Source organism: Candidatus Omnitrophota bacterium, from assembly GCA_023227985.1.
Lineage (GTDB): Bacteria > Omnitrophota > Gorgyraeia > Gygaellales > Profunditerraquicolaceae > JALOCB01.
In genome coordinates, this window is the sequence record JALOCB010000007.1 from 1 (window position 1) to 57,272 (window position 57,272).

62 protein-coding genes and 1 pseudogene (1 of these 63 running past the window's edge) are annotated in these 57,272 nt (G+C 48.8%); 57 read left to right on the forward strand and 6 right to left on the reverse strand.

The genetic code is table 11. The annotated features are described in order from the left end of the window. The 41 genes and pseudogenes from M0R35_02410 to M0R35_02610 all read left to right on the forward strand — a co-directional run. The coding region (locus M0R35_02410; protein ID MCK9594511.1) for a hypothetical protein at positions 1–731 on the forward strand (731 nt) is incomplete at its 5' end. A 404-nt stretch (positions 732–1,135) separates the two neighbouring features. Further along, positions 1,136–1,225: pseudogene (locus tag M0R35_02415) on the forward strand (prepilin-type N-terminal cleavage/methylation domain-containing protein). Positions 1,226–1,803: 578 nt separating this feature from the next. Then, a complete protein-coding gene (locus M0R35_02420) occupies positions 1,804–2,412 on the forward strand; it encodes a chemotaxis protein CheC (protein ID MCK9594512.1) in 609 nt (202 codons plus the stop codon). Positions 2,413–2,462: 50 nt separating this feature from the next. Further along, complete coding sequence (locus M0R35_02425) at positions 2,463–4,454, forward strand: chemotaxis protein CheA (protein ID MCK9594513.1); 1,992 nt, start codon at positions 2,463–2,465, stop codon at positions 4,452–4,454. A gap of 46 nt (positions 4,455–4,500) precedes the next feature. Next, positions 4,501–5,121, forward strand: coding sequence for a chemotaxis protein CheC (locus tag M0R35_02430; protein MCK9594514.1), 621 nt, complete (start codon positions 4,501–4,503; stop codon positions 5,119–5,121). Then, entirely contained in the window at positions 5,118–7,259 is a 2,142-nt protein-coding gene (locus M0R35_02435; GenBank protein MCK9594515.1) for a hypothetical protein, read from the forward strand. The genes M0R35_02430 and M0R35_02435 overlap by 4 nt, the downstream gene beginning before the upstream one ends. 244 nt (positions 7,260–7,503) lie before the next feature. Then, a complete protein-coding gene (locus M0R35_02440) occupies positions 7,504–7,767 on the forward strand; it encodes a late competence development ComFB family protein (GenBank protein ID MCK9594516.1) in 264 nt (87 codons plus the stop codon). Positions 7,768–7,775: 8 nt separating this feature from the next. Further along, positions 7,776–8,603 (forward strand): protein-glutamate O-methyltransferase CheR, encoded by an 828-nt coding sequence (locus M0R35_02445; protein ID MCK9594517.1) that lies wholly within the window; start codon positions 7,776–7,778, stop codon positions 8,601–8,603. Between the two features lie 64 nt (positions 8,604–8,667). Beyond that, positions 8,668–9,039 (forward strand): response regulator, encoded by a 372-nt coding sequence (locus tag M0R35_02450; protein ID MCK9594518.1) that lies wholly within the window; start codon positions 8,668–8,670, stop codon positions 9,037–9,039. Beyond that, positions 9,039–9,539, forward strand: a complete 501-nt coding sequence (locus tag M0R35_02455) for a chemotaxis protein CheD (GenBank protein ID MCK9594519.1) — start codon at positions 9,039–9,041, stop codon at positions 9,537–9,539. Before M0R35_02450 ends, M0R35_02455 begins: the two co-directional genes overlap by 1 nt. Next, the gene (locus tag M0R35_02460; protein ID MCK9594520.1) at positions 9,539–10,585 is read left to right on the forward strand and encodes a chemotaxis response regulator protein-glutamate methylesterase; all 1,047 of its coding nucleotides are present in this window, start codon (positions 9,539–9,541) and stop codon (positions 10,583–10,585) included. Before M0R35_02455 ends, M0R35_02460 begins: the two co-directional genes overlap by 1 nt. Before the next feature lie 28 nt (positions 10,586–10,613). Next, positions 10,614–11,219, forward strand: a complete 606-nt coding sequence (locus M0R35_02465; protein MCK9594521.1) for a chemotaxis protein CheC — start codon at positions 10,614–10,616, stop codon at positions 11,217–11,219. Positions 11,220–11,235: 16 nt separating this feature from the next. After that, positions 11,236–11,736 carry a chemotaxis protein CheW gene (locus tag M0R35_02470; GenBank protein MCK9594522.1) on the forward strand — a complete coding sequence of 167 codons (501 nt, stop codon included), beginning with the start codon at positions 11,236–11,238 and terminating at the stop codon, positions 11,734–11,736. Positions 11,737–11,846: 110 nt separating this feature from the next. Beyond that, entirely contained in the window at positions 11,847–12,482 is a 636-nt protein-coding gene (locus M0R35_02475; GenBank protein ID MCK9594523.1) for a bifunctional precorrin-2 dehydrogenase/sirohydrochlorin ferrochelatase, read from the forward strand. After that, positions 12,482–13,306 (forward strand): c-type cytochrome biogenesis protein CcsB, encoded by an 825-nt coding sequence (gene ccsB / locus M0R35_02480; GenBank protein ID MCK9594524.1) that lies wholly within the window; start codon positions 12,482–12,484, stop codon positions 13,304–13,306. Before M0R35_02475 ends, ccsB (M0R35_02480) begins: the two co-directional genes overlap by 1 nt. A 1-nt stretch (position 13,307) precedes the next feature. Then, positions 13,308–14,354, forward strand: coding sequence for a glutamyl-tRNA reductase (gene hemA, locus M0R35_02485; protein MCK9594525.1), 1,047 nt, complete (start codon positions 13,308–13,310; stop codon positions 14,352–14,354). Next, positions 14,351–15,271, forward strand: a complete 921-nt coding sequence (hemC, locus tag M0R35_02490; protein MCK9594526.1) for a hydroxymethylbilane synthase — start codon at positions 14,351–14,353, stop codon at positions 15,269–15,271. Before hemA ends, hemC begins: the two co-directional genes overlap by 4 nt. Next, positions 15,264–16,793, forward strand: coding sequence for a uroporphyrinogen-III C-methyltransferase (gene cobA, locus M0R35_02495; GenBank protein MCK9594527.1), 1,530 nt, complete (start codon positions 15,264–15,266; stop codon positions 16,791–16,793). The genes hemC and cobA overlap by 8 nt, the downstream gene beginning before the upstream one ends. Further along, positions 16,793–17,971, forward strand: coding sequence for a radical SAM protein (locus tag M0R35_02500; GenBank protein ID MCK9594528.1), 1,179 nt, complete (start codon positions 16,793–16,795; stop codon positions 17,969–17,971). The genes cobA and M0R35_02500 overlap by 1 nt, the downstream gene beginning before the upstream one ends. Continuing rightward, entirely contained in the window at positions 17,938–18,930 is a 993-nt protein-coding gene (gene hemB, locus M0R35_02505) for a porphobilinogen synthase (GenBank protein ID MCK9594529.1), read from the forward strand. The genes M0R35_02500 and hemB overlap by 34 nt, the downstream gene beginning before the upstream one ends. 512 nt (positions 18,931–19,442) lie before the next feature. Then, entirely contained in the window at positions 19,443–20,426 is a 984-nt protein-coding gene (locus M0R35_02510) for a radical SAM protein (GenBank protein MCK9594530.1), read from the forward strand. Continuing rightward, positions 20,416–21,402 carry a hypothetical protein gene (locus M0R35_02515; GenBank protein MCK9594531.1) on the forward strand — a complete coding sequence of 329 codons (987 nt, stop codon included), beginning with the start codon at positions 20,416–20,418 and terminating at the stop codon, positions 21,400–21,402. Before M0R35_02510 ends, M0R35_02515 begins: the two co-directional genes overlap by 11 nt. 15 nt (positions 21,403–21,417) lie before the next feature. Continuing rightward, positions 21,418–21,768, forward strand: a complete 351-nt coding sequence (locus M0R35_02520) for a PilZ domain-containing protein (protein MCK9594532.1) — start codon at positions 21,418–21,420, stop codon at positions 21,766–21,768. 58 nt (positions 21,769–21,826) lie between these two features. Next, positions 21,827–22,195 (forward strand): PilZ domain-containing protein, encoded by a 369-nt coding sequence (locus tag M0R35_02525; protein ID MCK9594533.1) that lies wholly within the window; start codon positions 21,827–21,829, stop codon positions 22,193–22,195. Beyond that, positions 22,185–23,465 carry a glutamate-1-semialdehyde 2,1-aminomutase gene (gene hemL, locus M0R35_02530; protein ID MCK9594534.1) on the forward strand — a complete coding sequence of 427 codons (1,281 nt, stop codon included), beginning with the start codon at positions 22,185–22,187 and terminating at the stop codon, positions 23,463–23,465. The genes M0R35_02525 and hemL overlap by 11 nt, the downstream gene beginning before the upstream one ends. A 17-nt stretch (positions 23,466–23,482) precedes the next feature. Continuing rightward, on the forward strand, positions 23,483–24,496 hold the full coding sequence (locus M0R35_02535) for a cytochrome c biogenesis protein ResB (protein ID MCK9594535.1): 1,014 nt from the start codon (positions 23,483–23,485) through the stop codon (positions 24,494–24,496). Then, positions 24,487–25,278 (forward strand): c-type cytochrome biogenesis protein CcsB, encoded by a 792-nt coding sequence (ccsB, locus tag M0R35_02540; protein MCK9594536.1) that lies wholly within the window; start codon positions 24,487–24,489, stop codon positions 25,276–25,278. The genes M0R35_02535 and ccsB (M0R35_02540) overlap by 10 nt, the downstream gene beginning before the upstream one ends. 189 nt (positions 25,279–25,467) lie before the next feature. Next, positions 25,468–25,884, forward strand: coding sequence for a nickel-responsive transcriptional regulator NikR (gene nikR / locus M0R35_02545; protein ID MCK9594537.1), 417 nt, complete (start codon positions 25,468–25,470; stop codon positions 25,882–25,884). A gap of 83 nt (positions 25,885–25,967) precedes the next feature. Then, positions 25,968–27,305, forward strand: a complete 1,338-nt coding sequence (locus M0R35_02550) for a carbohydrate porin (GenBank protein MCK9594538.1) — start codon at positions 25,968–25,970, stop codon at positions 27,303–27,305. 39 nt (positions 27,306–27,344) lie between these two features. Then, complete coding sequence (locus tag M0R35_02555; protein MCK9594539.1) at positions 27,345–28,403, forward strand: energy-coupling factor ABC transporter permease; 1,059 nt, start codon at positions 27,345–27,347, stop codon at positions 28,401–28,403. Positions 28,404–28,475: 72 nt separating this feature from the next. Further along, complete coding sequence (gene cbiQ, locus M0R35_02560; protein ID MCK9594540.1) at positions 28,476–29,288, forward strand: cobalt ECF transporter T component CbiQ; 813 nt, start codon at positions 28,476–28,478, stop codon at positions 29,286–29,288. Next, positions 29,285–30,034 (forward strand): energy-coupling factor ABC transporter ATP-binding protein, encoded by a 750-nt coding sequence (locus M0R35_02565; GenBank protein MCK9594541.1) that lies wholly within the window; start codon positions 29,285–29,287, stop codon positions 30,032–30,034. Before cbiQ ends, M0R35_02565 begins: the two co-directional genes overlap by 4 nt. 76 nt (positions 30,035–30,110) lie before the next feature. Next, a complete protein-coding gene (gene larE / locus M0R35_02570; protein MCK9594542.1) occupies positions 30,111–30,920 on the forward strand; it encodes an ATP-dependent sacrificial sulfur transferase LarE in 810 nt (269 codons plus the stop codon). Continuing rightward, positions 30,902–31,660 carry a nickel pincer cofactor biosynthesis protein LarB gene (larB, locus tag M0R35_02575; GenBank protein MCK9594543.1) on the forward strand — a complete coding sequence of 253 codons (759 nt, stop codon included), beginning with the start codon at positions 30,902–30,904 and terminating at the stop codon, positions 31,658–31,660. The genes larE and larB overlap by 19 nt, the downstream gene beginning before the upstream one ends. Beyond that, positions 31,648–31,977: a cupin domain-containing protein gene (locus M0R35_02580; protein ID MCK9594544.1), complete on the forward strand. Its 330-nt coding sequence runs from the start codon at positions 31,648–31,650 to the stop codon at positions 31,975–31,977. The genes larB and M0R35_02580 overlap by 13 nt, the downstream gene beginning before the upstream one ends. A 113-nt stretch (positions 31,978–32,090) precedes the next feature. Then, a complete protein-coding gene (locus M0R35_02585) occupies positions 32,091–33,338 on the forward strand; it encodes a glucose-1-phosphate adenylyltransferase (GenBank protein MCK9594545.1) in 1,248 nt (415 codons plus the stop codon). Positions 33,339–33,342: 4 nt separating this feature from the next. Next, on the forward strand, positions 33,343–33,714 hold the full coding sequence (locus M0R35_02590; protein MCK9594546.1) for a response regulator: 372 nt from the start codon (positions 33,343–33,345) through the stop codon (positions 33,712–33,714). A gap of 14 nt (positions 33,715–33,728) precedes the next feature. Then, positions 33,729–35,093, forward strand: coding sequence for a hypothetical protein (locus M0R35_02595; protein MCK9594547.1), 1,365 nt, complete (start codon positions 33,729–33,731; stop codon positions 35,091–35,093). A gap of 242 nt (positions 35,094–35,335) precedes the next feature. Continuing rightward, positions 35,336–36,016 carry a hypothetical protein gene (locus tag M0R35_02600; GenBank protein ID MCK9594548.1) on the forward strand — a complete coding sequence of 227 codons (681 nt, stop codon included), beginning with the start codon at positions 35,336–35,338 and terminating at the stop codon, positions 36,014–36,016. Further along, the gene (locus M0R35_02605; GenBank protein MCK9594549.1) at positions 36,010–36,879 is read left to right on the forward strand and encodes a DUF3108 domain-containing protein; all 870 of its coding nucleotides are present in this window, start codon (positions 36,010–36,012) and stop codon (positions 36,877–36,879) included. Before M0R35_02600 ends, M0R35_02605 begins: the two co-directional genes overlap by 7 nt. Positions 36,880–36,891: 12 nt before the next feature. Beyond that, positions 36,892–37,074 (forward strand): hypothetical protein, encoded by a 183-nt coding sequence (locus M0R35_02610; protein ID MCK9594550.1) that lies wholly within the window; start codon positions 36,892–36,894, stop codon positions 37,072–37,074. Positions 37,075–37,184: 110 nt separating this feature from the next. Here M0R35_02610 and M0R35_02615 read toward each other — a convergent pair whose 3' ends face one another. The 5 genes from M0R35_02615 to hypF all read right to left on the reverse strand — a co-directional run bounded on the left by M0R35_02615 (position 37,185) and on the right by hypF (position 43,696). After that, on the reverse strand, positions 37,185–38,948 hold the full coding sequence (locus M0R35_02615) for a carbon starvation protein A (protein MCK9594551.1): 1,764 nt from the start codon (positions 38,946–38,948) through the stop codon (positions 37,185–37,187). 71 nt (positions 38,949–39,019) lie between these two features. After that, a complete protein-coding gene (hypE, locus tag M0R35_02620; GenBank protein ID MCK9594552.1) occupies positions 39,020–40,024 on the reverse strand; it encodes a hydrogenase expression/formation protein HypE in 1,005 nt (334 codons plus the stop codon). A gap of 1 nt (position 40,025) precedes the next feature. Beyond that, positions 40,026–41,108 carry a hydrogenase formation protein HypD gene (hypD, locus tag M0R35_02625; protein MCK9594553.1) on the reverse strand — a complete coding sequence of 361 codons (1,083 nt, stop codon included), beginning with the start codon at positions 41,106–41,108 and terminating at the stop codon, positions 40,026–40,028. 2 nt (positions 41,109–41,110) lie between these two features. Further along, positions 41,111–41,329 carry a HypC/HybG/HupF family hydrogenase formation chaperone gene (locus tag M0R35_02630; protein ID MCK9594554.1) on the reverse strand — a complete coding sequence of 73 codons (219 nt, stop codon included), beginning with the start codon at positions 41,327–41,329 and terminating at the stop codon, positions 41,111–41,113. A gap of 33 nt (positions 41,330–41,362) precedes the next feature. Beyond that, positions 41,363–43,696, reverse strand: coding sequence for a carbamoyltransferase HypF (hypF, locus tag M0R35_02635; GenBank protein MCK9594555.1), 2,334 nt, complete (start codon positions 43,694–43,696; stop codon positions 41,363–41,365). A 358-nt stretch (positions 43,697–44,054) separates the two neighbouring features. On the opposite strand from hypF, the gene M0R35_02640 reads away from it, so the two are divergent. The 9 genes from M0R35_02640 to M0R35_02680 all read left to right on the forward strand — a co-directional run bounded on the left by M0R35_02640 (position 44,055) and on the right by M0R35_02680 (position 50,779). Next, positions 44,055–44,999, forward strand: coding sequence for a hydrogenase small subunit (locus tag M0R35_02640; GenBank protein MCK9594556.1), 945 nt, complete (start codon positions 44,055–44,057; stop codon positions 44,997–44,999). 98 nt (positions 45,000–45,097) lie between these two features. Continuing rightward, a complete protein-coding gene (locus M0R35_02645) occupies positions 45,098–46,519 on the forward strand; it encodes a nickel-dependent hydrogenase large subunit (protein ID MCK9594557.1) in 1,422 nt (473 codons plus the stop codon). 7 nt (positions 46,520–46,526) lie between these two features. Continuing rightward, positions 46,527–46,973 (forward strand): HyaD/HybD family hydrogenase maturation endopeptidase, encoded by a 447-nt coding sequence (locus M0R35_02650; GenBank protein ID MCK9594558.1) that lies wholly within the window; start codon positions 46,527–46,529, stop codon positions 46,971–46,973. Then, positions 46,966–47,202 (forward strand): hydrogenase/urease maturation nickel metallochaperone HypA, encoded by a 237-nt coding sequence (locus M0R35_02655; protein ID MCK9594559.1) that lies wholly within the window; start codon positions 46,966–46,968, stop codon positions 47,200–47,202. Before M0R35_02650 ends, M0R35_02655 begins: the two co-directional genes overlap by 8 nt. 1 nt (position 47,203) lies before the next feature. Then, a complete protein-coding gene (gene tatB / locus M0R35_02660; GenBank protein MCK9594560.1) occupies positions 47,204–47,431 on the forward strand; it encodes a Sec-independent protein translocase protein TatB in 228 nt (75 codons plus the stop codon). Continuing rightward, positions 47,400–48,125: a twin-arginine translocase subunit TatC gene (tatC, locus tag M0R35_02665; protein MCK9594561.1), complete on the forward strand. Its 726-nt coding sequence runs from the start codon at positions 47,400–47,402 to the stop codon at positions 48,123–48,125. The genes tatB and tatC overlap by 32 nt, the downstream gene beginning before the upstream one ends. After that, positions 48,125–48,295 (forward strand): twin-arginine translocase TatA/TatE family subunit, encoded by a 171-nt coding sequence (tatA, locus tag M0R35_02670; protein ID MCK9594562.1) that lies wholly within the window; start codon positions 48,125–48,127, stop codon positions 48,293–48,295. Before tatC ends, tatA begins: the two co-directional genes overlap by 1 nt. 95 nt (positions 48,296–48,390) lie before the next feature. Then, complete coding sequence (locus M0R35_02675) at positions 48,391–48,846, forward strand: cytochrome C (GenBank protein MCK9594563.1); 456 nt, start codon at positions 48,391–48,393, stop codon at positions 48,844–48,846. A gap of 211 nt (positions 48,847–49,057) precedes the next feature. Beyond that, entirely contained in the window at positions 49,058–50,779 is a 1,722-nt protein-coding gene (locus tag M0R35_02680) for a methyl-accepting chemotaxis protein (protein ID MCK9594564.1), read from the forward strand. Between the two features lie 71 nt (positions 50,780–50,850). On the opposite strand, the gene M0R35_02685 is transcribed toward M0R35_02680, so the two are convergent. Continuing rightward, the gene (locus M0R35_02685; protein ID MCK9594565.1) at positions 50,851–51,156 is read right to left on the reverse strand and encodes a PilZ domain-containing protein; all 306 of its coding nucleotides are present in this window, start codon (positions 51,154–51,156) and stop codon (positions 50,851–50,853) included. 275 nt (positions 51,157–51,431) lie between these two features. Here M0R35_02685 and rfaD point away from each other — a divergent pair, with 275 nt between their 5' ends. The 7 genes from rfaD to ilvE form a co-directional block, all read left to right on the forward strand. Next, positions 51,432–52,400 carry an ADP-glyceromanno-heptose 6-epimerase gene (rfaD, locus tag M0R35_02690; GenBank protein ID MCK9594566.1) on the forward strand — a complete coding sequence of 323 codons (969 nt, stop codon included), beginning with the start codon at positions 51,432–51,434 and terminating at the stop codon, positions 52,398–52,400. A 7-nt stretch (positions 52,401–52,407) separates the two neighbouring features. After that, positions 52,408–52,764, forward strand: coding sequence for a hypothetical protein (locus tag M0R35_02695; protein ID MCK9594567.1), 357 nt, complete (start codon positions 52,408–52,410; stop codon positions 52,762–52,764). Between the two features lies 1 nt (position 52,765). Continuing rightward, positions 52,766–53,431: a tRNA pseudouridine(55) synthase TruB gene (gene truB, locus M0R35_02700; GenBank protein ID MCK9594568.1), complete on the forward strand. Its 666-nt coding sequence runs from the start codon at positions 52,766–52,768 to the stop codon at positions 53,429–53,431. 122 nt (positions 53,432–53,553) lie between these two features. Continuing rightward, entirely contained in the window at positions 53,554–55,008 is a 1,455-nt protein-coding gene (lysS, locus tag M0R35_02705) for a lysine--tRNA ligase (GenBank protein ID MCK9594569.1), read from the forward strand. A 12-nt stretch (positions 55,009–55,020) separates the two neighbouring features. Then, entirely contained in the window at positions 55,021–56,211 is a 1,191-nt protein-coding gene (locus M0R35_02710; protein ID MCK9594570.1) for an ABC transporter permease, read from the forward strand. Continuing rightward, positions 56,211–56,885 (forward strand): ABC transporter ATP-binding protein, encoded by a 675-nt coding sequence (locus tag M0R35_02715; GenBank protein ID MCK9594571.1) that lies wholly within the window; start codon positions 56,211–56,213, stop codon positions 56,883–56,885. Before M0R35_02710 ends, M0R35_02715 begins: the two co-directional genes overlap by 1 nt. 45 nt (positions 56,886–56,930) lie before the next feature. Next, a protein-coding gene (gene ilvE / locus M0R35_02720; protein ID MCK9594572.1) for a branched-chain-amino-acid transaminase crosses the window boundary here: on the forward strand, positions 56,931–57,272 show its start. 528 nt of this gene lie beyond the right edge of the window; the window shows 342 of its 870 coding nt (coding positions 1–342); the start codon lies at positions 56,931–56,933; its stop codon lies beyond the right edge, outside the window.

The window sequence follows — 57,272 nt, forward strand, 5'->3', positions numbered from 1 at the left end:
AGAGATTTATAGCGGAACAGAAAGAAAAAGCGGCGAAGGCAAAAGAGGAAGAGCAAAGACGGATAAAGGCTGCGCAGGAAGAGCAGGAAAGGCAGAGAGAAAACCGGAAATTAGAAGCTTTAAGGCAGGTTGAAGAGGGGAAATTACAGATAGAGAAACAGAGACTGGAATTGGCAAAACAGGCCTTGGAACTGGAAAAGCGCAAGCAACTGGATAAAGAAAAGGCATCAACCCGAAAGAACGAGAAGAAGCAAAGTTTTCAGGAATTCCAGGAGAAAGAGCTGGTAAAGCGCCGGCGATATAGGGCGGAAAAAGCCAGGCAGCAGGAAGAAAGGGAATATCAGGCTGAGCTGAAGAGAAAGCGGGAAGAAGAGCGCAGAGAGGCCCGGAGGGAAGAAGAAGAGATCAGAGAAGAGGAAAGAAGAGAAGCCCGGTTGAGGGCGGAGCGGATCAAACAGGAAAGATTAGAAGAAGAACGCCTGGCTGCGGAAATCCGTCAAGAAGATGAGCAACTGCTGGAGGAAGAGGCCTCTGTCTATGAAGAAATTGAACAACGAGAAGAAACGGAGATGGAAGCGCCCGTGTATCCTGAAGTCAAAACTTCAAGACAGACAAGGGTGATCAAGGTAAGAGTCGATCCTGATAAGGGTACAAAGAAAAGCGCAGAAGTAAATAGTTGGATGGACAAGATCGAAAGGCTGGATGGTTGGGTTAAGAAAGAAATGTGGTAATATTTGCAGCATATGTTTAGTATATACAAACATACTCAGACATACTCAGACCATATTATAATAATCATTAAGAACTAATGATAATACTTAAAATATGATAGGGAATCGGTTATTTACAGCTCAGGAAGTTGCGGAAAAACTTGGCATATCCAAGCAGACTCTGTTCCGCTATGAGAAAAAAGGCGTTTTTCCGAAGGCTCGGCGGAATTTGATCAATCGTTGGCGTTTATATTCCGAGGAAGATGTAAATGCCTTGATTGAGATCATCAGGGGGAGCGTCGGTTAGACCGGGTACTGAACTGTGATGCCAACCAAGACCGGGAATGCCGGTTTTCAGGATGAGTTAAAAAAATCTTGACAACGAATGTGGTTATGTTAAACTATTTTCAAAATGGAGGTGTTGGATGAGGAGAAATAAGGGCTTTACTCTTATTGAGTTGGTGTTGGTAATTGTCATCATTGGTATATTGGCGGCGGTGGCTATTCCCCGGTTCGTTGATCTTCGGACTGAAGCTGTCAGGGCGCGTTGCCAGTCGGATGTAGGTGCGATCAGGTCTGGGGTATCGTCGTGGTATGCTAAATATCACGCAAGCAATGCTTGCCCTACCGGCGGCACATGTTCTGCGACAGGTTTTCCGGCAGTGGCGGAATTGGGCAATGTCACTTCGACTTTCGCAGTTTTGACTTTTGCGAATGGGACCTTGCCTGACACCGCAAATATCGTGGGTGCTACCAAGGACTGGTCAAATTATTATAACGAAACAACCGGCGTAATGGATATAGTAAGCTGTTGCGGAAGCTGATCTATAGCGTTAGTAAAGTATCATTAAGGCCTTCTGGGTTACAATGCTCAGAAGGCCTTTTTATTTAAAGTTATTTTTATTCTAACCATCGGGATAAAAATAGGTTATAACTAAGAAATCCAGGATTTTGCTTGACATAATATTGTGAGGATTTATAATTTTTAAGAGAGATACTGCGTGTTGACCGCGGCGCCGGTATACTGGTATGTCCGGTATCGTGCCGGCAGGTTTTATTGATAGAGGCGTTAAATAATATCATAAAATAAATTATGGCCGATATGAATTTCACCGATATCCAGAAAGACGCATTGCAGGAGATCGGAAATATCTGCGCCGGCAACGCAGCTACCGCCCTGTCGCAGTTATTGGATAGGCCTATAAATATAGTTGTTCCCCGTATCCTTTTCCTGCCTATAGAAGATGTCCCCAAGGCGGTCGGCGGAAGCGAGAAGCTTGTCGTTGGGCTTATGCTGCGGGTTTTCGGCGACTTGCCCAGCAATATAGTCTTCATATTCTCTCAAAGGGACGCGATGATCCTGGCGTCTCTTGTTACCGGAAAACCTGTATCTGAATCAACCGTTATATCCGAGATGGAGCGCTCGGCCCTGAAAGAGATCGGGGTTATCCTGGCTAACGCTTATTTAGGGGCCCTGGGGAGCTTTGTCGGCCTCGGCCTTGTGCCTACCGTTCCGGAGTTGATAATGGATATGGCCGGGGCTATCCTGGATTACCTGCTGATTGAATTAAGCTGTAAGTCGGAATTCGCTTTATTGGTGGAATCCGAACTGCATGAACCCGTAGCCTCGGTGACCGGGCATTTTTTCCTTATTCCCGATCCGGCGGGCATGGAGCTTATTACCAGGGCCATAGGCAAATAGCCGCGTTTATTTTATAAAACAAGCAATATTAAACAAGAAAGATCCAACTTATGCAAGATAGTTACCGGGAACTATTCCTTTCCGAATCGCAGGAGTACTTGAGTAATATCAGCAGTTGCCTGGTGAAGCTTGAAGAAAAACCTTCTGATCCGTCTTCGATAAACGAGATCTTCCGCTGCGTGCATACCCTTAAAGGAATGTCCGCCACCATGGGCTATGAAAAACTGACCACATTGTCCCATGAGATGGAAGACCTTCTTGACGAGCTGCGCAATAAGAAACAGGAGCTTAGTCCCGAGATTATGGACACATTATTTGCGGCGGTGGACATTCTGGAACAATTATTCACAGAGATAAAGGGAAAGAAGGAATCGGTCCTGGATATATCCGAGATCGGCAATACCTTGAAAAGCTTTCTTGCGGAGAATCAGCGAAATAAACCCAGAGGAAAAGGAAAGGGCGCGGTAGTTGCCCCTGTCAAGGATTTTACCGAATTCGAGCTTAAAAAGCTCAAAGACTCGAAATCAAAGAAATTAAACGTGTTTAATGTGCGGATAAACCTGAGCAAGGATTGCGCGCTGAAGGAAGCCCGGGCATTCCTGGTGATCACTAACCTGAAGCGGTTCGGGGAGATAATTTCGACCCAGCCTTCGATAGAAGACCTTAAGGCGGGTAATTTCGAGTATTCGTTTACGGCAATGTTTTCCAGCAAAGAAGATTCCGGGATAGTGCGCCAGGAATTGATGAATATATCGGAAGTAGACGAGGTGAGTATCTCCTCCCAGGACCTCTCCGGAACTGGTCCTTCCGATGGTAAACAGGGGCAGCCGTCAGCGGCAAATCATCCGGCTAACGCCCCGGCGGCCGGGCCTGTTTATGTAAAGAAGATACAGAGCATGCGCATTCCGGTGGAACGGTTGGATAAGATCATGAACCTGATGGGTGAGCTGTCGATCGCCAAAATCCGGCTGGTGCAAATAGTCCAGACATATAAGCTGGAGCCTCTTGAAGAAGTCGGTTTTTCCCTTGACCGCCTGATCTCCGCCTTGCAGGATGAAGTCATGCAGACCAGGCTTTTGCCTGTAGCGTATATACTTGACGCTTTCCCGCGGGTAGTCAGGGATGTGGCAAAGAAGCAAGGCAAGGATGTGGAACTGGAGATATTGGGCGGCGAGATAGAGCTGGATCGTATGGTCCTGGATGAGATGAGCGATCCCCTTTTGCACTTGGTAAGAAATGCCGTGGACCATGGGCTGGAGACATCGGAAGAGAGAAAGAAGAATAACAAAGACCCCCGCGGTAAGCTTACTATACAGGTGAGCCGCCAAAGGGGACAGATCTATATAGAAGTTATTGATGACGGTCAAGGGATTGATTTTGAGGCTGTCTGCAAAATCGCTATAAGTAAAGGTTTGGTCACCCCGGAAGAAACAGCGGAAATGGATGAAAAAAAGGTCCTGGACCTGATAACCATGCCGGGATTTTCCACCGCCAAGGCCATAACCGATATCTCCGGCCGCGGGGTAGGGTTGGATGTGGTAAAATCCAAGATTGAAGCTTTAGGCGGCAGGGTGGATTTTGAGACGAAAAAAGGCGAAGGCAGCCGGTTTATCCTGACATTACCTCTGACATTGGCTATCATCAAAGCGATGTTAGTCAAGGTGGAAGAAGAAATATTCGCCATCCCCCTGATGAATATCCGGGAAACTATAAAGATAAGGACTGACGAGCTTAGATATCTGCAGAACTTTGAAGTGGTCAAGGTAAGGGAAGAGGTTATCCCGGTGATCAGGCTGAATAAAGAACTGGGAATAAGCAGCGCGAAGGTCGCAAGTGAAGAATCCGACGACCGGGTATCCCTGGTTATCGTGGAATATGGAAAGAAGGCTTTGGGTTTGGTGGTTTCGCAGGTTTTGGGAGAGCAGGATATAGCTGTTAAACCGCTTGGCTCTTTAGTCAAGCGCACCAAAGGTATTGCCGGCGCGACTATACTGGGCGACGGGAGGGTGGCTTTGATCCTGGATATAATGAGCCTGCGTTAAACGCGCTAAGCCAGCGCATCCCGGCCTGATCCTGGAGGATATCATTATGGAAAAGCTCAATTTAGGCAACGAACAGTTGGATCTTTTTAAAGAAATAGGGTCGATCGGCGGAGGCAACGCCGCTACCGCCCTAAGCCAGATATTGGCAAGCAAGGTCACCATATCCGTTCCCCAGGTTAAACTCGTCAGCTCCGAAGCGGTGACTAATTCTGAGTTTCAGATCGAGCCTGAAGAGGTCGGCCTGGCTATTGATTTTAAGATCCTGGGCGCCCTGCAGGGAGGGATGGTCATATTGTTCTCCCAGAAGAGCGCTCTTTTAATGATCGATATCTTGTTGAAGAAAAAGATAGGCTCGACCCAATTGATAAACCTGATGGAGGCGTCGGCGCTGTCCGAGGTATCGCACATAATCTCGGGAAGTTATATAAACGCGGTGGGGGAATTACTGGAACTGCATCAATTGATACCATCCATCCCCCGGACGATAGTCGACCGTATGGACCGGTTGAACAAGCTGTTGATCAGAAGGTTATCCGATGACAGCTCAGGTTATCTTCTTCCAATAGAGAATAATCTCGTCATAGAGGATATTAAGGTCGATCTGTTCGTAATATTCCTCCTGGAACAGGAAAGCATAAGGAAGGTGCTTAAATTAAGCGGTTTATGAAAGAACAAATATTCGCTTTAGATATCGGCACGCGAAAGGTCATGGGAATTGTCGCTCAGAGATGCGAGGATTCTCTGGAGATAATCGACGCCGAGGTTATCGAACATGTTGCCCGGCCTATGCTGGACGGCCAGATCCACAGCATTGAAGAAGTGGCCAGGACAGTAAAAAAGATCAAGGAACGGCTGGAATCCCGGTTGAGCAAAAAACTTGATAAGGTCGGTGTCGCCGTCGCCGGCAGGAACCTGTTGACTTATAAAAGCAGGGTAAAACGCGATTTCCCGGCCCATGAGGAGATAACCCCGGATATTATCCGCGACCTGGAGCTGGAAGCGATAGACAAGATAAATACTGATTCGGGTAAGGACCTTTCAGAATTCTATTGTGTGGGTTACAGCCCGGTTTATCATGAGCTCGACGGAAACAGGATAAATAACCCTGTCGGCCACAGAGCCCGTTCGATAGCTGCCGAGGTGATCGTAACGTTTCTTCCCCGGCTGGTGCTGGACAGTATATTTGCGGTCTTGAAGAAAGCCAATCTTGAAGGGACTAATATAACCCTTGAGCCTATTTCCGCTATTAACGCGATAATTCCCGCGGAGATGCGCAATTTGAATATAATCCTGGTGGATATCGGAGCCGGGACCTCGGATATGGCCCTGGCTAAGGATGGGATGGTTTTTGCTTTCGGTATGGTCCCTGAGGCCGGTGATGAAATAACCGAATTCATATCGGAAAATCTGCTTGCGGATTTTTCGACTGCCGAGCGGATCAAAAGGTCTATTCAATCCGACGGCGCCATCGAATATCAGGATATCTGGAACCGGCCCAGGTGCATAGATTCCGCCACGTTCAGAGAAACAATTGTCCCGGCAGTAAAAAAACTTGCCGGCTCTGTATCCAGCGCGTGCCTTGATCTCAACGCCGGACTGCCGCAGGCGATAGTCCTGGTCGGCGGAGGCAGCATGACTTGCGGTTTGATCGAAGAGCTGGCTTTAAGCATTGGGCTGCCGCCTTACAAGATAGGAATACGCCTGCCTGAACTGATAAAAGGCGTTAAGGATAAAACCGGAAAATTGAGCGGCCCGGAGGCGGTAACCCCTATCGGTATCGCCCTGATGACCGATAGATCCCAGGGATTGAGGTTCATCCACGCCGAGGTTAATCATAAGAAAATAATTATGCTGGATTTTCAGCAGAAAAAAGATATAATGGGAGCACTTACTTTGTCCGGGGTGGTGAACGAAAAAAGGCTCTATCCTCATCCGGGGCTGGCCCTTACAGCTAAAGTAAACGGCCAATTAAAGGTTATAAAGGGGACGATGGGATGCCCCGCCAAGATATTGCTTAACGGCAAACCGATAAATTCGCTGGCGGACAAGATCGAGGACGGGGACAAAATAACTTTTGAAGAGGCGCTTAACGGCACGGATGCCTCGGCAATTGTTTCGGATGTAGCGGATATCAACAAGGTCCGCTGTATTTTCAACAACGAGATAATCGAAGTGGCGCCGAGTGTTTTTGTCGAAGGCGAGGCCGCGGCCCTGGACGCGCCGGTTGCTGACCGGGCCAGTATAACTGTTTCCGCGGTTACCGCCAGAGAGGTGTTGAGGTCCAGGGGGGTTAGCCTTGAGTCTTTGAGCGAGAGGCAGATATTGATAAACCTTAACAGTTCTCCGAAGATATTGACACAGCGTAATTTTTCCCTTAGCCTTAATAAAGAGGCTTGCGGCGTGGATACGCTGGTAAAGCCGAATGATATAGTCGAATTTTCCTCCCACACCCCGACCGCTTACCGGATAAAGGATGTGGTGGAATTCCCGAAAGACTTTGAAAGGATACGCATAAAGGTCGATGACAGGGATATCGAGGTTATCCTGGATACTATCCAGGTTTTTATGAACGGCCGCCAGGTGCAGCCGGAAGAGTTCCTGATCGACGGGGCGGATATCCAGGTGTACCAGACCAAGGAGCGCAAGGTCCTGCTTTCCGAGATTTTTCGGTATATAGATGTCCAGCCGCAAAAAGTTTACGGCAAAAGGATCAAGCTGTTCGTCGATGACATTCCGGCAGGGTTTACCACGCCTTTGACCGACGGTTCGAGGGTCAGGATACTTTTTGAAGACAGGGACGGATAATTTACACCCGGCACAATCGGAATACGTGCCGGTGTTGCGTTTCTAGTATTTACACCCGGCACAATGGCATCCGACTTTAGTGCACCTGACTTTATCGGAAAAGTCAGTGTGTGTTTGTACACAAGAATAAGTCGGTATCCGCCTCGGGGCGGAGAATATGCACCGGTGTCGCGTTTTTAGTATTTACACCCGGTGCAATCGGAATATGCACCGGTGTCGCATACGTATGCGAGGAGGGATAACGATGAAGATCCAGAATTATATGGAAGATGTGGTTCAGGAAGAACTGGAATTGCTTCTTGCCGAGAGGGATGATATCTGTAAATGCCAGAAATGCAAGTTCGATATGATGGTTTGGACCCTGAACAGGCTGCCTCCGAAATACGTTATCACTAATAGGGGCCGGTTATATACAAAGCTCAAGGAACAGGAGATACAATTCAAGGCGGACGTGGTCAAGGAACTCACTAAAGCAATCGAATATATCGGGAAAAACCCGCAGCATTGAGCACCAGTATGGCAGATATTACGGATAAGGGGAAATATACCGAAGAAGATCTGAAGAAAGCGCTTAAATTTATAAGCGAGCGCCGGGGCATCGACTTGTGTTCTTACCGGCAGAACTTTGTTTTTCGCCATCTGCGTTCCCGGCTGCAGGATGTCAATGTAGCCAGCGGGGCTGAATATGTGGAGTACATCAAGGCGAATCCGGATGAAATAGATGTTTTTATGGATGCCTTGTCCATAAGCGTTACGCATTTCTTCCGGGATTCCGATGTTTTTGAATCATTCCGGAAAAACGTCATTCCCGCTGTAATGAAACGCAAGGAGGGCGCGGAACAAAAGATGATCCGGATGTGGTCGGCGGGCTGCGCCACCGGACAGGAGGCTTATTCCATAGCCATATTGATGCAGGAAGCCCTGGCCGGAAGAAACGATTATCTGGTTAAGATCTGGGCCACTGACATAGATATGGACGCGATCGAAAAGGCGAAAAAAGGAGAGTACGAACTGCGCGATTTCCGGGAGATGGAAAGAAAATACCGGGATAAATATTTCGAGCAAAAAGGGGACAAGCTCTTTCTGAAAGACGAGATTAAGCGTATGGTCAGGTTCGAACGGGTAAACCTGATCACCGACCCGGGGCTTAAATTCATGGATGTGATCTTCTGCCGCAACGTGATGATCTATTTTAACCGTCAGCAGCAGGAGGAGCTTTTTAAGAAGTTCCATCAGGCCCTTAATATTAAAGGGTATCTGGTAGTGGCAAAGGTGGAGACGATATGGGACAAGGATCAATTCGTCCCTATAGACCCACCGCAGAAGATATACCAGAAGATTTAACCGGTATAAGCCCGGCCGGGTTTGTCAAGCGCTATCGTTTATAAAAATGAAAAGGGAGGTAGAAATGGCAAGAGTTTTAGTTGTTGACGACGCGTTGTTCATGCGCAGGATGCTTTCCGATATCCTCAAAAAAGAGGGGATCGAGATATGCGGGGAAGCCGAGAATGGCAAGGATGCCATATCCAAATACCAGGAATTCAAGCCCGACCTGGTTACTATGGATATCGTTATGCCCAGGATCGAAGAGATCGACGGTATAGGCGCGGTCAAAGAGATCATCAAGGCTGACCCTCAGGCCAAGATCATTATGGTCTCGGCCATGGGCCAGCATTCGCTGGTAGTGGAGGCCATTCAGGCAGGTGCAAAGGACTTTGTTACCAAACCGTTTCAGCCTTCCAGGGTAATCGAAGCTGTAAAGAGGGCCTTAGGCGGTTGATGGAAAAGATTATGGAAGAAAATATCATCGAAGTACAAATGGCCGATATGCAGTTTGGCCAGGCGCCTGCTATATTGATCACCCGGGGGCTTGGTTCGTGCCTGGGCATCACTTTTTACGACCCTGCCAAAAAAATCGGGGCTATGGCCCACGCTATGCTCCCCGATATTAACATCGCGAAGATAAAGAGCAATCTTAACCGTTTTGTGAATTCCGCAATAGCCGCGATGCTGGCTGAGTTTGAAAAAAGAGGCTGTCCCAAGGGCCGCATTGTCGCCAAATTGTTCGGCGGCGCGCATATGTTCAGTTTTATAAGCAGCGACAGCGTGCTTAACGTCGGTCAGAAAAACATCGATACCGCCCTGGTCGTCCTGAAAGAGCATAATATCAAGATAGTCGGACAGGAAGTGGGCGGAACCTTTGGTAGGACTATCGAGTTGAATCTGGAGACAGGCGTAGTCCTGGTAAAGACCGTTTCCTGGGGAGAGAAGGAAGTGTAATGGAAACAGAAAAAATAAAGGTCATAGTTGTTGACGACTCGTTTTTGATGCGCAGGATTATTTCCGATATCATAAACAGCGACGGATCTTTGGAGGTTGTCGCCCGGGCAAAAGACGGCAGGGATGCCTTGGAAAAGGTTCTCAGCCTGTCCCCCGACGTGGTGACCCTGGATATAAATCTTCCGGATATCAACGGCATAGACGTGCTTCAGGAGATAATGAAGAAGAGGCCCACCAGGGTGATCATGCTCTCCGCGTATACCCGGTCGGGGGCGTCGGCCACAATGCGGGCATTGGAATTGGGCGCGGTTGATTTTATCGCCAAGCCTGCGGGGGAGATTTCTTTGGGGCTGGATAAATTAAAGTCCGAGATAATCGCCAAGATAAAGACCGCGGCCAAGATCAATTTGGATAAATATCTGGACGGGTTCCGGGCGAAAGCGGATATTGCCGAAGACAAAAAGAAAGTATCAGATACCAAGAAATTAGTGGTTATCGGCGCTTCTACCGGCGGCCCCAAGGCGGTATTGGATATAATGCGTGATATCCCCGTTGATATACAGGCTTCATTTTTGATAGTGCAGCATATGCCAAAGGGCTTCACCCAGACTTTTGCCGAGAGGATAGGTTGGCAGTCGGGGATACGGGCAAAGGAGGCCGAAGAATCGGATAGTCTAGCTCCGGGCAGGGTTTTTGTCGCGCCGGCGGGATTCCATCTGGTGCTGGAAGAGTATAAGGATGAAGTGAAGATAAAGTTGAATCAGGATCCTCCGGTGAATTTCGTCCGGCCTTCTATAGATGTTACGATGTTATCGACGGCCCGGATTTTCGGCAACAATGTGATCGGGGTGATACTTACGGGGATGGGTAAAGACGGCTTTGAAGGCGTGAAAAAGATAAAGGAATGCGGCGGTAAGGTTATTGTTCAGGATGAGGCGACCTCGGTCGTCTGGGGTATGCCTGGCTCGGTGGCCCGGGCAGGTTTGGCGGATTCGATTTTGCCACTCTCGAATATCGCCCAGGAATTGCTGAAGTATATAAGATAGAACATAAAAGCGGAGTCAATACTTATCGATGGACGAAAAATTATCTCTTAACCAGGTGGACGTATTGAAAGAGATAGGCTCTATTGGTTCGGCGACTGCAGCCACCGCCCTGGCGGATATGATAGCTGAAAAGGTCGAGATCAATGTGCCTGAGGTCAGCATTGTTCCCCTGGAGAAGATATCTACTCTTTTTAACGGCGCGGAAAGACTGTTTTTTGTCCTGGATATGGAGATAAAAGGCGATATAGGCGGCAGGATATTCCTTATGCTTCCGCCCGAGGACGCCAAGTTCCTTTCCGGCGCTTTGCTGGGCAAGCCCAAAGAGGACATAGACATCAATGACGATATGTTCAAATCTTCTTTGCGGGAGGTTTGTAATATTCTTGGCGGGGCGTACGTTTCGGCATTGGCGGATATGACCGGCCTGATGATACTCACCTCCATCCCTTCAATGGCTATGGATATGGTGGGCGCCATACTGGATTTTATATTCATCCAGATCGCCCAGGAATCAGAGGAGGCTATGTTCATCAAGACCGATCTTATTGTGAAAGGGCTGAAGCTCGAGGGTTTGTTCCTGTTGTTCCCGGATAATGAATCGTTAAAGAAGATATTCGAGATATTGAAAGTTTAAACCAGGAGGAAGCGCTATGGCTGAGCAGAAACCAAAAGAATACCAGTTGGTTGTTTTTACGATCGGGGAGGAAGAATTCGGCGTTGACATAAGCCAGGTGCGTGAGATCGTCCGGCTGGTCCAGATCACATATCTGCCCAAGGCCCCGGTATTTATTGAAGGCGTGGTTAATCTGCGCGGCCAGGTATTGGCGGTCATTGATCTTTCCAAACGGATCGGCGTGTCATCCAAGGAACGGGGCGAGAATACCCGGATCATCGTGGTCGAAGTGGGCGAGAATACGGTTGGGATGATCGTGGATTCTGTTTCCGAGGTTTTAAGGCTTACATCCGATGCGGTTGAGGAAGTCCCCAGTCTGGTTGATACCGAGGTCCCGGAGCATTATATCCGGGGCGTGGGTAAACTTAAAGACAGGCTGTTGGTGCTTCTGGACCTGAATAAGATCCTGACCCCGGAGGAATTCCAGCATATGGAACGGCATGTGAAGTCAGTGTCGGAAAAAGAAGGAAAGGCATAGTAAACAATACGTTAGGTTTAACGTTTCGTTTAACGCTCAAGCCTTTTTAGCTTTTTCGCCATCCGCCAGCCTCTCTGGCGGTTTATGGTTTTTAGACAACCTTGAAAAAAATGAAATATTATCCGGTATTATTAGACCTAACAGGCAGGAAATGCTGCGTGGTCGGGGCGGGCTCTGTGGCTGAACGCAAAGCCAGGTCGCTTATCGATGCGCAAGCTGCGGTTGAGGTGATCAGCCCTGTGCTTTCTTGCGGATTGAAAGTTCTTTTGCGCAAAGGCAAGATCCGTCATATTGCCTCTGATTACCGCCCAGCCTTGATCAAAGGCGCGTTTTTAGTCATTGCCGCCACCGATCATAATAGAGTGAACCTGGCAATATCGCGTGACGCCCAAAAACACGGGATCCTTACCAATATCGTGGATGTCCCCGATATAAGCAACTTTATTGTCCCCTCGGTGATCCATAAACACGGTTTGATCATAGCTATTTCCACCAGCGGCATGGCGCCCTGCCTTTCCAAGAAGATAAGGATTGAGCTTACAAAGGATTTCCTGCCGCGTTACCTGAAACTTTTGAAGATAGTTGATGCGGCAAGAAAAGAGCTTAAGTCTTCCTGTCTAAAAGGGACAGTCAGGAAAGAACTGTTGACCCGGCTGGTTAATTCGCCTAAGGCCTGCGGTTACAGTAAATGTTTTTCTAAAAAAGTACCCGGTAAGATCATCCGGGAAATTCTGTCTGAATTATAATGCCTTTATACGAGATTATTTTTAAATCCACATTCGGTTTATACCTGCTGGCCAGCGCGGGATTTTTTCTTTTTTTTATTACCCAGAATCATCGGATAGGATCAACGGCCGCCATAGCCGGTTTTTGCGGGTTTCTGTTGCATACGTCCATTCTTGTTTACCGCAGCCTTGCTCTCGGGTATCTGGCGGTCTCCAATCTTCACGAGTCTCTTTCATTCTTTGTTTGGTTGGTCATGCTGGTTTATTTTATCGTAGAATCACGGCGCAGATTATGGGCCCACGCCGCGTTTATTATGCCTCTTGTGGTCTTAATGATGGGATACGCCCTGGTCTTGGATAATCAGTCCAGTCCTTTGCCCGTCGCCCTTAAGAGCCCGTGGCTGGCGATACACGCTACTTTGTGTTTTTTGAGCTATGCCTGTTTCCTTATGGCTTTTTGCCTTGGGATAATGTATCTTTGGCAGGAGCGTGAGCTTAAATCCCGGAAACCGGATATGTTCTTTTTTCGCCTGCCTTCATTAGGGTTGATGGACCGGCTGGGTTTCCGCGCTGTGAGTTTCGGGTTCGTTTGTTTGAGCCTGGGGATCATCAGCGGATCGGTCTGGGCCCAGCAGGCCTGGGGATCGTTCTGGAGTTGGGATCCCAAAGAAACCTGGTCGTTGGTCACATGGTTTATTTATTTGGTATATCTGCACGGCCGGTTTATATCCGGCTGGCAGGGCAGGAAAAGCGCTTATGTGGCTATCCTGGGTTTTTTGACCGTGCTTTTTACTTATTTCGGGGTCAGCCTGTTGTTTTCCGGGTTGCATTCTTATTTCAAGTAATATGAACATACAAATAATCGGCCTTAACCATAAAACCGCTCCCATAGAGGTGCGCGAGCGGATATCTATACGCCCGGAAACCATTCCCGGCGCTTTAAGCGCGTTGAAGAGCTGCGGCTGTATACAGGAAGCGTTGATCCTGTCCACTTGCAACCGTACCGAGATATACGCTGTAGCTGAGAATAACCCTCAGGGGCTGATCTCGATAAGAAGTTTTATCAGCGACTTCCATAAAATAGCCTTAAATGCCTTTGAAGGCCATCTGTACAGTTTTAGCGGCAAAGACGCGGTAAGGCATTTGTTCAGGGTGGCCTCTTCCCTTGATTCGATGATCGTGGGTGAAACGCAGATCTTCGGCCAGGTAAAAGACGCTTATTTCGCGGCCAGGCAGTATAACGCCGCGGGCCGGTGTTTATCCTGCCTGTTTGAAGAGGCGATCAGGGTCGGTAAAAAGGTGCGCACTGATACGCAGATCGGCAAAGGAGCGGTATCCACCACTACCGCGGCCATAGAATTGTCGCGCAAGATATTCGAGACCCTGGAAAATAAAAAGGTTTTGATAATCGGCGCGGGAAAGATCGGCGAGCTTACGGTGAAAAATCTTAATTCGCGCGGGGTAAGGACGGTAATGGTGGCTAACCGCACTTTCGCCAGGGCGGAGGAACTGGCCCGGATATTCTGCGGCGAGGCGATCAAGTTTGAAGGGATATCCGCAGCGCTAAAAAACACTGATATCGTGATCAGCTCTACCAGCGCCCCGCATTTTGTCCTGAATAAGGAGGATATCATTGCGGTCATGCGTTCCAGGAAGAGCGGGCCTTTATTCATGATCGACCTGGGGCTCCCCCGCAATATCGATCCGCAGGTAAACGGGATCGATAATGTTTATCTTTATAACATCGATGACCTGGCCCAGGTGGCCGACGCTAATATAAAAGACCGCCGCAAGGAGGCAGCCAAGGCCGAGGCGATAATCGATCTCTGCGTGGAATCTGCGGTAAAAAGGTTGAATGAGATAAAAGAGCAGAAGGAATCTATCTTAAAGTGAATAAAAGAATGATAACCGTCGGAGCCAGGGGAAGCCTTTTGTCCGTGGCTCAGACTGAAGGCGTGATCAGGTCGTTAAAACGCAGATTTCCCCGATACGTTTTTACTTTAAAGCGGATAACCACTTTGGGCGATACGAGCAAGACCTGGAGCCGTCAGGATCAGGGGATATTCGTAAAAGAGATAGAAGAGCAGCTTTTAAACGGGCAGATCGATCTGGCTGTTCACAGCGTCAAGGACCTGCCTTCGCAAATACCCCCGGGTCTTAATCTCGCCGGTATTACCAAAAGGGTTGATCCCCGCGATCTTCTGGTCAGCCGGGATGGAGCGGCTCTGGGCGATCTGAAACCGGGAGCGCTGGTGGGGACCAGTAGCCTGCGCCGCAAAGCATTCCTGATGATCCACAGGCCGGATCTGCGGGTCAGCGATCTGAGGGGCAATCTCGACACCCGGCTGCGCAAGCTCAATGAAGGCCAATATGACGCGATCATAGTGGCGGCAGCGGGAATTAAAAGGCTGGGGATCAAGGGGTTCAAAGGGAAAAAGATCTCCGCGGATATTATGCTTCCTGCCTGCGGCCAGGGCGCGTTGGGGATCGAAGTAAGATCAACAGACCGGCAAATGGTCAGGCTTGCCCGCGCGATAAATTGTCCCCGGACATATGCCTGCGTTTGCTGCGAACGGGAATTCTTGCGCCGGGTCGGCGGAGGGTGCCGTTTACCCATAGCGTCATTTGCCAGGATGATCAAAGGCAATATTTGCCTGAGCGTGTTGATCGCCAGTTTAGACGGTAAAATATCAGTCAGCTTGAAAAAAACTGTTCCGGTAAAAAAATATCTTGTTCTGGCCAGGGAGCTGGCTGAACAGGCTTTGGATAAAGGCGCAAGGCGGATACTAGAGGATATAAATAATGGGTAAGAAGAATAAAGGCAGGGTTTATCTTATCGGCGCAGGCCCCGGTGATCCGGAGCTTTTAACGCTTAAAGGGAAAAGATTATTGGGTCAGGCCGATGTTGTAGTCTACGACCGGCTGGTCAATCCGCGGATCTTGGAGCATATCCCTGCCGGCGTGGAACGCATTTATGTCGGGAAGGCTTCCAGTAGGCATACCTTATCTCAGGATAAGATCAATATGCTCCTGGTCAAGCTGGCGGAAAGCGGCAAAGACGTAGTGCGCCTAAAAGGAGGCGACCCTTTTGTTTTTGGCCGGGGAGGAGAAGAGGTGTTGACCCTGGTCAGCCGGAAGATCCCGTTCGAGATCGTGCCGGGAATAACCAGCGCGATCGCCGTGCCCGCTTATGCCGGTATTCCTGTCACTCAGAGAGGGCTGACTTCCTCTTTTGGGATATTCACCGGGCAGGAAGACCCGGAAAAGGAAAACTCCAGCATAGATTGGCAGAAGATATCGACCGGTTTGGGGACTCTGGTGTTCCTGATGGGTTTTGAGAACCTGGAAAAGATAACCCGCACGCTTATGAAATTCGGCCGCAAGCCCAATACCCCATGCTGTCTTATACAATGGGGAACTTTGCCGGGGCAAAGAAGTCTGGTGGCCGGATTGGGCGATATATTCATCAAAGCTAAAAAAGAGCGATTTTCCGCACCGGCTATTTTGGTAGTGGGAGAGGTTGTTTCACTAAAGAAGAAAATAGACTGGTTCGAGAAAAGGCCGTTATTCGGCAAGAAAATACTGGTTACTGTTCCGTCTGATGATTCAGCCCGGTTGAGCAGGATGATGGAAGGCCAGGGCGGTGAGTGCCGGGATCTTCCGATGATCGCCATTAAGCCTTTGGACGATTATAGCGCCTTAGATAAAGCGATAAAACAGATCGCTGAGTTTGACTGGGTGATCTTTACCAGCCGCAACGGGGTAAAGTTCTTTAGATCCAGGCTGGACCAGCTTAAGAAGGATGTGCGGATATTAAAAGGGGTGAAACTCGCGTGCATCGGCCCTAAGACGGAGGAGAGTCTGAAGGATGCTCTGGGCATAGGAGTGGATATCCGGCCTGAAGAATTCCGCCAGGAAGGTTTGCTCCAGGCTTTCAAAAAAGCCGGCGTCAAGGATAAAAAGATATTGATAGTCCGGGCTATGGAAGCCAGGGATGTTCTGCCCGAAGGTTTGCGTAAAATGGGCGCGGATGTGCGGGTTTTAGCGGCTTATAGGACTGTTCCGGCAGGCCGCAAGCCGGGCGGAGATAAAGACCTTAAAGAGATAGCTATGGTTACTTTTACCAGTTCTTCCTGCGTAGAAGGATTTTTCAGGGCTTTCTCGACCAGGGCTATCCGGACGGCAAAGCGCCGGTTTTTGACTTGTTCGATCGGCCCGGTAACTTCGGCGACTTGCAGGAAATTCGGGCTTAAGGTAGATATCGAGGCAAAAGAATATACCCTGGAAGGCTTGGTCAAGGCTGTTACCGGATATTTCAGGAAAGGCAAGTAATGATAAATATTACAAAACTGTTGTGCGACCTGTCGTCTTATGGAGACGAGCTCAGGTATAAAAAGGGGATGACCGCTTATAACCGCCGGCCGATAGTGGTCTGGAATTGCTCGCGCAAATGCAACCTTTCCTGTATCCATTGTTATTCCAATTCCGCGAATGCCGATTACGAAGGCGAGCTTTCCACGCAGGAAGCAAAAAAGATGATAGATGATCTGGCGGAATTCAAAGTCCCGGTGCTTTTATTTTCCGGCGGCGAACCTTTGCTTAGGCAGGACCTTTTTGAGCTTAATGATTACGCCCATAAGCGGAATATTAAAACGGTTATTTCCACTAACGGCACTCTGATCGATAATGTCCTGGCCCGCAGGATAAAAGACGCAAGCGTGGATTATGTGGGCGTCAGCCTGGACGGGATAGGTCCGAACAACGACCGGTTCAGAGGGATGAAAGGCGCGTTTGATCTGGCCCTTTCCGGGATAAGGAGCCTGGTCGAGGTAAAACAGAAGGTGGGATTGAGATTTACCATCACCCGGCATAATTATCCCGACCTGAAAGGGATCTTCAAGCTGGTTGAAGATGAGGCTATTGACCGGATCTGTTTTTATCATCTGGTTTATTCCGGCAGGGGGTGCAAAATGACCGAGGATGACCTGGAGCGCTCTGATATGCGCCAGTGCATCGACGATATCTGCGCCTGGGCTGTTGCTATGCACAAAAAGGGGATGAATAAAGAGGTCCTCACCGTGGATAACCACGCTGACGCGATTTATATTTACCTTAAAACCAGGAAGAGCGATCCGGCCAAAGCAGGGGAAGTCCTTAGGCTGCTGCAATACAATAAAGGCAATGCTTCGGGTATTGCCATAGCTAACGTGGATAACCGGGGTTTCGTTCACCCTGACCAGTTCTGGCAGAGCCAGACTTTTGGCAACGTCCGCCAGCGCAAATTCGGGGATATCTGGATGGATACCTCCAACGAGGTGATGGCGAAATTAAAAGAACGCATACCTCATATCAAGGGCCGCTGCGCCAGATGCGGGTTCCTGACCCTTTGCAACGCCAATTTCCGGGTCAGGGCGGAAACGATATTCAAGGATATGTGGCAGGAAGATCCGGCGTGTTATCTTACCGAGGAGGAAATATGTTTTATCCCGTCTGTCGTCCTAAAAGATTAAGGCAGAACGATAAATTCCGCAGGCTGGTCAGGGAGAACCGGGTCAGCCCGGATAATCTTATCGCGCCTTTTTTTGTCTTACCGGGTAAGAATATCAAGAAGCCGATCAACGCTATGCCCGGAAATTTCCAGTTGTCGATAGACAACCTTTTGCGTGAGGTAAAACAGGTAAGGGACCTGGGCATACCGGCGATAATGCTTTTCGGGATACCCCGGAAAAAAGACAACCTGGGGACAGAGGCGTACGCCGAATACGGAATAGTGCAGCAGGCGATCCGCGAGATAAAGAAAAAGGTGCCGGATATACTGGTGGTCACAGACGTGTGCCTGTGTGAATACACCAGCCATGGCCATTGCGGCATTGTCACCAAGGCAGGCAAAGAAAAGGGTTATTTTAATATCGACAATGACGCTACCCTGGAACTATTAGCTAATACCGCTATTTCGCATGTCCAGGCAGGCGCGGATATGGTCGGGCCTTCAGCGATGATGGACGGACAGGTCCAGGCGATCAGGCAAGGGTTGGATGAAGCCGGTTATCTAGAAACCCCGATCATGGCTTACAGCGCCAAATACGCCTCGGGTTTTTACGGGCCTTTCCGCCAGGCGGCAGGATCAACTCCGCAATTCGGCGACCGCAGGTCATATCAGATGGACCCGGCTAACAGCCGTGAGGCGGTCAGGGAAGTGGAATTGGATATTGCCGAAGGCGCGGATATCGTTATGGTCAAGCCCGCTCTGGCATATTTGGATATAATCGCTAAAGTTAAAGATAAATTCAATGTCCCGGTGGCCGCGTATAACGTGAGCGGGGAGTTTTCCATGGTCAAGGCCGCGGATAAGGCCGGCTGGATAGACGGGCAAAGGGTGGCCCGGGAAATTTTGACCGCGATCAAGCGCGCCGGAGCGGATATCATTATCACCTATCACGCTAAAGAGATCGCCGGTTCATTGAAATGAAACTTTCGTATTGCTCTTTATAAATTTTAACGGGTCCTGTTTTTAGCTTTGTGGCTTTGCTTCGCGCACGGAGTATTTTTGCCGTACGCTACGGTTTACGCCTCATTCCCGTAGCGGCTTTCGCCAGGCGTTTCGATACTCCCATTCGGCGTAATCCCTTGCGTACATCTGCCGGAAATCTCCTGATTGTGCGCTCCAGCAAACCCACAAAAGTATAATCTAATTCGTTAAAACGAGAATTGTTCAAGAACAGTTTAATTGAATAAATGAATCTGGCGGTTTGCGAGCGAATGGAGGTTTTAGCCAAAGCAGCTTGAGCTGGCGAGGGCATCCAAACGCGTAAACATTTGGACGACGAGCATGTTCGAGACCGTCTTGGGCGGTAAGCCCGACGGGCGAGTTGCGCAGGAGCCGAGAAAGCGAAAGACCTTTGGCGGCCTGATAGGGTAAAACCGACTTTGAGCGAGGAACCCGGCAGATTCATTAATCAGAATATTATTTTTAAGAAAACTATGATAATTTCCTGGAATACTACAAAAGCCTGTAATTTGAAGTGCGAGCACTGCTACCGCGACGCCGGGCTTAAGGATCCTCAGGAGTTGAATACCTTTGAGGGCAAAGACCTGTTGTCGGAAATCGCCAAAAGCGGTTTTAAGATAGTTATACTCAGCGGCGGCGAGCCGTTGATGCGCAAAGATATTTTTGAGCTGATCTCTTTTGCCAAGGAGCAAGGATTAAGGCCGGTGTTGGGCTCTAACGGCACGTTGATTACTTCGGATATTGCCAGGCGATTAAAGGAATGCGGCCTTAGCCGGGCGGGGATCAGCTTGGATAGCACGGATCCTGTTATACATGACGATTTCCGAAAGCAAAAGGGCGCGTGGCAAGCTACGGTGGACGCGATGAAGATATGTAAAAAAGAGGAGTTGGATTTTCAGGTGCATACTACTGTTACGAAGAGGAATTGGCGGGAGATCATCAAGATCACTGATTTTGTAGAGGGACTGGGCGCGAAAGCGCATCATATATTCTTCCTGGTCCCCAGCGGCAGGGGTAAGGAGATCAGCGATGTCTTCATTTATTCAGAAGAGATCCGCCAGGTATTGGAAGAGATCTTAAATAAACAAAAACAGACAAAAATGGAATTAAAACCGGTTTGCGCCCCGCAGTTCGTGCCTTTGGCCCGCGAGATGGGATTGGACCTGCGTTTTCAAAAAGGCTGCCTGGCCGGAATAAGTTATTGCTGCATACTGCCTAACGGGGATGTACATCCTTGCCCGTACCTTCCGCTCCTGGCTGGCAATGTCCGCCGGACCAAATTCAGCGAGTTATGGAAGAGCAGCGATATTTTTCTTAAACTGCGCTCAGGTGATTACAGCGGTTCATGCGGGTCCTGCGTGAATAAGGATTCCTGCGCGGGATGCCGGGCGCGGGCTTATCATGACAGCGGGGACCTTATGTCAGAGGACCCGGAGTGTTTTTATAATGTTAAATAAGAGTGACCGGTTATTGCTGGAGGAATTGCAGGATGGATTCCCGTTAAACTCCCGTCCGTACGCACGGATCGCCGCCAGGATCGGGATGAGCGAAAAAGCGCTTATCCATAAGCTTAAGAAGTTAAAGAAGGATAAGGTTATCCGTTATGTGGGGGCGATCTTTGATAACCGGGCGCTGGGGGTTAATTCGACGTTAGTGGCGATGGCTGTGCCGGAAAATTCGCTATCCCGAGTGGTTGATCTGGTTAACGCTCTTCCGCAGGTAAGCCATAATTATTTAAGGGGCGGGGAATTCAACCTTTGGTTCACACTTTCCGCGGCGGACAAAGCCGGATTGAAAAAGTTGTTGGCGTGGATAAAGAAAGAAACCGGGATAAAGAAGTGTCTGGGGCTGGATACTGTAAGGGTGTTTAAGATCAACGCCAGGTTTGATCTGGGAACGGGCAATAAATCGAAAGTGGCAATGGCCGCAAGCTGTAAAAAACATTGCGGTACGGCTCCCGCGTCAGAGATAAAATATATTTCCGGATTGAATAAGCCCATGGAGATTACTGAGCGGCCATTTGCGCTTTTAGCCGATAATCTGGGGTTGAGCACGGAGCGCGTGCTTAAACTACTCGCGGGTTATAAGAAGAAAGGATGGCTGCGCAGGATCGGGATGATCCTGGATCATTTAAGCGCCGGGCTCAGATCAAATGCCTTGGTGGTATGGAAAGTCCCGGAAACTAGGATAGAAGCCGCGGCAAAGTGCTTCAGCGCGTTTTCCGGGATAAGCCATTGTTACCAGAGACGTGTTTTTACGGATTGGCCGTATAATATTTATACCATGCTGCACGCCTCGGATAAGAAATCAGCTGTTGAACTGATAAAACGCATTTCTGATAGCGCCGGCCTGAAGCAATACCGGGTTTTGTTTACCCTGAAAGAACTGAAAAAGGAAAAGACCGATCTTGAAAAAATATTTAACCCCTGTTAACAAGGCAGGCTGATTATGGATGAGCGAAGGAAATATATCAGGGTTAGCAGTAAAATAAGGGTTGTTTGTAAAGCGGCCGGTGACACCCAGGAACATAATGCTTATACGGCCGATATATCCGCTGGAGGCGTTTGTTTGTGGCTGGTGAAGATAATCAAGCCGGGAACTATGCTGGATATGGATTTTTATCTTCCTGCGATCAAGGAGCCGTTTATCTGCAAGGGCCGGGTCCTGCGACAGAGTTTGCGGCCCCATAAAGGACCGGACGACAAGTTCTATTATGAGACAGGTATGGTTTTTGATGGTCTTTCTCTCAAGAACCGGATGGCGCTGATTTATTACGTGCACGAAAAAATGAAGGAATAAAGGGCGTTAGCCCGGGTTTATTGCCTAAAGATATTCTTGCCAAAAGAAAGGCTGAGAAATGATAAAAGAAAAAAGAAAATATAAGCGGGTCATGGTAAAGATAAACCTCATTTATAAAGTGATGGGGGTTAGAGGAGAGGCTTCATTGTGGACCGTGGATCTGGGCGGCGGCGGTCTCAGGCTGCAGCTTAGAGAAAAGGCCAAGCCCGGGACGATGGTGGAAATGGGCATATCCGTTCCTCCAGGTGACCCGATATTTTTCTCTCTGGGCAGGATCGTCTGGCAGCGCAGATGCCCGGATAATGTGGAGGAACCTTTAAGATACTACGAAACCGGGGTGGAGTTTGTGAAGATGGATGTTGAGAACCGGGCCAAGGTGATCAAGTTCGTGCACGCGAAATTAAAAGAGACGGGAAATGAATCTTAAGCGTTCGGAGAAGGCGTTCAAGCAGGCGGTCAAGTTCCTGGCCGGCGGGGTGAACAGCCCGGTGCGGGCCTTTAAAGCTGTGGGCGGCAGCCCGCTTTTTATTAAAAAGGCTGTTGGTTCGAAGATATCCGATCTGGATAATAATCGTTATGTCGATTATGTGATGAGTTGGGGGGCGATGATCTTGGGGCATTTGCATCCGTCTGTCGTAAAAGCGGTGAAGAATGCCTTGAATTCGGGGATGAGCTTCGGTGCTCCCACTGAGAATGAAACCCTTCTCGGCCGGATGATCTCGGAGGCTGTCCCTTCCGTGGAGATGATCCGCTTGGTAAATTCCGGGACAGAGGCTGCAATGAGCGCCATAAGGCTGGCCCGGGGTTATACCAAAAGGGATAAAATAGTCAAATTCGACGGATGTTATCATGGCCATTGCGACAGCCTTCTGGTAAAAGCCGGCTCAGGCGCGGCGACATTCGGGGTTTCTGACAGCGCTGGAGTTACCGCGAGCTTAAGCAAGGATACAATAGTATTGCCTTACAATGATATCGACGCTCTGAGGACCGCGTTAAAAGAAAACCATAAAGATATTGCCTGCGTGATAATAGAGCCGGTAGCCGCGAATATGGGCGTGGTTATGCCGGAAATAGATTTTTTGGTTTGTTTACGGGAGTTGACCGCGAAATACAAGATCGTCCTGATATTTGACGAGGTTATCTCCGGTTTTCGTTTCACTTTCGGCGGGGCGCAAAGTCTTTTCGGGATAGAACCCGATCTTACCTGTCTGGGGAAAATAATCGGCGGAGGCATGCCTTTGGCTGCTTACGGCGGCAGAAAAGAGATAATGGGGTGTTTAAGTCCCTTAGGAGGCGTTTATCAGGCTGGGACGCTCTCCGGCAATCCCATAGCCGTGAGCGCGGGGATCTCTACTTTGAATGCACTCTCAAAACTGGATTATCTGGAGCTGAATGAAAAAGCAATTGAACTATGCCAGGTCATGGAAGACAGTTTAATGCGGAATAACCGGAAATTTACGATCAACCGGGCAGGTTCGATCTTCACGTTTTTCTTCACTGAAAATAAAGTCCGGGATTTCAAGAGCGCTAAAGGTTCCGATACCCGGAAATACGCGGTGTATTTCCGGGAGATGCTCAAACAGGGGATATATCTCGCGCCTTCCCAGTTCGAGGCGAATTTCGTTTCTTTCGCGCATACCGACGAAGACCTGCGTAAGACCGTAAAAGCGTTCAATAAGGCGATAAAGAAAATATAAATTAATCGGGGGGTTGTATGTGCCTGTCTGGGTTGAAAGAAAACAAAATAGTTAAATTTCTTGGTTCGATAAAATTAGCTTTTATATTGTTTTGCTGTTTGATCCTGGCTTGCCTGTACGGGGCCCTGGTTCCCGAAGAGCTCAGGCCGGAAGTATATTATAGTTGGTGGTTCTTGTCGTTGTTGTTCTTATTCGCCGGCAATCTTTTGATCTGCGGTTTATCCAGGTTTGCCAGGTCTTTTAATAAATTAGGCTCCACTCTTACGCACGCGGCTGTTCTGGTTATTCTGGCGGGATCGCTGTACAGTTATCTTTTCGCGGTGCGCGGGACCATTGAATTCACCGAAGGACAGGGGATCGATAGTTTTGTCTCCAATAAAGGAGAACAATCCCTGGGGTTTGAGGTGGTCCTGGATGATTTTAACCTCGCCTGGTATGCGCCCTATAATTACAAGGTTAAGTTTTTTGTGCAGGATAAGGGAATAAAGGGAGTAGCACTGGTAAAACAGCATAAGCCGTACGCTATAAAAGGGAGCGGTTATTTGTTCACTGTGCTGGAATATTTTCCGGATTTCAAGATGGGCGAGGATGGCGTCCCGCGGAATAATTCCGAACAGCCGGATAACCCGGCGGTCCTGATCGAGATCAAGGGCCTCGGAGGCATCGAGCAGAGATGGTTGTTCGCCAGACATCCGGAGATCTCGATGTCCAGCGACAAGAATATAAAATTCCTGTTCAGCATAGCCCCGGCGATCCGTGAATTTTCCAGCAGGGTAAGGTTCATAGACGGCAGCCAACAGGCGCAAAGAGTGATCAAGGTCAATTCGCCCTGTGAATTCAAAGGCTATACTTTTTATCAGTCCGGTTATGACGCAGGAAGGCTGGATTGGACAGCTTTGGATGTGGTAAAAGACCCGGGTGTTTTTTGGGTCTTTATCGGTTTTATACTTTTAAACTTCGGTATAATCATTAATTATCTTCAGAAGATAAAGCCGGTTAAAGATGGCGGAAAGGGGGCTGCATGCAGGTAATCTTTCTAAGGATAGCCCTTGGTTCTTATCTGCTGTCATTTTTGTCAGGCTGGTTGAATTCATATTTTAGAAACGATCTTTTCCCGATGCTGGCGGTATGGCTGTTGAAGGCGGGGTTTTTACTGCATACGCTGATACTGGCTATGCGCTGGTATGAGGCTAAGCGTCCCCCCTTCGCTAATATGTACGAGGCGTTGGTGCTTTTCGCCTGGTCAATAATACTTATTTACATGCTTTTTGACCTTATTTACAAGATCAGGTTTATCTCCAGGCCGGTCACTGCGTTGGTCCTTATTGTCATGGGTTTTGCCGCGGTTTTAGATAATTCCATCGGGCCGTTAATGCCGGCGCTGCAAAGCAGGTGGATAATCATTCACGTGGTAAGTTATTTCCTGGGATACGCGGCAATGAGCTTATCGGTTATTTGCGGGATATATTTTTTGAATAGCAGCAAGGGCGTTAATCCGAATGAGGAAAAATTAAGAACCCTGGACAGTTTGGGTTATTACAGCATAGCTTTTGCGTTCCCTTTTTTGACTATAGGTATGACCACAGGGTCGATATGGGCGAATGTGGCCTGGGGCACATACTGGAACTGGGACCCTAAAGAGACTTGTTCATTGATTACCTGGATGGTCTACGCTTTATACCTGCATCTGAGGATGTTTAAAGGGCTGAAAGCCGAAAAAGCGGCATGGCTTTCCGTGATCGGATATTTTGCCGTGCTCTTTACCTTTGTCGGCGTGAATTTCATTCTCCCCGGCTTGCACAGCTATTCCTAACCCCCTGTAGACGTTGTACGTAATTAATTGTCCCACTTAGAGTTACAAATAAATGTTTTTAAAAAACATTTATTTGTAACTGCCTATTCCGTAGCAGGTTAGCTACAACGTCTACCGGTTTTATTTTACTTGACATGATTTTGGAATAGTGTTATTATTTTAATAATCGTAATATTAAGGAGAGGGGTAATGTCGGAACTGGTAAGGTTCGGGGTATCGCTGGAAAAGGAGCTTTTACGCAAGCTTGATGGGTTGCGCCTAGAAAAAGGTTATCCCAACCGCTCAGAGGCGATCCGGGACCTTGTGCGCAAAGAGCTGGTCAAGAAGGAATGGGATGATGGCAAGGAAGTGGTCGGAGCGATAACTCTGGTTTATGACCACCATAAAAGAGAGTTGGTCAATAAACTGACTAATTTACAGCATGATTTTACCGGCTTGATCTTCGCCAGCCAGCATATTCATATCGATCATCATAATTGCATGGAGATTATAGCGGTGAAGGGCGCCCCGTCGAATATCGAAGAGCTTTCCGATAAGATGAAAGGGACTAAGGGGGTTAAATTCGGGGCTTTAAGCATGGCTACTACGGGTAGGGGCTTGGAATAATTATGGGGATTATTTTTTTGTCCGTTGGTAACACGATTATTTAAATCGTGCTAAAAAAGGAGGTGCGCGTGTTACGGGGTAGAATGGCCATAAATATTCTTTTGGGGATTTGTGTTGTCTTCTGTTTCCGGCAGGGCGTCGGTTTTGCCGCGGATACTGTCGCGAATGAGGATGTGCTCGAGCAGATACGGTATCTTAAGAAAACCATCCGGGAACAGCAGCAAAAGATCGAAGCGCTTGAGCATCGGGTATCCCGTCAGGAAAACACCGGCCGGGAGATCGGAACTATTGTGCCGGTTTCGGAGATCGACCGGCGTATTGACGAACGCCTCTCCCAGAAAGCCCCGGCGTATCAATTAATGGAAGGGTTATCCATGAGCGTGGGAGCTACCACTATTGTGCAGTCAGTGCACAACGCCAATGGGGCAACCCAGCTTTCCGGCAAAGAGGATGTTACCGATAGCTCTGTTTCCACCGATATCACGCTCAATAAGAAATTCGAGGATTACGGTGAAGGGTTCGTGTATGTTACCGCGGGTCAGGGCAAAGGCGTTGAAGATGAGTTACAGTTGTACAGTAATGTGAACTATGACGCTGACGATGACCAGAATGTGCGTTTGTCAGAGGCGTGGTATGAACATTATTTCAAGTCTGTTTCCGGGGCGCTCGCTTTCGGTAAACTTGATCCCACAAAATATATCGATACTAACAGTTACGCTAATGACGAGACAACGCAGTTCCTGGGCAGGATGTTCCGGAATTCCGCGGTCGTTGAATTTCCCTCTAACGCTGGCGGCGCGCATTTCGGAGCCTCGCCTAGCGAGTTTTACAGTATTAATCTTGTGGCAGTGGACGCGGATGCGGATTGGGAGGATGCGTTCGACGGGATGTTCCTCGCCGGCCAGTTTAATCTCAAACCTAAACTGTTCAACCGGGAAGGCAACTACCGTTTCTTTGTCTGGAATAACGGGGCCAACCACAGTAATTGGTCGGATCCGGCAAAGGATAAGGAGAACGGTTATGGATACGGCTTAAGCTTTGACCAGGAATTGACCGATAACCTGGGTATTTTTGCCCGTTACGGCTGGCAGGACCCCAAGGTATATATGAACGGCAGCGATTTCTCGCTTGAACAATCATGGAGCATCGGACCGCAGATCAAAGGGGTTTTATGGGGCAGGCCGGATGATGTTGTTGGTATAGGCTTTGGCCAGATCATACCTTCCAATAAGTACAAGCAGGCGAATAACCTTCAGGCTAAGACTGAAAGTCATATGGAATGCTATTATAATTTCAAGATTAATGAGCATTTAAGCCTCAGCCCGGACCTGCAGGTTATCTGGCAGCCTTACGGCAAGGACAGCGCTAACGGCGACGGGACTATTGTTGTGGGCGGCTTGCGGGGACAGTTGGACTTTTAACGAAAAACTAGTATAATATTTAACAATGGAGGAATTGCGATGCATATGGCAGACGCGTTGATATCCCCGGTTGTGGGCGGGGCTATGTGGGCTGTTACCGCGGGGCTTATCGCGTACAGCGCTAAAAAGGTCAGGGAGGAAGCGGATGACCGTAAAGTTCCGCTTATGGGCGTGCTGGGCGCTTTTATATTCGCCGCGCAGATGATCAATTTCAGCATTCCGGCTACAGGATCAAGCGGCCATTTGGGCGGAGGGATGATCCTGGCTATCATCTTAGGGCCTTACGCGGCTTTTTTGGTCATGGCCTCAGTGCTTATCGTCCAGGCGCTTTTTTTTGCCGACGGAGGCCTGCTCGCGCTGGGCTGCAATATTTTTAATCTGGGATTCTTTCCTGCTTTTATCGCCTACCCTTTGATCTATCGCAAGATCGCCGGAGATGGTTCTTCATCAAAGCGCATTATGACGGCTGCGATTATTGCCGGGGTGATCGGGTTGCAATTGGGCGCGTTTAGTGTTGTCCTGGAAACGATATTTTCAGGCATATCCGAACTGCCGTTCAGCACATTCGTATTGTTGATGCAGCCGATCCATTTGGCTATAGGTGTTGTGGAAGGGCTGGTTACCGCCGCAGTGGTAACCTTTGTCTGGAAGGCCCGGCCGGAGATATTGAACGCTGCCGCGCATTCTACGGCGATAGAGAAAGTAGATACCAGAAAGGTCATTACGGGGTTATTAGTGGCCGCTATTGTAGTTGGAGGGGCATTAAGCTGGTTCGCTTCAGCCAATCCTGACGGTCTGGAATGGGCGATGTTCAAGACTTCGGGCAAAGAAGAACTAGAGAGCGTTGATCCTGTCCACGTTTCTGCTTCCAGCATCCAGGAGAAAACCGCGTTTCTGCCGGACTATGGTTTTAAGAAAAACGAATCTGCTCAAGTATTTACTGATGTCAACGCTTTAGAAGCAGCGGTAAAACCATCCTGGCCGGCGGTTGATCCGGGGACCTCTGTATCAGGGCTGGCCGGGGGAGCTTTGACCATAGCCTTGGTATTTTTGATCGGACTATTGGTTAAACGCCGTACTCCGAAAAGCGCGGGTTAACCCGATCATTTACATAAAGGGGCATTCAGCAGGCAGTGCCGGTAGCCGGTACTGCCTGCCTTGTCTATAAGAATGAATAAGATCAACGGTAATTTTCTGGATATAGGGTATATGGATACTTTGGCCTGCGCCGACAGCCCTGTGCACAGGCTGGATCCCCGGGCCAAATTAATAGCCACGTTTGTTTTTATCGTGACTGTCGTGTCTTTTGACAGGTATGCCATATCCGGGTTGCTGCCGTTTTTTATCTTTCCCGTGGTAATGATCTCCGTTGCCGGGTTGCCGGCCAGGTATATCCTTAGAAAAGTGCTTTTGATCTCGCCTTTCGCGATATTGATCGCGATATGTAATCCTTTTCTGGACCGGAGTATTCTTTTTCATGTAGGGGGGATCAATATTTCCGGCGGCTGGGTTTCTTTTATCTCTATACTCCTGCGTTTCTTTTTAACGGTGACCGCGGCATTGGTATTGGTTGCATCCACCGGTTTTAACGCGGTCTGCCTGGCATTGTCCAAGCTGGGACTGCCTAAGCCTTTTGTTATGCAGTTATTATTTCTCTACCGATATATTTTTGTCCTGCTGGAAGAAACAGAAAGGCTGGTCCGGGCCAGGGCGCTGAGATCTTTTAGCGGCACCGCTATGAAGTTAACAACGTTCACTTCCCTGATCAGCCATCTTTTACTGCGCACGCTGGACCGCGCCCAACGTATATATCTGGCCATGTGTTGCCGCGGTTTTGACGGGAATGTCCGGCTTATCCGGTCAATGAAGAAGGGTCGCAGCGAAATAATATTCGTGGCAGGCTGGTCGGTATTGTTCATTATTTTAAGGTATTGGAATATTCCTTTACATGTCGGCGCGTTGATCACCCGGAGGAGTCTATGAGCCACCATATCGTCGAAGCTATGGACCTGCATTATACCTATCCTGACAAAACCGCGGCGTTGGCCGGCGTATCCTTCCGGATCTCCCATGGGGAATCAGTGGCCCTGGTAGGCGAGAACGGCGCAGGCAAATCCACGCTGTTATTGCATTTGAACGGATATCTGCGCGCCACGTCCGGCAAGGTGCGTATCGGGGATTGTTTGTTGACTCCCCAGAACCTGTCGATCGTGCGCCGCAGCGTAGGGATGGTATTCCAAAATCCCGACGACCAATTGTTCATGCCTACGGTATTTGATGATGTGGCTTTCGGCCCGCTTAATCTTGGCTTGCCCAAAGAGGAGGTGGAGCGCAAAGTCGTTGTGGCCCTGGAAACCGTGGGCATGGCGCATCTGGCAAAGCGTCCGCCGTATAAGCTCTCCCAGGGGGAAAAGCGCTCCGTGGCTATAGCCACGGTCCTGGCCATGTCGCCGGATATCCTGGTTATGGATGAACCTACTTCCAGCCTTGACCCGCGCTCGCGCAGGCGGCTGATCGAACTGCTCAAGACCTTCCGCCATACCAAGATAATCGCCACTCACGACCTGGATATGGCAATGGACCTTTGTGAGAGGGCTATTGTTCTTCACCGGGGAAAGGTCACTGCCGACGGTCCGACGGCAGAACTTTTCCAGGATGAAGGCCTTCTTTCCCGCAGCTGCCTGGAGAAACCGCTGCGCATGCAGCATTGTGCAAAGACCGGGTCTTGAAACCGGTTGGGGCAGCGATATTTATTGAATAAATATGCCGGGATGATACAATTTAAAATAACCGGGATGACCTTGTATGCAGGCAGCGGATAAACTAAAGAAGCTTCGGTGTATCTTAAAAGAAATGCGTTCGGTGCTGGTCGCTTTTTCCGGTGGAGCGGACAGCGCTTTCTTGCTTGCGGTAGCGGAAAGTGTCCTTAAGGGGGATGTGCTGGCGGTAACCGGGGTTTCCCCGTCGATATCCCTTAAGGAGATCGATGAGGCGTCCCAATTGGCTAAAATACTGAAAGTCAGGCACAGGAGGATAAAATATAGCCTGTCCAAAGAATTCTGGCGAAATTCCGCCAAACGGTGCTATTATTGTAAGAAGGCTTTATTTATAAGATTAAAAAATATTGCCGGAAGGCAAAAGCTGTCTTGTATTGCCGATGCCACAAATACCGATGACCGCCTTGATTATAGGCCAGGCGCAGCGGCTCTGAAGGAATTGGGAATAAGGAGCCCGCTTCAAGAAGCGGGATTGAGCAAGAAAGAGATCCGGCTGCTTTCCCGTAAGATCGGCCTTAAGTCCTGGGATAAGCAGGCGTCAGCCTGTCTTGCTTCCCGGATCCCTTATAATGAGCGCATAACTCCGGAAAAGCTTTTGCGGGTCGGCAAAGCCGAGGAATTCATCCGCGGGCTGGGTTTTGATCAGGTTAGGGTGCGTTCGCACGCAGGACTGGCTAGGGTGGAATTGGGCCGGGGAGATATTCCCAAGGCTGTTAAGGTGAAGGAAAAGATATTACGTAAATTGCGGAGCCTGGGTTTTGTTTATGTGACTGTTGATCTGGAAGGTTACCGCGTCGGTTCGCTGAATGAGGTATTGGGATGGAAAAAAATAAAATAACCGCGCTGCTTAAGCGTGTAAGAGAAAAAAAGATAACGATCAACGATGCTTTCATGAAATTAAGGCATCTGCCTTATGAGGACCTGGGTTTTGCCAAGGTCGATCATCATCGTTTGATGCGCACTGGTTTCCCCGAGGTGATCTTTTGCCAGGGGAAAACCCCGGAACAGATACTGGCGATATTCAAGGCGCTTTCCCGGAAGAATAAAAAAGTGCTTTTGACCCGTGTTGACGGGAAAATGTTCAAGAAGATCAAAAGCATAAACCGCAGGGTATTTTATAACGCGCAAGCTCGGACTGTTTGTCTTGACGGGGCAAAGCCTGTCCGGGAAGGATTGGTTTCAGTGGTCTGCGCAGGCACAGCCGATATCACGGCGGCTGAAGAGGCGGCGGTCACGGCTGAGCTTTTTGGCAGCCGCGTGGAAAGGGTCTATGATGTGGGTGTGGCAGGCCTGCACCGTCTTTTAGGCTCGTTTAAAAAAATCTCAGCAAGCCGGTGCATCATTGTTTTAGCCGGAATGGACGGTGTTTTGCCCTCGGTAATAGGCGGTCTTGCTTCCTGTCCGGTGGTCGCTGTGCCGACATCAGTGGGTTACGGCGCTAATTTTAAAGGTATCGCGCCTCTTTTGACGATGCTCAACAGCTGCGCCCCGGGAGTGTCCGTGGTTAATATCGATAACGGCTTTGGCGCCGGATACATCGCTTCTCTTATCAACAGGGGCGCGGCATGCGTGACCTAAAGCCTGTTTTGAAACAGATAGAAGGCAACGAACGGTTCCAGCGTTTGCTCGCCGGAGCCCCTTTTACCGCCGGGATCAAATCAGGGGCAGTGATACTGGCCCCCGGCGAATCCGTGGGCGAGCATAAAACCGAATCCCGGGAAGAGGCGATCGTCATATTGGAAGGCCGGGCGGATGTTCATATCCAAGGTAAATCCGCGTTTACCGCTGAAGCGCAAAGCCTGGTCTATATACCCCCTGAAACAAACCATGACATAAAAAATAACGGCGATAAGAAACTGCGCTATGTTTATGTGGTTGTTCCTGTCCTGCCTTGAGTTTATTAATATGCCACGTTGTGCTTGGCGGGTGATATAAATCTCATTGCCTAATAAGATATCCCGGGGTAAAATAATACCAAATAACTAATTCTCCCAAATAAGAGGTGCTTATGAGTGGCGTGCTCTGCATAATCCTGGGCGGCGGAAGAGGGACAAGGCTTTTTCCTTTGACCAAATACCGGGCAAAGCCCGCGGTTCCTATCGCCGGGAAATACCGTCTGATCGATGTGCCGATAAGCAATTGCCTTAATTCCGGGTTCAATAAGATATATATCCTGACCCAATTCAACTCAAAATCTCTGAATAATCATATTTCCCGCGCTTATAAGCTGGACTCATTCTTCGGTGGTTTTGTGGAGATCATTGCCGCTGACCAGGCGATGGATCATGGAGACTGGTTCCAGGGCTCGGCTGACGCGGTGCGCAAAAGCTTCAAGCATTTTAACGACCCGAGGATCAAGCATATCCTGATCCTTTCGGGGGACCAGTTGTATAAAATGGATTTCAGCAAATTATTCAATTTTCACCTGGAGAAAAAATCCCAGATAACCGTCGCCTGCAACGCGGTGGATGGGAAGGATACCTCGGAATTGGGCATCATGGGCGTAGATAAGAACCAGCGGATAAAAACTTTTGTCGAAAAGCCCGGTTCTGCCGGGGCTATTCAGGGAATGGATGTGCGGGTAGAAGGCAAGGAGAAATTTCTTGCTTCGATGGGTATTTACCTGTTTGACAAAAGCGTCCTGGAAGGCCTGTTGGCGGATAACCGCAAGGATGATTTCGGTAAAGAGGTGATCCCTCAGGCGATCGCGGATAAACCCGCGCACGCCTTTATCTATAACGGGTACTGGAAGGATATTGGTTCTATTGAATCGTTCTACCAAGAGAATATGGCGTTCACTGACCTGAAACCGCCGCTTGACCTGTTTGACGAGGACTGGCAGTTCTATACCCGTCCGCGTTATCTGCCTTTATCCCGGGTGATAAAAAGCGAGATAGAGAATTCCAATGTCGCCGAGGGGGCGATCATCGAGAGGTCCCGGATCACCCATTCTATCGTGGGTTTGAGAAGCAGGATCGGCGCGGATTCGGTTATCGAAGACTCGATCCTTATGGGTAACGACTATTATGATATGGATGCTTCCGGCGGCAAGGCTAATGCCCAGCCCGGTCTGGGTATCGGCAAGGGGTGTGTGATCAAAAAGGCGATAGTGGATAAGAATGTTCGGATCGGGGATAACGTAAAGATCGTCAACGACAAGAATGTCCGGGAATTCGAGAATGAATATTGCGTGATCCGCAACGGGATAATAATCGTTCCCAAGAATACGGTCATGCCTTCAGGCACGGTCATATAAACAGATGATAAACAAGAAAAAGGTCCTGGTGATAGATGACAGCAAGCTTATCCTCACGATGATCGCGGATGAGCTGGAAATGCGCGGGTTCGAGTTCATTGCGGTTTCCGACGGAGCTCAGGGCCTGAAGAAAGTAAAAGAATCAAAGCCCGATATTATTATCCTGGATCTTATATTGCCCGGTCTTTCCGGTGAAGAGGTGTGCCGGGAGATAAGAAGGGATGAGAGGACATTCGATATCCCGGTTATCATGCTTACCGCCAAGAATACGGACGCGGATAAGATCATCGGCAAGGTTATCGGAGCCGACTGCTATATCCCCAAGCCGTTTGAGATGGATAACCTTTTGAAGGAAATAACCCGGCTCATTAAATAACAGGTAGCATTACGATGAAGCTGCGCCGCTGCCTTTTGTTGCTCCTTGTTTTGGGAATAGCCGGTTCTCCGGCTGCCCGGGCTGAAACAGCCCAACTTTCCTGGAAAGTCCTCTCCCAGAAACTGCAAAGCCGGGTGGATAAAGGTCTCCTGGGTAATGATGTAAGGGTTTCTTTTCAGAACTGCCCTTTAGGCGACTATAAAGCTGAAGAACTGATGGCTTACACTATGCGCGGTGACGGGTGGGTTGTCATCCAGATGCGCAATAAGGTCAAGGAACTGAAGGTATCGCCTGCCGAGCTTATCTGGCTCTCTAAATTTCTGCTCGAGCATAACCTGGGGGATTTCCCGGAACAAGAATCGCCGGCGGATAACAGCGCTTCTTATGGGATAATCATCAGCATAGAAGGTCATCGTAAATCCATTCAGCTTTATAATTTGCTTAATGATGTTGACCGGGAGATCGTCTGGCAATACCTTTTCCGGCTAGGTCAGCTTATCCTGACGGAAGTGGGATTACGGGATAAAGCTGAGCCGCTGTTGCCGGTATGCAAAGGCGTAGTCGGGTATACCGAGATCGACAGCAATAACGACAGACGGGCCGAATGGCTGCGGCTGGAGCTGGGATTTTACAGCTTTAAACCGGGGGATTATACAGTTAACTTCGGCGGGTATAGACAAAATATATTTTTATCTCAAGGTAATTCCATCCGGGAGTTCGCGTTAAATACCTATTTATTGTCCAGTCCTGATCTTCAGTTGAAAGAATACCTGCAATTCGCGATAAATTCCCCGGGAGATGACCCGTTAAAACCTTATAAAATGGACCTGGGATTGGATTCTTATTTATACAAGTTAAATGTTTCCCGTTTGCAGCCGGATCTTTTTTTTAAAGGGAGCGGCCGGCATAGTTTTAGATTAGGTCTGGATCAGACCGTGTTCCTGGGGGTTAAAAGGAATGACGCGTATCCGGATGAGGTCATCCACCGCTTCAGCATATCCGGAATAGCGCCGGGTGAGGTTAGGCTTGGCCCCGGGGAAGGCGAAGGCCAGACGATAAAAGTGGATGATAATGAGATCACCTTGGATTTTTACGGATGCATTTCCAGTGCGCTGCGGCTTAAGGCGATAGAAGGTAATTACGCGGTATTTGAGACTGGGTGGAATATCCCGGATAAAGATTTGCTTAAGGAAAAGATAAGCGATTACCGGGATTACATTGCCAGCGGTAAATTCAAAGATAATGAAGAGTCTCTGAAGTTTTCTATCGGCTATTACGAGGAGTGCCTGGGGGATTTGCGCACGCTCGATGATCTGGCGGTAAGGGTGATTTATTCCCAGCCTTCAACTGGGGAGATGTTATGGGAAAATGGGTCATGAGGATAAATTTTTGTCTGTTGGGGGTTATTAATTCCCGCAGCCCGTTTTCTGTCCAGGCGCAAGAGGATAGTATCCCCCGCGGTCAAAGGTAACCCGAAAAGGAAGTTTGCTGGTCTTGGGAAATACCGCTGAATATGCCGGTCGCAGGATATTGGATATGCACGAGGAGTCTGAACAATTGGTTGAAGACGAGCGACAGCAAATTAATCCATAAAACGGTATTTTTTTCTGCGAATGATTGTATGAAAAAGATCAAGTATGAACGGTTGTTGTTTTTGATGTGTGTAATTATCAGCGGCTGCGCCGCAGTGAATTTCTCGGCCAATTATTACGATCCTCCGGATAATTACCGCGCTCAGGTAATGGGTATCTGGGACGAATTGACCGCAAGCGTAAAGGTCAGCGGTTATCAGGTGGCCATAGTCCCTGAAGGCGTATGCAAAATGGGGATCCCGGAGATCGAGGGCAGGTTGGTAAAACTGCCGGACAGCTTCATAAAATACGTTTTTCAGAATTATTACGCCGACAGAAAGAAGGTGTTCATTTGTGTGGCCAGCCATGAGATCTCTCATGTGGAGTATAACCTGCATAACATGTCAACGCCAAAAGAGCATTATGAAGTGGATAAGAAAGCCATGGAGCTGTTGAGTAACGCGGGCATATGCCGGCCGCAGGATTATTATAATACATTTCTTGTGTTGAAGGATTACTGGTTCGCCCGCAAAGGAATGGCCGGGCATATGGCTAACGCCGGATGGAATTTGGTGAGCGCGGCCAGCGTGGCCTGCGGAGGCCCGGGTTATTTCGCCAACTGGTTCGCCACTGATCTGGATAAAAGAATAGCACTTATCCGTAAGTATAACAAAATACCGCGTGGCAGCCGGTTTAAAAGGTCCAGGAAGAAAGGCGATAAGGAATGGTAAAGATATTCCGCAGGCCGGTTCATTTGATCATTATTGTGCTGTCCTTGTCATTGGCAGGATGCATGATGTCCGGCAGGATAGAAAATTCGTTATTCCTGGGGGGAAAAGGCGGTTTGACCAAATATGCCCGGGATATCGTGATCGTTCCGCCGGATTCGCGGCTGCCTGAATATGAAAAGCTGACCTATGAGATGAACTGGATCGGCATACCTGTCGGCACGCTTACTACGTCGGTAAAGGGAATAAAGAACATTAACGGCAGGGACGCGTATGTGTTGGAGGCGGTTGCCAAGACCAACGGTTTCTTTTCAAAGATCTACAGGATAGATGACCGGTTCATTTCATATATGGATGTCGAGAAGCTGCATACTTTGCGTCACGAGGTCTATCGCCGCGACGGCAGTTATAAGAAGGACGCGATAACCGATTTCGACCAGATAAGCCATAAGGCCCATTTCAAGAATTCCCTGGATAAATCCGAAAAGCATTTCGATATCCCTGATAATATCCAGGATATCTTGAGCGCCTGTTATTATTTTCGGCTTCTCGGGTTAAAAGTGGGGGACAAAGTGGAATACGATGTCTGCAGCAATGAAGACAATTATCGTTTCCTGGGTTTGATCCAGTCCAAGATGTTTATCCGGCTGCCGAAGATCGGCGAGAATGAGGCATTTCAGCTTATGCCTTACGCGAAGCTCCAGGACAAGAAGGTGGATAAAGGCAGGGTTAGCGCTTATTTTAGCTGCGATAAAAGAAGGATACCTTTATGTGCGGCGGTCAAAGGGCCGATATTCACCGAGGTGGGGATTACCCTGACTAAAATAGAATCTGAACCGCCAAACAGCATTAAAGCCAAACCTTAACAGGAGGTATTAATGGCCGAATATATCTGCCCGCATTGCCGTAAACCGGTCTATGATGATGAAGCGCTGTTGTGCCTTTATTGCGGGGAGAGCCTTAATCGCGGCAAGTTTTTTTTGAAACCCAAGCCCCTTCTGATGGTAATCGTAATAATTATTCTAATCAGCTTTCTTGCCTTTATGCTGCAGACGTTGTAGCTAACATCCTCCGGGGCATATAGATACAAATAAATGTTTTATGGGCTATTTCTGTATTCATTTGTAATCCTTAGATATGCAATTAGATGCGTACAGCGTCTACGGTTCGTCTACTGTTTATGGGAGGGAAGTTTACGCCTGGAGAAGATGTGGCTGCTTAATTTATTCGTGGCCAGAAAGATCACGCCGATAGATAACAGGATGAGCAGAAAAGCGGTGATGCTTAGCGGGTGTTTGTTCTGCGGCATATATTGCGTGGTCAGCATCTGCCAGAGCGAATAAATGGTGGTCACCATCATGAATATCGCCGGCAGGATGGTAAAAAAGGTAGCTTTTTTACGCTGGGCAAGCCATACCGAGACTACGATCAGGGTTAATGCCGCCAGGAGTTGGTTCGCCGAGCCGAAGACGGGCCATATCTGCTTAAAGCTGTTAGTATAACATAAAAGCAGCATCAGCCCGGCTGATAGACTGGCGTTGAACATATAAGATCTAAAGATCTTCGGCGGTTTTTTAATTAGTACCGACCAGAGTTCTTCGAAAAGATAACGGTTAAGCCTTACCGCGGTATCCAGCGTAGTGATCACGAATCCTTCGACCAACAATATTCCAAAGACCGTGCCTCCGGCGACCGGAAGGCCCAGCGATTTGTTCAGCAATGCGCCCATGGATAAGGCAAACGCCAGGATAGGATTCCCCTCCGTTCCTTTGCCGGCGGGATTTAGAATGCTGCTGTAGGTAGTGAAATCCAGCCCTCCTGCTACTGTCAGGATCACCAGAACAGCTAAAAGCGATTCCAGGAGCATTCCGCCGTACCCGATTTTTCTTGCGTCTGATTCCCGGGTTATTTGTTTTGAAATGGTTCCCCCGGCGACCAGCGCATGGAATCCGGAAATGGCTCCGCAGGCAACAGTAATAAAAAGGAAAGGCCAGATCGATCCCAGGATATTGGTTCCTTCGGCTATATTCAACGCCGGCGCCTGGAGCTTGATCCCCATAAAACCTCCAGAGATCACCCCGATGAACAGGAAGAAAATACCTATATAAAGTAAAAAAGAATTGGTGAAATCCCGCGGTTGAAGAAGCATCCACACCGGGACCCGGGCAGCTACAATAACGTAAAGGGTTAACAGGATCATCCAGATTTTGGGATCGAGGGTGACCGGAAGGACCACGCCTATGATTATGGCGAGCATCCCGATGACCAAGGCAAAAAGCCCGACTATCGCGACATTGCGCTGTTTTTTATAGAGCAGGAAGCCGATGAATGGCGCGCACAGGGTCATTATGATCACTGAAGTTGACGCGATCCCGCCGATGCGGGCTTTGACTATGCCGTCGGATCCGGTTATGGTTTTTAGTATTGTTTCCCCGGGGCCGACTTTCATGGCTTCCAGCGGGACCATGGATGTAAGCGATATGGTGGTCAAGGCGAGAAAGGCGGAAGTGACATAAACCAGCATTATAATGGTGAAAGAGATAAGCAGAAAAAAACCGAATCGGCCCAGGGTGCGGTCAGCGACCTCGGCGATAGAATGCCCTTTTTCCCGTATGCTTACAAAAAGCGCGGTGTAATCCTGGACCGCGCCTATAAAGACCGTACCCAGGACCACCCATAAAAATACCGGAAGATAACCGAATATAAGGGCTATTGTCGGCCCGATTATAGGGCCTGCTCCGGCTATGGAAGCAAAATGGTGTGAGAAGATCACTTCCAGCTTTGTCGGCACGTAATCTACGTCATCCTTCATAGCAACAGCCGGGGTGGGGGTTTTGTCGTTTTCGTTAAATACGCGGGAAATGAATTTTCCGTAGAAACGGTAGGCAAGGAAATAAACCGGCAGGGAGAGTATTAGTAATAATCCTATATTCATATTCTTAAGAAATAAACGATAGTTATATAAAGTTTACGCCTGGATAGTATTGCCGTCAAGATTTTTATAGTTCAACAGATGCGGGGGAGTTGTTCGCCGGTAAGCATGTCCAGGATCCTGGTTGACCCTATAGCGGTGCGCAGCAATACCAGAGGGGTATCTTTTTTGATTACCTCCCCGATGATGCGGGAATTTTTTCCCAGGGGGTTCTTGCGCATCGCCGATAATATTTTTTTGCTTTCACTTCCCGGGGCAAATACCAGCACCTTGCCTTCGTTAGCCATGTATAAAGGATCAATGCCTAAGAGCTCACAAACGCCTTTTACCGCTTCGGGTATCGGCAGGCTGTCTTCGTCGACCTGGATGCGCACACCGGATTGCAAGGCGACCTCATTAAGGGTGGTAGCCACGCCGCCTCGGGTGGGATCGCGCATTACATGGACCTTAGAAGAGGTTTTTAATATACAGGCTATCAGGTGATTAAGGGCGGCGCAGTCGCTTTTTATGTTGGTTTCCAGCTTGTAATCCTGCCGGGCGGACATTACCGCTGCCCCGTGCTCGCCGATGTTGCCGTTGATGATGATTGCGTCACCAGCCTTAGCGTTATTGCCTGATACCTTTACTTTGGCATCAACCATTCCTATCCCTGTAGTATTGATAAAGATCCCGTCGCAAGAGTTTTTCTCAACCACCTTGAAATCACCGCCGATGATCTCGACCCCGGCGAGTTTTGCTGCCTCGGCCATTGAGCGGATCACTTTCTTCAATAGGCTGATCTCAAATCCTTCTTCTACTATGCAGGCGGCAGTAAGGTATAATGGCTTGGCGGCCATTACCGCGAGGTCGTTTACAGTGCCGCAGACCGCCAGTTTACCGATATCCCCTCCCGGGAAGAATAGGGGGTGGACCACAAATGAGTCGGTGGTGAAGGCGAGCCTGCCTTTGCAGTCAAATATCGCGGCGTCGTCGGCCTTATCCAGAATGGGGTTGGAGAAGCAAGGGAAGACGACCTCTTTTAAAAGTCTGTGGCTTAGCTTCCCGCCGCTGCCGTGTCCTAAAAGTATCCGTTCTTCCATATCAACGATTGTATTTATACCAGGCGGCACAGGTCCCTTCAGAAGAGACCATGCACGGGCCATAAGGATTTTCCGGGGTGCAGGCTTTCGCGAAAAGTCCGCATTGATCCGGGGTTTTTACTCCTCGTAATACCTGTCCGCATAAACAATTCCCGGGCCGGACCGGGTTTTTTACCGTCAGATCGAATTTTTCCTTTGCGTTGAATTTCTTGAAATCGCTGTTCAGGTTAAGTCCGCTTTCCGGAATTGTCCCTAATCCCCGCCATCTGGCTTCGGTCGTCGTGAATACGTCTTTGAGCAATTCCCGGGCAAGGGGATTTCCTTCGGGGCGCACCGCGCGCTTATACTGGATCTCAACCTCAGCGCGCTCTTCGCGGATCTGTTTCAAAAGCATCAGTATCGATTCCAGTATATCCACCGGCTCAAAGCCGGAGATAACGCAAGGTATTTTATGCTGGGAAGCGACGAATTCGTAACTCGCGCTGCCGATTATGCTGGAAACGTGCCCCGGGCAGATAAAACCGTCCAACCTCAGTTCTTTTGCTTTAAGCAAAGCTTCCAACGCCGGCGGTATAAGCTTATGGCAAGGGTAGATCGAGAAATTATCCAGCTTATTTTCGCGCGCGTCGGAGACTGCCGAGGCTATGGCAGGAGAGGTGGTCTCAAATCCCACTGCCAAGAAAACCACTTCCTTGTTCTTATTCTCCCTGGCTATTTCCAGGCTGTCTAACGGGCTGTAAACGCTGCGTATATCGCATCCCTTGGCGCGTTCTTTTTCCAGGGAGCTGGTTGTTCCCGGAACCCTGAGCATATCCCCGAAGGAAGTAGAGATGACATTCTTTATCCCGGCCAGCTTGAGCATGCTGTCAATATCCCCTTGATCGGTCACGCACACCGGGCATCCAGGGCCGGAGATTATGTTAACTCCTTGCGGCAGTATTTGTTTTATCCCTGAGCGGAATATGGCCATGGTATGCGTCCCGCAGACTTCCATTAGATTTATATTCTGCGGTTTCAGCCTTTTTATCCGCTGCGCCAGTTTTTTAACAATATCTTTGTCACGAAATTCGTCTATATATTTCATTTTTACTCGTCGTAATATATCTGTTCCAGCAATTTAAGGGTTTCCTTTGCCTGTTCTTCATCGATTTTCTCAATAGCGAAACCCGCGTGCACCAGGATATAGTCGCCGACTTGCAGGCCTTCCAGGAAACGCACATCTACCAGGCGTTTTACGCCGGCCATATTCACTTGCGCGGAATTTTCTTTTATCTTGATCACTTTAACTGGTATGGCAAGGCACATATTGTTTTCCTTTTCAAGACCCGGTCTTGTAACTTATTCTGCCGCAGCGTTTTGTAAGACCGGGTCTTGAAACGCGTTGGCGATGGCTGCTTGGCCGAGTGAAATCGCTCCGTCATTAGCCGGCAAAAGCTGGTTATAATAAACCGTGAATTTATCCCGGCGTAGATTATCCAGGCATGTTTCAAGGAACAACCTGTTCTGAAAAACCCCGCCGGAAAGGACTGCCGTTTCGAGACCGTTCCTCTCGCGCATTATCCTGCAGGCCTGGGCCACGGCCTTTGCCAGTCCGTTGTGAAATTTCCGGGCAATGTCTTTTTTATCGATCCTTTTTTTAATATCTTCGACCAGCTGCCGGATAGCCGTTTGGGGCTTGATAATGAATAGACCGTTATCATTCCGTATCATAAAATCGTAACTTTTATCGCTGCGGGATCCTTCGGCAAGCATTTGTAATCTTATCGCCGCTTCAGCCTCAAAAGTTATTATATCACAAATTCCCGCCAGCGCACTCACTCCGTCAAAAAGGCGGCCGCAACTGGAAGTAAGCAGGGGATTTATCTGGGCGGAGTTGATGACTCGGTCCAGGTCCTTGCGGTATTTCGCGGTAAAGGGGATCTTTATCCCGGACAGGTCCGGGCCAAAGGTCTTATACAGGTAACTTATGCCCATGCGGAAAGGCTCCTGCGTCGCTTTATCCCCGCCGGGCATCGGCGTATATTCCAAGTGCCCTTTCCTTTGAAAGCCTTTCAGGTCTCCGGCGAAGAACTCTCCGCCCCATACCTTGCCGTCCGTGCCATAACCTATCCCGTCCAGGCAGACCCCGATGACCTTTCCTTTTATCCGGTGTTCGCAGATAACGCTGGCCAGATGGCTGTGATGGTGCTGGATCTGGATGATTTTTACCTTTGGTTTATTTTCTTTGTATTGCAGCGCGTATTTTGTGGAAAGATAATCCGGGTGAAGGTCGCAGGCGATTATTTCCGGTTTCATTCCCAACAATCCGCAAAGCCTGTTTATTGTCTCCTGGTAAAAGGTGAATGCGGGGTAAGTCTTCAGGTCGCCGATGAACTGGCTTAAGAAAGCGAAATTATCTTTTGCCAGGCAAAATGTGTTTTTAAGTTCGGCCCCGCAGGCCAGAATATTCTTCATCCGGTTGTCAGTGAAGAACGGGAAAGGCGCATATCCCCGGCTGCGGCGCAGGAGTACGGGTTTTTCGTCCATTATCTGGACGATGGAATCGTCGGTCCGGTTATGTATACGGCGGTTATGGACCAGGAAATAATCGCAGACCCCGCCCAGGTTATTTATTGCCAGGGTATTCTCTATTTCTATGGGTTCGTCGCTGATATTCGCGCTGGTCATTACCAGTTTGCTTAACGCATTGCCGGGCAAGGTCTCTGCGTCCAAAAGAAGATGGTGCAGGGGCGCGTAAGCCAGCATCACGCCCAAACAATTATTATAAGGACTGAGCAGGCGGGTGATCTTATTCTCCAGCTTCTTCTTTAATAAAAGGATCGGGCTTTCCGGGCTGGAAAGTATCTTTTCCTCAAGGCCGGATATCTCGCACCATCGGGTTAGCTCTCGGATATCTTTTACCATTATGGCAAAAGGTTTATACGGCCGTTTCTTGCGCTCTCTTAAAAGACGGATCGCTTTAGGGTTATCCGCGTCGCAACTGATATGAAATCCGCCGATACCTTTTATGGCTAAGATCTTGCCTGATTTCAATAATTTTACAGTCTCAAGAAGGGCTTTTTTCCCTTTGGCCAGGGTTTTTGTCCGGCGCCCGCGAAGCTGAACTAATTCCAGGGCCGGGCCGCATATAGAGCAGGCATTAGGCTGGGCGTGAAAGCGTCGCTGATCGATATCCTTGTATTCGGCCTTACAGTCAGGACACATTTTGAAGCCGGCCATGGTAGTCAGAGGCCGGTCGTAGGGAAGGTCTTTGATAATCGAGAAACGCGGGCCGCAATTGGTGCAATTTATAAAAGGGTAAAGAAATCTGCGGTCAGAGGGATCAAAAAGCTCTTTAAGGCAGTCAGGGCAGGTCGCTATGTCAGGGCTTATTAATGCCGATTGTCCCCGGGTTTTTAGGCTTTCCTTGATCGAGAAATCACTGTAACCGGCAGGTTTAACAAAGTTTATATCTTTCTTGGTGACCCTTGCCAGGGGAGGGAGTTCCTTTCCCAGGTTTTCAAAGAATGATAATATATTTTCCCTGACAGCCTCCACGTGTATCTCTACTCCGCTGGAAGTGTTTAAGACGAAACCGGTTAACGCAAGTTCGCGGCAGAGGCGAAGGATGAACGGCCGGAAGCCTACTCCTTGGACAACTCCTTCGAGGTGTATTTTCGCAGCGTAGACCATAAGTCATTTTAACATAAGAATCCGGATAAAGCACGAATATTTGAAAGCTATTGAGATTATTAAGGTAAGAATTAAAATTTTCTTGACAACCCTGTGTATTTATGTTAAAAGAAAACAGGTCAGTGCAGGTAAAAGTAAATTCACAAGGGTCAGAAAAATTGATAAAAGCCACGTTTATCAAAATTTAGAAATCCTGTAAGCTCAAGCAATGCTTGAGCTTTTTTGTTTCCCTTGCTTAGAGAGTGTGGCTTGTTTTTGGGATAAATGTTCGGGGAATGAAGTAGGGATGGTTCCTGGATTCCCGGCGGCTTGCCGCGGGGAGCTTCATTTCTAAAGATGATTAAAAAGGAGGTAGCAAATGGAACTTACGAGGCGAGAGTTTTTGAAGCTGTGCAGCGCTTCAGCGGTCGGTATGGGTATTTCTCAGCTTGTTATCCCGGAATTGGTCCAAGCTATGGAACAGGCTGCTTCTACCAAACCCCCGGTTATCTGGCTTCAGGGTTCTAATTGCACCGGCTGCGTTGTTTCTTTGCTTAATACCGCGCATCCTACTATAGCGGAGGTCTTGCTTAAGATCATTGACCTGCATTACCTGCCGACTGTTATGGCAGCTTCAGGGGAAACAGCTGTTAATTACCTTGATATAATATCTGAAAAGGCAAAAGGCGAATATTTCCTGCTGGTTGAAGGCGCTGTGTCGACAAAAGACGATGGTATCTATTGCACCATCGGCCAGAAAGACGGCAAGGAGATGACTTTCCTTGAGACTATCAAGACCCTCGGGCCCAAGGCCAAGGCGATTATTTCTGTTGGAGATTGCGCTTCGTTCGGAGGGATATCTGCGGCAAAACCGAATCCTACTGGATGTAAACCGGTAAGTGAGGTTGTTTCCGGAGTCCCAATTATTAATATCCAAGGCTGCCCGCCGCATCCGGACTGGTTATTGGGAACAATTGTCCATGTGCTTCTTTTCGGATTGCCTGAACTTGACGATAAAGGCAGGCCGAAAATGTTCTATGGAGAGACAGTTCATCAAAATTGCCCGAACTATTCTTATTTTGCAGAAGGGAAAATGGCCACCAAGATCGGCGAAAAAGGTTGCCTTATTCAATTAGGCTGCAAAGGCCCGATGGCCAGCTCGGATTGTCCTTTACGCAAATGGAACTCAGGCGTTAATTGGTGTGTCGGCGTGGGCGCGCCTTGTATCGGTTGCTCCAGCCCGGATTTCCCGGATGGGATGTCGCCGTTCTATTCCGCTCTGCCTAAGGATAAATGGCCTAAAAAGGATAGCGAGATTGCTTAGTCAATTTACCGGACACCCCGCGCTGAAAGGATTGCGCTGGGCGGACACCCGGCGCAATCGGAATATGCGCCGGTGTTGATTATCTAATCAAGGAGGTTTTGATGGCTACTCAGAAAATAGTAATAGATCCGGTAACAAGGATCGAAGGACATTTAAAAATAACCTGCGAAGTGGATGACGGGAAAATAATCGACGCGTACAGCTCCGGGACTATGTGGCGCGGTATCGAGGTTATTTTAAGAGGCCGCGACCCGCGTGACGCCCAGCATATTACCCAGAGGATCTGCGGGGTATGCCCTATGGCCCATGGAACAGCCGCGACCCTCTGTTTGGACGACGCGTTCAAGGTCACTATCCCGGATAACGGCAGGATCATCCGTAACCTGCTTTTAGGTTCCAACCACATTCAATCGCATATACTGCATTTTTATCACCTGGCAGCCCTTGACTATGTTATCGGGCCGGATATTCCGCCGTTCGTCCCCAGGTATAAAGGGGACTTTCGTCTGCCCAAAGACTTGAACGACGCTTATGTGGCGCATTACCTGCAGGCTTTGGAGATGCGTAAAAAGGCCCATGAAATGCTGGCGGTTTTCGGCGGCAAAATGCCTCCCCAGATGACCATGCTTCCCGGCGGTGTAACTGTTACGCCTACCGTGGATAAGATCGCCTCGTTTCTCTGGCGTCTGCGTGAACTTCAGGCGTTCATCAATGACGTGTATATCCCGGATGTCTTAGGTGTTGCCGAGGTGTATTCCGACTACAAGAAAATCGGTATCGGGCATGGCAATCTTCTTGCTTACGGAGGATTCCCGCTGGACAGCCAAAACAAAGAAAAATTCTTCAAGGCAGGGCGTTATACCAAAGGCAGTATCGTCGGGTTTGATCCTTTAAAGGTCACCGAGGATATAAAATATTCCTGGTATAAAAGCGGAGGTTCAGGTAAGAATCCTTATGACGGGGTTACTGACCCTGATGCTGAAAAGAAAGATGCCTATAGCTGGTTGAAAGCCCCCAGATACGACAATCAGCCGTATGAAGTGGGTCCGTTGGCCAGAATGTGGGTAAACGGCGATTATCGCCAGGGTATTTCTGTTATCGACCGCCATGCGGCCCGCGCTATAGAGGCTAAGAAGATCGCCGAGGCGATGGAAGGCTGGCTGCTTCAATTAAAACCCGGCGCTCCGTCCTGGGCAGAATACAAGGTTCCGGAATCCGGAGAGGGTATGGGGTTGACCGAAGGCGCCCGTGGAGCTTTGGGACATTGGATCAAGATAGCAAAGGGCAAGATAGAAAATTATCAGGCGGTAGTTCCTACTACCTGGAATTGCGGCCCGCGCGATGATAAAGGCGTACGCGGACCGGTGGAAGAATCGCTGGTAGGCACCGCTATAGCTGATGCCGAGAATCCTCTGGAGATAGTCAGGATCATCCGTTCGTTCGACCCTTGTATTGCCTGCGCGGTCCATTTGATCAGGCCGAACAACGGCGCAGAGATCAAGAAGTTCCGCGTTGTCTGATCCGGGAATGAAAAGAGTCATCGGCTGCGGTAATCTTCTGATGCAAGATGAAGGCATCGGGGTGCATCTTATAGAGTATCTCAAGGGGAAAACTATCCCTCAGGGCGTGGAATTGGTTGACGGCGGTTGCAGCGGTTTTGACCTTCTGGGATTCATTCAGGAATCCCGGGAAGTCGTTATCGTTGACGCGGTAAAAGCCGGAGGCAAGCCCGGGGATATTTATAAGTTCTCGCCGGATGATTATCGGACCGATACCTTCCCCAAGACTTCGCTTCACGATGTCTCGCTTAAAGATATCTTCGAGATCGTTAAGAAGACCGGCAACTTGCCCAGAATAACCATTTTCGGGGTAGAACCAAAAACAATAGACTGGGGTATGGAGCTTACGCCGGAGGTGGGTGAGGTCTTGCCCAGGCTCGCGGAATTGGTCATAAAGGAGATTCATCATGCATGAGGTTGGCGTAGCCCGTGAGATCTTGAAATTAACCCTGGAGAAAGCGGGCAATAAAAAAGTAAAAAGCATAAAGATCGAATTAGGCGATGACGGGCACACAACGCCGGAGACATTAATCAACGCTTTTCAGATGGTCGCCAAGGGGAGTATTGCTGAATCAGCCAGGCTGGATATAAATAAGGGGCAGGGCCTGGAATCCCGGGTATTGGAACTGGAAGTGGAGAATTAGTATGTTCAATATCGGGATGCCGGAGTTGATCATTATTTTCATAGTGGCACTGGTGATCTTGGGCCCTAAGCGCCTCCCGGAGATCGGCCGCCAGATCGGCAAGGCTATGTCCCAGCTAAAACGTGTTACAAGCGATCTTAAGCAGGCATTGGAAAACGAGCCGCCTGAAGATATAAAAGACGAAGTCAGGGAAAAACTTGGAAAAATCCCCGAAGATAAGACAACCTGATGATCCTATCCCCTTGCTGGAGCATCTGGGTGAGTTAAGAAACGGCCTGGTTTATTCGGCAATAGCGATATTTATCTGCGGCAGCGCGGTTTACTCCAAGGTTAATATTGTAATCGAAAATATCGCCGCGCCGGTCGGCAAACTCTATTTTATAAGTCCGTTCGAGGCCTTCTGGTGCCAGATCAAGATAGCTTTTTTTCTGGGGCTTTTATTAAGCCTGCCGGTCGTTCTCTTTCAGTTGTGGAGTTTTGTCCAGAAGGGGCTTTTGCCTAAGGAGAAAAGGTATATTCTCCTGGTGACGCTGGTTTCTTTCCTGCTTTTTGTCGGCGGGGTGTTTTTTTGCTATTTTCTGATTCTTCCGGTCGGGGTCAAGTTCCTTTTGGCTAGCGGATCCGATGTGGTCCTCCCGATGCTGAGCATCTCGAGGTACCTTTCTTTTGTGATCGGCCTGGTGTTTTCATTCGGGATGGTCTTTGAGCTGCCGGTGGTCATCGGATTTCTGGTCAAGGCGGGTATGCTTAAGGCGCAGACTTTGATCCGGCAGTGGAGATTCGCAGTTGTTATTATATTCATCGCCGCCGCCGTGCTTACGCCCGGGCCTGATGTTTTCTCCCAGGCGTTAATGGCCGGGCCGTTGTTGATCTTGTACGCAGCAAGTGTGGCTATAGCTAAAATAATCGAGAGGAGGAAATAATGAAAGGTATAGGCATGGGAGAATTGATCGTTATCCTGCTGATAGTCCTGGTTATTTTCGGCGCGGGAAAGATACCGGATATATTCAAGTCTTTCGGCCAAGGGATCAAGGAATTCAAGAAGGGAATCAATGAGAAGCCCGACGACGAAAAACAGGATAAGAAGGAATAAAAAGGCTTGACAAAACGGGCATTGTTTTGTATCCTAAGTATCAAAAGGATAGATATTTAAGTATAAATTAGAGGCCATAATAAAGGAGGTGCTGGATGAGGAAATGGGCGTTGTTGGTTTTATTGCTAACCTTTGGTTTTGTGACAGTAGGGGCTTTATTCCTGGGAGGCGCTACTGTCTCGGCGCAGGAACAGAAGTTTGTCGGGGCTGAAAAATGCAAAGGCTGCCATCCTCAGCAGTTCACGGATTTTGAGAGCCGTAAATTCACCAAGGCCTGGACAGTCCTGCAGATGCGCGGCAAGACCAAGGACCCCGCATGTTTAGTTTGCCATGTCACCGGATACGGCCAGCCCGGAGGGTTTATTTCCGAAGATGTCACTCCGCAGTTAAAATACAAGCAGTGTGAGGTCTGCCATGGGGCCGGAAATACTCATGTTATGAACCCCGGCGATACCGTTGCCCGTCAGGCAATGAAGGATTACGTGAGCAAGCGTAATGTTTGCATCGATTGCCACAAATGTATGAAGACCCACAAAGAAGCGGATTTTTAAGAGTAAATTTAAAATAAACCGAAAAATGTGTTTTTGATGTGTTGATCCAAACGCGGCTCCCGGTGAGCGACGAGAGTTGCCGGGAGCCGTAGTAATAAGCAGGGATTCAGCGTTTTTATCATAAATCATATTCCATAGATCGAAAAACAGGGTGGGGTCAGAGAAAGCAAGCAAATCGATATTATTAACAGGGTGAACCCGGGAGGGGTAAATGTTGGAAGTCTTGAAGAAATCCATAGGAACAAAACTTACCTTATGGCTGAGTATCGGCTTGATCATTATCCTTTCAATAATCACCGTGATGAACGTCGTATCCCAGAATAAAACATTGTTCAATAGGGAGAAAGACACCGCAGATAAGCTTTCGGATACGGTTTTTACCGCCATCCGTTATCCTATGATGACCGGGGACCAGGACGTGATCCAGATGCAATTCGACCAGTATAAAACCCTGGAAGGGATAGTCGGGATGCATCTTTTGGACCATACCGCGACCATCAAACGGACTACCGAAAAGGATTTAAAGGATCAAAAACTCAGCGTTGCCAATATAGATGCCGCGCTGAAGGGCAAAGCATTTTCCGGTTTAGAAAAATCATTGGTCGGGCAAAAGAAGGTTTTTACGATAATCCGGCCGATAAAGAATGAAAAGAAATGTTTTTCCTGCCATGGTTCGGCCACAGAGGTTTTAGGCGTTTTGCGGATCGCTTTAGATTGGTCTCCTATCGAGCGCGATATGTCAATGACGAAAAAGTCAAACATCTTCTTTTCTTTGGTCGGCCTGGGCCTGATGAGCTTCCTGGTCTTTTTTCTGCTAAAAGTAATGTTGAGCGTTCCGGTAGGCGTGCTTATAAAAGGGAGCATCCCTTTGAGCATGGGCGACTTGACCCAGAAGATCAAGATCACCGGAAAAGATGAATTGGGAAGGCTCGCCGATTCTTTCAATATGATCATCAGTTCAATGAACCAGATCGTGTCGCAGGTGCGTTCCAGCGCCGACAAAGTGGCCAGTTCCGCGCAGGAGATGTCGTCTTCAGCCGAGGAAATGAACGCCACTACCCAGGAAGTATCCAACGCTATACAGAAGGTCAGTAAAGGCGCGAATACTCAGGCGGAGAAAGTCGAAGAAACCTTCGAGACTATGGAAAAGACCTCGACCAGCATCAAGCAGATGGTATCTAACGCCCAGACCGCCAGCCTTGCCGTGAGCCATACCAGCACCAGGGCGGAGGCCGGCCGTGTTACTGCCCAGGAAACCGTGGATAAGATCGAGAGGCTGACTGCCACCGTAGGCGATACAGCCAAGGTTATCCAGAATCTCGGACAGATGTCGCAGCAGATCGGAGAGATCACCGAGACCATTACTTCTATCGCGGATCAGACAAATCTTCTCGCTCTTAACGCCGCTATCGAAGCCGCGCGCGCCGGCGAGGCCGGACGCGGGTTTGCGGTAGTTGCCGAGGAAGTAAGGAAACTTGCCGAAGGATCGGCGGAAGCTGTCAGGAAGATTGGAGGGCTTATCCGTTCTATCCAGAGCGAGACCAACCGCGCGGTCAATGCCATAGAGGCAAGCTCCAAGGAAGTCCAGGAAGGCAAGATCCAGGTTTCCAAGATCGCCGATGTGTTGACCGAGATCAATAAAGCCGCCCGCGAGGCAGCAGGCGTCGCCAATGATATCGCTACTGCCGGTCAGGAACGGATAGTTGAGGTTGATCGCACAGTAAAATCAATAAATGAAGTCGCTTCTATCGCCAAGGAATCAGCTTCTACTGTTCAGGAGGTGTCTTCCAGCACTCAGGAGCAGACCGCTTCAATGGAAGAGATGTCCGCGTCTGCCCAGGAGCTTGCCCGTCTGGCCATGGACCTGAAAGAGATGGTCGGAAAGTTCAAGCTGGATGATAAAGAAAACTCCGGCAGGAAAAGAGAAGCGTAAAAGGTAAAATATTGCCCGTAACAAAAAAGCCCCGCAGATAAAATCTGCGGGGCTTTTTGTTCTAAGGCTTTTTAAATCGGGATCGTGCTTACTTTATTGAATTTAACGCCGACTTCAAAACGGTTGCTGTTGTTCTGGGCGTCTTTTAGCGGATTGATCCAGGCAACTTCTCCTTTGACGTAAAATGGGCCTATATGCGGGATGATCTTGAATTGCCCTGATATTACCGAGCCTACCCGGGTCTGACTCTCCAGAAGTATCCTCATTCCGCCGGGGCTGATATCCATAAGAAAACCTTCTTCGGCGTCTTTGCCGTCTTTGTTCAATGAGGTTTTTCCTTTTGTCGCCAGCCTGGTGTATCTGCGTCTTTCTTTCATTCTTATTCCTCCTTGTGCAGAGGCGCGCCCCAATCTCTCAAATAAGATTGGGGGGAGCAGAGGTGTTGCGTCAGCTATCCTATTAGGTTTCCGAGGTGCATGCACACGGCGTGCATACCGGCCAATCATTTATGGCCGGGTGCACCAATCTAACATCCATATTATACCCAAAAAATCCCAAAAATCAAGGTTCGGTTTTGAGAATACTATTGACTAAAAAGGTTTTTCTTTCTATTATATATTAAATATCCTACAGAATGAAAGGATGAAAAAAGATGAGAGTGGTCGTTACCGGCGGCGCCGGGTTTATCGGCAGTTGCCTGATCCATAAGTTAAACGAGCAGGGGATAAAAGATATAATCGTTGTTGATCACCTTGACGAGTCTTTGAAATGGAAGAACCTGGTCGGAAAAGCCATTGAGGATTATATCGCCAAAGAGAAATTCCTGGATGCGCTGGAATCGGCTAAACTGAAAGCCTCTTTTGATTTTATCATCCATATGGGCGCCTGTAGCTCGACCACCGAGACTGACGGCGAATACCTTATGGAGAACAATTATCTTTATTCCAAACGGCTGGCTAAATGGGCCTTAGCCAAAAAAGTCCCCTTCCTTTATGCCTCGTCCGCGGCGACGTATGGTGACGGATCGTTGGGTTACAGCGACGAAGATAGTGTTTCCGAGAATTTAAAACCGCTGAACCTGTACGGTTATTCCAAACAGCTTTTTGACTTGTGGCTTATAAGGAACGGTCTGACCGCGAAGGTCACCGGGTTCAAGTTCTTTAATGTTTTCGGCCCTAATGAATACCATAAAGAGAATATGCGCAGCGTTATCGCCAAGGTCTTTGACGGGGTAAGCCGCGGGGAAAAAATGCGTTTGTTCAGGTCTTACGTGAAGCAATATCCCGACGGGGAACAAAAACGCGATTTCATATATGTCAAGGACGCGGTGGACATCGTTTATTATTTTATGGAGCACCCGGATAAAAAAGGCATATTCAACGCAGGCACGGGAAGTGCCCGCAGTTGGAATGATCTTGCCCGCGGACTTTTTGCGGCCTTGGGCAGAACGCCTCAGATCGAATATATCGATATGCCCGAACAGATCCGCGATAAATACCAGTATTTTACCCAGGCGGACCTGGGCAAATTACGAAAAGCCGGTTATGCAAAAGAGTTCCGTACTCTCGAAGAAGCGATCGCCGACTACTCGGGATATTTGAAAAATAACAGTTATCTGTAAAGGACAAATGAAAAGATTCATATTCTATATGATCAGATGGCAGTTAAGCACGCCTATACTCTGGCTGGTGGTAAAACAGCTTGGTGTGGGCATATGGTCTACAGTGGTCGCCAACCTTATCGGCGGAGCTATATTCTTCTGGGTGGACAGGTTCATCTTCACCTCCGCGGCGTTTGAGATATGGCATACTAAGGATAAAGGCACGTGCGATAAATGCGGCAAGGCCGCCAGTGTCTGGCGGTTGGTAAAGACAAGGGATTACGACCGTTCAGGAGCCGAACCTAAATTCCTCTGTATCAAGTGTTCCAAGGAGAAGCTTAAAGAGCTGCAGGACAAAGGGATAAAGACAGGGCACAGATTTTGATATGAAAGACGGGATTATAGTCATAAATAAACCTAAGGGGATGACCTCGCACGATGTTGTGGATTTTGTGCGAAAAAAGCTGAAGATGCGCAAGGTCGGCCACGCCGGGACCCTGGATCCCGCTGCCACAGGGGTTCTGGTGATCCTTTTGGGCAGATGCACCCGGTTGTTCGATAAGTTTTTAAGTTATGACAAGGAATATGTGGCTACCCTGACCTTGGGTTCAAGGACCTCAAGCGGCGATCTTGAAGGCGATGTTCTGGAAACCAGGGATTATAACCACATAGACGAGAATATGGTGAAAAACGCCATGCCCGCGTATATCGGCGATATTAAACAGGTACCGCCGATGGTCTCCGCGGTAAAATACAAGGGCAAGCGGCTGTATAAGTTGGCGAGGAAAGGTCAGCAGGTCGAGCGTACTCCCCGTGATGTGCGGATCAAGGAACTTAAACTTCTGGAATTCAAGCTCCCGGATGTAGAGTTTTATCTTAAATGTTCCCGGGGCACTTATGTGCGCCAGTTGGCTGAGGATCTGGCAGTTGACCTGAATTGTGTGGGCCATGTTTCCAGGATCGAACGCTTGAGCATAGGCCCGTTCAATATTAAATCCGCGTTAGGGCTTTCGGACATAGAAGAAAGCAGGATCCAGCCGTTTTTCGGTTAAAATCCGCAGTAAATGCGCTTTTTCCGCTGCTAAATCCCTTTAAAAAGGCTGATTTTCTCCGCGTTTTACTCAAATCTATTAAGATTGACACAGCGTAATTTATACTATATAATTATAGAACTATGGAACTTAATGAGATCATCTCACAGCGGAAGGCTAAATTAGAGGCCTTAAAAGATAAGGGCATACCTGTTTACGATAAGCCGTATTCAGGGTGCCTGGATATTGCCGGGGTTATCAACGGTTTTCAGGAAGGACTGAAGGTCGCTGTCTGCGCCAGGCTTACCGCCAAACGCGGGCACGGCAAAGTCGTCTTTGCCGACTTAAGGGATTCCACCGGCCGGATCCAGCTTTATTTTAAAGCGGATGTGATCGGGCCGGAAAAGTCCGCTATCCTGGAAAATATCGAGGTCGCGGATTTTATCGGGGTCAAGGGGGAATTATTCAAGACCCATACCGGAGAACTGACGATCAAGGTAGAGGATTTTATCGTTTTATCCAAGGCTATGCGCCCTCTGCCTGAGAAATGGCACGGGTTAAAAGACGTGGAGATCCGCTACCGCCAACGTTACCTGGACCTGGTCTCCAACGAGGATGTGCGCAAGGTTTTTGTGGCCCGTTCCCGGATCATCAAGTCTTTGCGAAAGACACTGGATGAAAAAGGTTTCCTGGAAGTGGAGACCCCGATGATGCACGATATCGCCGGAGGGGCGGCGGGAAGGCCTTTTAAGACGCATCATAATGAGTACGATATGGACCTTTTTCTGCGCATCGCCCCGGAGCTTTATCTTAAAAGGCTTTTGGTCGGGGGCATGGATAAGGTGTATGAAATAAACCGTTCTTTCCGCAACGAAGGGGTTTCCATAAAGCATAACCCGGAATTCACTATGCTTGAGGTTTACGCGGCATACGCCAACTATGAAGTTATGATGCATTTATGCGAAAGCCTGATCGTTGCCGCCGCCCAGGACGCGTGCGGGAAGATGGAACTGAGCTATCAAGGCAAGTCAATAGACCTTACCCCCCCGTGGAAAAGAATATCGTTCGCGGAACTGGTAAAAGAGAGATTCGGAATAACGCCGTCTGATACGGAGCAGGTTATGCTGGAGAAGCTCAAGGCCAGCGGTTTTGCCAGGGATACGGATAAACTAAGCCGGACCCAGATCAATAAAGTGATCGAGGATACCCTGGAAGAGGGTTTGAACGTTAACCCCACTTTCGTCACCGATTATTACACCAGCCTTTGCCCTCTGGCGAAGACGAAAAAGGATAATCCTTTGATATCAGAAAGGTTTGAGCTGTTCATTGCCGGCATGGAGGTAGGCAACGCCTATTCGGAGTTGAACGATCCCCAGGAACAAAAACTGCGTTTTGAAGAAGAAGTTAAGAACCCCGGAGAGACCGGACATAAGGTGGTGGACGAGGATTATGTCCTGGCATTGGAGCATGGTATGCCGCCTGCCGGAGGCCTGGGTATAGGCATAGACCGTCTGGTCATGCTTTTGACCGACCAACCTTCTATCCGCGATGTCATTTTATTTCCCCTGTTAAGACCTGCGGGGGAAAAACAGGGTTAAAGTCCCGCTTAAATGCGCGCAAATTTATTAATCAGCTGGCGGTATTTAATCACCAAAAGAAAAGAGAAATTCTTATCTTTGATAAGTATCATCTCTATCTTGGGCATCGCCATAGGCGTAATGGCCTTGATCGTGGTGATCGGGGTAATGTCCGGTTTTGACAAGGACCTGCGCGACCGGATAATCGGCAACTACGCGCATATCACTGTCTCTTCATACCGGCCGATGGATTACGCGGATTTTGAATCTATCGCGGAGAAGTTAAAAGCCGAGCCGCATATCCGCGGCCTGAGCCCTTATTTGCAGGGGCAGGTCCTGATCGAAGAGAACAATAAATTCATGGCCCTGGGGATCAAGGGGATCGACCCCGCGAAAGAAAAAAAGGTCACCCGGCTGGAAAGATACATGGTCAAGGGATCACTGGCCGGGCTTAAGGAAGACACGGTCATAATCGGCAAGGAGCTGGCTTTATACCTCGGGCTTGTTCCCGGCTCGGAGTTGAATATTTATTCGCCGTTAGGCAAGCAGTATAAATTAACGGTCTCCGGGGTTTTTAATTCCGGGATGTATGATTACGACCTGAACCTTATCATCGTAGGCCTGGCGACAACTCAAAAGATATTGGGCGCCCAAAACCAGATCAGCGCCATAGCTGTCAAACTGGACGATCTTTATCTGGCTGATAAGCTGAAAAAACGCATTGCCGGCCTGGTGGGGTATGATTACAGCCTGAAGACCTGGATGGAGGCGAACCAGAATTTCTTCGCGGCGCTTAAGCTGGAGAAATTGACCATGTTCATTATCCTGACCTTGATCATCCTGGTGGCCTCTTTCAATATCATCAGCACCCTGGTTGTGCTGGTTGTGGAAAAGACCAAGGATATCGGGGTCCTCAAGAGCATAGGTATGAGCGAGTCCAACATACGCAAGATATTCACATATGAAGGTCTGATCATCGGTTCGTTAGGCACTGTTATCGGCACTTTGGGAGGGCTGGTTATTTGCGGCCTGCTGAAGAAATACCAGTTCATTAAATTGCCGCAGGATATATATTATATAGATAGCCTGCCGGTGGCTTTGGAGATCTGGCCGGACCTGATCCTGATATCCGCGGCAGCGATGGGCATTACCATGCTGGCGACCATTTATCCGGCTTTAAAGGCCAGCCAGATGAAGCCGGTAGAGGCATTACGCTACGAATAATGATAGAGGCGATAAACATACATAAGGGTTATACGAACGCCGGCAAGGAGCTTAACGTATTGAGAGGGTTAAGCCTGAAGATAGAAAAAGGCGGATTTACCGCGCTGGTCGGGCCTTCGGGAGCGGGAAAATCCACGCTTTTGCATATATTGGGCGGTTTGGACGAGCCGACCCGGGGCAAAGTTGTTTTTAACGGCGAGGATATTTACCGGCTTAATGATCAGGCTCTTTCCCGGATAAGGAATAAACAGATCGGTTTTGTTTTTCAGTTCTATAACCTGCTTTCGGAATTCACGGTATTGGAAAACGTGATGATGCCGGCTTTGATCGGTTGCGTGAACAAGGCCCAACAGGCGGCTGCGCAGAGTAAGGCCTTAGAGCTTTTGGGTAGGATGGGATTGGCGCAAAGGATAGGGCATTTCCCTTCGGAGCTTTCCGGAGGCGAGAAACAAAGGGTGGCCATCGCCCGAGCGCTCATAAACGATCCCGGGCTGCTTTTATGCGATGAGCCGACAGGCAACCTTGATTCCCGTACCGGCGAAGAGATACTCGCGTTGATCAGGAAGGTAAGCGGGGAAAATAAGATGACCGTGGTTATGGTAACCCATAACCAGGAGTTAGCCGCGACCGCCCAGCGGGTGTATCATTTGAAAGACGGGATATTGGCGAATTGATATAATTAACGCTTGTTTTTTCGAGCGCACTATTACGGAGGAGAGATGAAGATATATATCAACGGTAAATTCTACGATAAAGAAAACGCCAAGATATCGGTTTTTGACCACGGGCTTTTATACGGCGACGGTGTATTTGAGGGCATCCGGGCATATGACCGGCTGGTCTTTAAACTAAAAGAGCATATCGTGCGGTTGTATGAATCCGCGCATTCGATAATGCTCAAGATCAATATTACCCAGGAACAGATGATCAAGGCCGTCGTCCAGACCCTAAAAGCAAATAATCTGGATAACGCCTATATCCGTCTGATAGTGACCAGAGGTGCGGGCGATCTTGGGCTTGACCCGCGTAAATGCAACGGCAACAGCACGGTTATTATTATC

Coding starts and splice junctions, on each gene's coding strand:
- M0R35_02510 (MCK9594530.1), top strand. CDS start 19,443: ATGATAATTTCCTGGAATACTACAAAAGCCTGTAATTTGAAGTGCGAG.
- M0R35_02455 (MCK9594519.1), top strand. CDS start 9,039: ATGGAAAAGATTATGGAAGAAAATATCATCGAAGTACAAATGGCCGAT.
- M0R35_02605 (MCK9594549.1), top strand. CDS start 36,010: ATGGTAAAGATATTCCGCAGGCCGGTTCATTTGATCATTATTGTGCTG.
- M0R35_02520 (MCK9594532.1), top strand. CDS start 21,418: ATGGATGAGCGAAGGAAATATATCAGGGTTAGCAGTAAAATAAGGGTT.
- M0R35_02650 (MCK9594558.1), top strand. CDS start 46,527: ATGAAAAGAGTCATCGGCTGCGGTAATCTTCTGATGCAAGATGAAGGC.
- M0R35_02685 (MCK9594565.1), bottom strand. CDS start 51,156: ATGAAAGAAAGACGCAGATACACCAGGCTGGCGACAAAAGGAAAAACC.
- M0R35_02430 (MCK9594514.1), top strand. CDS start 4,501: ATGGAAAAGCTCAATTTAGGCAACGAACAGTTGGATCTTTTTAAAGAA.
- M0R35_02695 (MCK9594567.1), top strand. CDS start 52,408: ATGAAAAGATTCATATTCTATATGATCAGATGGCAGTTAAGCACGCCT.
- M0R35_02585 (MCK9594545.1), top strand. CDS start 32,091: ATGAGTGGCGTGCTCTGCATAATCCTGGGCGGCGGAAGAGGGACAAGG.
- ccsB (MCK9594524.1), top strand. CDS start 12,482: ATGCCTTTATACGAGATTATTTTTAAATCCACATTCGGTTTATACCTG.
- M0R35_02475 (MCK9594523.1), top strand. CDS start 11,847: ATGAAATATTATCCGGTATTATTAGACCTAACAGGCAGGAAATGCTGC.
- M0R35_02525 (MCK9594533.1), top strand. CDS start 21,827: ATGATAAAAGAAAAAAGAAAATATAAGCGGGTCATGGTAAAGATAAAC.
- hemL (MCK9594534.1), top strand. CDS start 22,185: ATGAATCTTAAGCGTTCGGAGAAGGCGTTCAAGCAGGCGGTCAAGTTC.
- M0R35_02580 (MCK9594544.1), top strand. CDS start 31,648: ATGCGTGACCTAAAGCCTGTTTTGAAACAGATAGAAGGCAACGAACGG.
- larE (MCK9594542.1), top strand. CDS start 30,111: ATGCAGGCAGCGGATAAACTAAAGAAGCTTCGGTGTATCTTAAAAGAA.
- M0R35_02470 (MCK9594522.1), top strand. CDS start 11,236: ATGGCTGAGCAGAAACCAAAAGAATACCAGTTGGTTGTTTTTACGATC.
- M0R35_02445 (MCK9594517.1), top strand. CDS start 7,776: ATGGCAGATATTACGGATAAGGGGAAATATACCGAAGAAGATCTGAAG.
- truB (MCK9594568.1), top strand. CDS start 52,766: ATGAAAGACGGGATTATAGTCATAAATAAACCTAAGGGGATGACCTCG.
- M0R35_02425 (MCK9594513.1), top strand. CDS start 2,463: ATGCAAGATAGTTACCGGGAACTATTCCTTTCCGAATCGCAGGAGTAC.
- tatA (MCK9594562.1), top strand. CDS start 48,125: ATGAAAGGTATAGGCATGGGAGAATTGATCGTTATCCTGCTGATAGTC.
- M0R35_02595 (MCK9594547.1), top strand. CDS start 33,729: ATGAAGCTGCGCCGCTGCCTTTTGTTGCTCCTTGTTTTGGGAATAGCC.
- M0R35_02460 (MCK9594520.1), top strand. CDS start 9,539: ATGGAAACAGAAAAAATAAAGGTCATAGTTGTTGACGACTCGTTTTTG.
- ccsB (MCK9594536.1), top strand. CDS start 24,487: ATGCAGGTAATCTTTCTAAGGATAGCCCTTGGTTCTTATCTGCTGTCA.
- M0R35_02590 (MCK9594546.1), top strand. CDS start 33,343: ATGATAAACAAGAAAAAGGTCCTGGTGATAGATGACAGCAAGCTTATC.
- M0R35_02715 (MCK9594571.1), top strand. CDS start 56,211: ATGATAGAGGCGATAAACATACATAAGGGTTATACGAACGCCGGCAAG.
- M0R35_02465 (MCK9594521.1), top strand. CDS start 10,614: ATGGACGAAAAATTATCTCTTAACCAGGTGGACGTATTGAAAGAGATA.
- cobA (MCK9594527.1), top strand. CDS start 15,264: ATGGGTAAGAAGAATAAAGGCAGGGTTTATCTTATCGGCGCAGGCCCC.
- M0R35_02420 (MCK9594512.1), top strand. CDS start 1,804: ATGGCCGATATGAATTTCACCGATATCCAGAAAGACGCATTGCAGGAG.
- hypD (MCK9594553.1), bottom strand. CDS start 41,108: ATGAAATATATAGACGAATTTCGTGACAAAGATATTGTTAAAAAACTG.
- M0R35_02675 (MCK9594563.1), top strand. CDS start 48,391: ATGAGGAAATGGGCGTTGTTGGTTTTATTGCTAACCTTTGGTTTTGTG.
- M0R35_02535 (MCK9594535.1), top strand. CDS start 23,483: ATGTGCCTGTCTGGGTTGAAAGAAAACAAAATAGTTAAATTTCTTGGT.
- hypE (MCK9594552.1), bottom strand. CDS start 40,024: ATGGAAGAACGGATACTTTTAGGACACGGCAGCGGCGGGAAGCTAAGC.
- M0R35_02630 (MCK9594554.1), bottom strand. CDS start 41,329: ATGTGCCTTGCCATACCAGTTAAAGTGATCAAGATAAAAGAAAATTCC.
- M0R35_02615 (MCK9594551.1), bottom strand. CDS start 38,948: ATGAATATAGGATTATTACTAATACTCTCCCTGCCGGTTTATTTCCTT.
- tatB (MCK9594560.1), top strand. CDS start 47,204: ATGTTCAATATCGGGATGCCGGAGTTGATCATTATTTTCATAGTGGCA.
- nikR (MCK9594537.1), top strand. CDS start 25,468: ATGTCGGAACTGGTAAGGTTCGGGGTATCGCTGGAAAAGGAGCTTTTA.
- M0R35_02450 (MCK9594518.1), top strand. CDS start 8,668: ATGGCAAGAGTTTTAGTTGTTGACGACGCGTTGTTCATGCGCAGGATG.
- M0R35_02550 (MCK9594538.1), top strand. CDS start 25,968: ATGGCCATAAATATTCTTTTGGGGATTTGTGTTGTCTTCTGTTTCCGG.
- M0R35_02440 (MCK9594516.1), top strand. CDS start 7,504: ATGAAGATCCAGAATTATATGGAAGATGTGGTTCAGGAAGAACTGGAA.
- M0R35_02500 (MCK9594528.1), top strand. CDS start 16,793: ATGATAAATATTACAAAACTGTTGTGCGACCTGTCGTCTTATGGAGAC.
- M0R35_02555 (MCK9594539.1), top strand. CDS start 27,345: ATGCATATGGCAGACGCGTTGATATCCCCGGTTGTGGGCGGGGCTATG.
- hemB (MCK9594529.1), top strand. CDS start 17,938: ATGTTTTATCCCGTCTGTCGTCCTAAAAGATTAAGGCAGAACGATAAA.
- cbiQ (MCK9594540.1), top strand. CDS start 28,476: ATGAATAAGATCAACGGTAATTTTCTGGATATAGGGTATATGGATACT.
- rfaD (MCK9594566.1), top strand. CDS start 51,432: ATGAGAGTGGTCGTTACCGGCGGCGCCGGGTTTATCGGCAGTTGCCTG.
- M0R35_02710 (MCK9594570.1), top strand. CDS start 55,021: ATGCGCGCAAATTTATTAATCAGCTGGCGGTATTTAATCACCAAAAGA.
- M0R35_02515 (MCK9594531.1), top strand. CDS start 20,416: ATGTTAAATAAGAGTGACCGGTTATTGCTGGAGGAATTGCAGGATGGA.
- M0R35_02640 (MCK9594556.1), top strand. CDS start 44,055: ATGGAACTTACGAGGCGAGAGTTTTTGAAGCTGTGCAGCGCTTCAGCG.
- hemA (MCK9594525.1), top strand. CDS start 13,308: ATGAACATACAAATAATCGGCCTTAACCATAAAACCGCTCCCATAGAG.
- lysS (MCK9594569.1), top strand. CDS start 53,554: ATGGAACTTAATGAGATCATCTCACAGCGGAAGGCTAAATTAGAGGCC.
- M0R35_02655 (MCK9594559.1), top strand. CDS start 46,966: ATGCATGAGGTTGGCGTAGCCCGTGAGATCTTGAAATTAACCCTGGAG.
- M0R35_02610 (MCK9594550.1), top strand. CDS start 36,892: ATGGCCGAATATATCTGCCCGCATTGCCGTAAACCGGTCTATGATGAT.
- M0R35_02435 (MCK9594515.1), top strand. CDS start 5,118: ATGAAAGAACAAATATTCGCTTTAGATATCGGCACGCGAAAGGTCATG.
- larB (MCK9594543.1), top strand. CDS start 30,902: ATGGAAAAAAATAAAATAACCGCGCTGCTTAAGCGTGTAAGAGAAAAA.
- M0R35_02600 (MCK9594548.1), top strand. CDS start 35,336: ATGAAAAAGATCAAGTATGAACGGTTGTTGTTTTTGATGTGTGTAATT.
- M0R35_02680 (MCK9594564.1), top strand. CDS start 49,058: ATGTTGGAAGTCTTGAAGAAATCCATAGGAACAAAACTTACCTTATGG.
- hypF (MCK9594555.1), bottom strand. CDS start 43,696: ATGGTCTACGCTGCGAAAATACACCTCGAAGGAGTTGTCCAAGGAGTA.
- M0R35_02565 (MCK9594541.1), top strand. CDS start 29,285: ATGAGCCACCATATCGTCGAAGCTATGGACCTGCATTATACCTATCCT.